This window comes from Rhizobium sp. UBA1881 (genome assembly GCF_002338015.1).
Lineage (GTDB): Bacteria > Pseudomonadota > Alphaproteobacteria > Rhizobiales > Rhizobiaceae > Rhizobium.
On record NZ_DDHH01000113.1, the window covers coordinates 1,318 to 49,467 of the forward strand.

General features: G+C 62.4%; 49 protein-coding genes. 16 read left to right on the plus strand and 33 right to left on the minus strand.

What is annotated here, in order from left to right; genetic code table 11:
• Together B3605_RS13450 and B3605_RS13455 are read left to right on the plus strand one after the other, a co-directional pair.
• A partial coding sequence (locus B3605_RS13450; RefSeq protein ID WP_296434455.1) for a 3-hydroxyacyl-CoA dehydrogenase family protein occupies positions 1-336 on the plus strand: 336 nt, incomplete at its 5' end.
• Positions 337-410: 74 nt separating this feature from the next.
• Positions 411-1,112: a hypothetical protein gene (locus B3605_RS13455; RefSeq protein ID WP_112941405.1), complete on the plus strand. Its 702-nt coding sequence runs from the start codon at positions 411-413 to the stop codon at positions 1,110-1,112.
• 39 nt (positions 1,113-1,151) lie between these two features.
• On the opposite strand, the gene tlpA is transcribed toward B3605_RS13455, so the two are convergent.
• The gene (gene tlpA / locus B3605_RS13460; RefSeq protein ID WP_111565130.1) at positions 1,152-1,814 is read right to left on the minus strand and encodes a thiol:disulfide interchange protein TlpA; all 663 of its coding nucleotides are present in this window, start codon (positions 1,812-1,814) and stop codon (positions 1,152-1,154) included.
• Between the two features lie 42 nt (positions 1,815-1,856).
• Here tlpA and argH point away from each other — a divergent pair, with 42 nt between their 5' ends.
• From argH to B3605_RS13485, 5 genes are all read left to right on the plus strand, one after another.
• Positions 1,857-3,257, plus strand: coding sequence for an argininosuccinate lyase (gene argH / locus B3605_RS13465; RefSeq protein ID WP_112941406.1), 1,401 nt, complete (start codon positions 1,857-1,859; stop codon positions 3,255-3,257).
• A gap of 136 nt (positions 3,258-3,393) precedes the next feature.
• The gene (gene lptM / locus B3605_RS13470; protein WP_112941407.1) at positions 3,394-3,588 is read left to right on the plus strand and encodes an LPS translocon maturation chaperone LptM; all 195 of its coding nucleotides are present in this window, start codon (positions 3,394-3,396) and stop codon (positions 3,586-3,588) included.
• Between the two features lie 12 nt (positions 3,589-3,600).
• Positions 3,601-4,869, plus strand: a complete 1,269-nt coding sequence (lysA, locus tag B3605_RS13475) for a diaminopimelate decarboxylase (RefSeq protein WP_018901497.1) — start codon at positions 3,601-3,603, stop codon at positions 4,867-4,869.
• A 178-nt stretch (positions 4,870-5,047) separates the two neighbouring features.
• Positions 5,048-7,807: a TIGR02302 family protein gene (locus B3605_RS13480; RefSeq protein WP_112941408.1), complete on the plus strand. Its 2,760-nt coding sequence runs from the start codon at positions 5,048-5,050 to the stop codon at positions 7,805-7,807.
• Positions 7,808-7,932: 125 nt separating this feature from the next.
• Positions 7,933-8,385 carry a hypothetical protein gene (locus tag B3605_RS13485; RefSeq protein ID WP_026283549.1) on the plus strand — a complete coding sequence of 151 codons (453 nt, stop codon included), beginning with the start codon at positions 7,933-7,935 and terminating at the stop codon, positions 8,383-8,385.
• 46 nt (positions 8,386-8,431) lie between these two features.
• On the opposite strand, the gene B3605_RS13490 is transcribed toward B3605_RS13485, so the two are convergent.
• The 3 genes from B3605_RS13490 to B3605_RS13500 form a co-directional block, all read right to left on the minus strand.
• A complete protein-coding gene (locus B3605_RS13490) occupies positions 8,432-8,791 on the minus strand; it encodes a response regulator (protein WP_026283548.1) in 360 nt (119 codons plus the stop codon).
• 196 nt (positions 8,792-8,987) lie between these two features.
• A complete protein-coding gene (hpt, locus tag B3605_RS13495) occupies positions 8,988-9,530 on the minus strand; it encodes a hypoxanthine phosphoribosyltransferase (protein ID WP_018901493.1) in 543 nt (180 codons plus the stop codon).
• A 62-nt stretch (positions 9,531-9,592) separates the two neighbouring features.
• Positions 9,593-10,270 carry a hypothetical protein gene (locus B3605_RS13500; protein ID WP_210297273.1) on the minus strand — a complete coding sequence of 226 codons (678 nt, stop codon included), beginning with the start codon at positions 10,268-10,270 and terminating at the stop codon, positions 9,593-9,595.
• 205 nt (positions 10,271-10,475) lie between these two features.
• Here B3605_RS13500 and ftsE point away from each other — a divergent pair, with 205 nt between their 5' ends.
• The 4 genes from ftsE to B3605_RS13520 all read left to right on the plus strand — a co-directional run bounded on the left by ftsE (position 10,476) and on the right by B3605_RS13520 (position 13,802).
• Positions 10,476-11,135: a cell division ATP-binding protein FtsE gene (gene ftsE, locus B3605_RS13505; RefSeq protein WP_047508673.1), complete on the plus strand. Its 660-nt coding sequence runs from the start codon at positions 10,476-10,478 to the stop codon at positions 11,133-11,135.
• Positions 11,128-12,138, plus strand: coding sequence for a cell division protein FtsX (locus B3605_RS13510; protein ID WP_112973972.1), 1,011 nt, complete (start codon positions 11,128-11,130; stop codon positions 12,136-12,138). The genes ftsE and B3605_RS13510 overlap by 8 nt, the downstream gene beginning before the upstream one ends.
• Before the next feature lie 83 nt (positions 12,139-12,221).
• Positions 12,222-12,917: a YdcF family protein gene (locus B3605_RS13515; RefSeq protein WP_296434465.1), complete on the plus strand. Its 696-nt coding sequence runs from the start codon at positions 12,222-12,224 to the stop codon at positions 12,915-12,917.
• A gap of 84 nt (positions 12,918-13,001) precedes the next feature.
• Positions 13,002-13,802: a lysophospholipid acyltransferase family protein gene (locus B3605_RS13520; protein ID WP_112941412.1), complete on the plus strand. Its 801-nt coding sequence runs from the start codon at positions 13,002-13,004 to the stop codon at positions 13,800-13,802.
• Between the two features lie 79 nt (positions 13,803-13,881).
• Here B3605_RS13520 and B3605_RS13525 read toward each other — a convergent pair whose 3' ends face one another.
• Positions 13,882-14,412 carry a gamma-glutamylcyclotransferase gene (locus tag B3605_RS13525; protein ID WP_112941413.1) on the minus strand — a complete coding sequence of 177 codons (531 nt, stop codon included), beginning with the start codon at positions 14,410-14,412 and terminating at the stop codon, positions 13,882-13,884.
• Positions 14,413-14,464: 52 nt separating this feature from the next.
• On the opposite strand from B3605_RS13525, the gene B3605_RS13530 reads away from it, so the two are divergent.
• Positions 14,465-15,466 (plus strand): DUF2125 domain-containing protein, encoded by a 1,002-nt coding sequence (locus B3605_RS13530; RefSeq protein WP_112941414.1) that lies wholly within the window; start codon positions 14,465-14,467, stop codon positions 15,464-15,466.
• 107 nt (positions 15,467-15,573) lie between these two features.
• Here the strand turns inward: B3605_RS13530 and B3605_RS13535 are convergent, their stop codons facing one another.
• The 3 genes from B3605_RS13535 to B3605_RS13545 all read right to left on the minus strand — a co-directional run bounded on the left by B3605_RS13535 (position 15,574) and on the right by B3605_RS13545 (position 18,592).
• A complete protein-coding gene (locus B3605_RS13535; RefSeq protein ID WP_112941415.1) occupies positions 15,574-16,503 on the minus strand; it encodes a prephenate/arogenate dehydrogenase family protein in 930 nt (309 codons plus the stop codon).
• Positions 16,500-17,609, minus strand: coding sequence for a histidinol-phosphate transaminase (gene hisC, locus B3605_RS13540; protein WP_111565141.1), 1,110 nt, complete (start codon positions 17,607-17,609; stop codon positions 16,500-16,502). The genes B3605_RS13535 and hisC overlap by 4 nt, the downstream gene beginning before the upstream one ends.
• A gap of 206 nt (positions 17,610-17,815) precedes the next feature.
• Positions 17,816-18,592, minus strand: coding sequence for a class I SAM-dependent methyltransferase (locus B3605_RS13545; RefSeq protein WP_026283544.1), 777 nt, complete (start codon positions 18,590-18,592; stop codon positions 17,816-17,818).
• Between the two features lie 53 nt (positions 18,593-18,645).
• On the opposite strand from B3605_RS13545, the gene gloB reads away from it, so the two are divergent.
• The gene (gene gloB / locus B3605_RS13550) at positions 18,646-19,416 is read left to right on the plus strand and encodes a hydroxyacylglutathione hydrolase (RefSeq protein ID WP_026283543.1); all 771 of its coding nucleotides are present in this window, start codon (positions 18,646-18,648) and stop codon (positions 19,414-19,416) included.
• Between the two features lie 14 nt (positions 19,417-19,430).
• Complete coding sequence (locus B3605_RS13555; protein WP_112941433.1) at positions 19,431-19,853, plus strand: cupin domain-containing protein; 423 nt, start codon at positions 19,431-19,433, stop codon at positions 19,851-19,853.
• A gap of 15 nt (positions 19,854-19,868) precedes the next feature.
• Here the strand turns inward: B3605_RS13555 and B3605_RS13560 are convergent, their stop codons facing one another.
• The 11 genes from B3605_RS13560 to B3605_RS13610 all read right to left on the minus strand — a co-directional run bounded on the left by B3605_RS13560 (position 19,869) and on the right by B3605_RS13610 (position 31,333).
• Positions 19,869-20,216, minus strand: a complete 348-nt coding sequence (locus B3605_RS13560) for an ArsR/SmtB family transcription factor (protein WP_026283541.1) — start codon at positions 20,214-20,216, stop codon at positions 19,869-19,871.
• 104 nt (positions 20,217-20,320) lie between these two features.
• The gene (locus B3605_RS13565) at positions 20,321-21,091 is read right to left on the minus strand and encodes an SDR family NAD(P)-dependent oxidoreductase (protein ID WP_112941416.1); all 771 of its coding nucleotides are present in this window, start codon (positions 21,089-21,091) and stop codon (positions 20,321-20,323) included.
• A gap of 172 nt (positions 21,092-21,263) precedes the next feature.
• Entirely contained in the window at positions 21,264-21,671 is a 408-nt protein-coding gene (locus tag B3605_RS13570) for a F0F1 ATP synthase subunit epsilon (protein WP_112941417.1), read from the minus strand.
• A 77-nt stretch (positions 21,672-21,748) separates the two neighbouring features.
• Positions 21,749-23,197 carry a F0F1 ATP synthase subunit beta gene (atpD, locus tag B3605_RS13575; protein ID WP_018901477.1) on the minus strand — a complete coding sequence of 483 codons (1,449 nt, stop codon included), beginning with the start codon at positions 23,195-23,197 and terminating at the stop codon, positions 21,749-21,751.
• A gap of 23 nt (positions 23,198-23,220) precedes the next feature.
• Positions 23,221-24,105 carry a F0F1 ATP synthase subunit gamma gene (locus B3605_RS13580; RefSeq protein ID WP_018901476.1) on the minus strand — a complete coding sequence of 295 codons (885 nt, stop codon included), beginning with the start codon at positions 24,103-24,105 and terminating at the stop codon, positions 23,221-23,223.
• Positions 24,106-24,131: 26 nt separating this feature from the next.
• Complete coding sequence (gene atpA, locus B3605_RS13585; protein WP_018901475.1) at positions 24,132-25,661, minus strand: F0F1 ATP synthase subunit alpha; 1,530 nt, start codon at positions 25,659-25,661, stop codon at positions 24,132-24,134.
• Complete coding sequence (locus B3605_RS13590; protein ID WP_026283540.1) at positions 25,661-26,227, minus strand: F0F1 ATP synthase subunit delta; 567 nt, start codon at positions 26,225-26,227, stop codon at positions 25,661-25,663. The genes atpA and B3605_RS13590 overlap by 1 nt, the downstream gene beginning before the upstream one ends.
• A gap of 254 nt (positions 26,228-26,481) precedes the next feature.
• On the minus strand, positions 26,482-26,871 hold the full coding sequence (locus B3605_RS13595) for a DUF4345 family protein (protein ID WP_112941418.1): 390 nt from the start codon (positions 26,869-26,871) through the stop codon (positions 26,482-26,484).
• Between the two features lie 79 nt (positions 26,872-26,950).
• Positions 26,951-29,164 carry a primosomal protein N' gene (locus tag B3605_RS13600; RefSeq protein ID WP_112941419.1) on the minus strand — a complete coding sequence of 738 codons (2,214 nt, stop codon included), beginning with the start codon at positions 29,162-29,164 and terminating at the stop codon, positions 26,951-26,953.
• A gap of 54 nt (positions 29,165-29,218) precedes the next feature.
• On the minus strand, positions 29,219-30,364 hold the full coding sequence (locus tag B3605_RS13605) for an AAA family ATPase (protein ID WP_296434477.1): 1,146 nt from the start codon (positions 30,362-30,364) through the stop codon (positions 29,219-29,221).
• Positions 30,365-30,385: 21 nt separating this feature from the next.
• Positions 30,386-31,333: a GNAT family N-acetyltransferase gene (locus B3605_RS13610; RefSeq protein WP_112941421.1), complete on the minus strand. Its 948-nt coding sequence runs from the start codon at positions 31,331-31,333 to the stop codon at positions 30,386-30,388.
• A gap of 142 nt (positions 31,334-31,475) precedes the next feature.
• On the opposite strand from B3605_RS13610, the gene B3605_RS13615 reads away from it, so the two are divergent.
• Positions 31,476-32,411 (plus strand): tyrosine recombinase XerC, encoded by a 936-nt coding sequence (locus tag B3605_RS13615; RefSeq protein ID WP_112941434.1) that lies wholly within the window; start codon positions 31,476-31,478, stop codon positions 32,409-32,411.
• 86 nt (positions 32,412-32,497) lie between these two features.
• Complete coding sequence (locus B3605_RS13620; RefSeq protein WP_112941422.1) at positions 32,498-33,592, plus strand: TraB/GumN family protein; 1,095 nt, start codon at positions 32,498-32,500, stop codon at positions 33,590-33,592.
• Here the strand turns inward: B3605_RS13620 and B3605_RS13625 are convergent.
• From B3605_RS13625 to B3605_RS13690, 14 genes are all read right to left on the minus strand, one after another.
• Positions 33,570-34,097 carry a DUF2867 domain-containing protein gene (locus tag B3605_RS13625; RefSeq protein ID WP_112941423.1) on the minus strand — a complete coding sequence of 176 codons (528 nt, stop codon included), beginning with the start codon at positions 34,095-34,097 and terminating at the stop codon, positions 33,570-33,572. The two genes, B3605_RS13620 and B3605_RS13625, sit on opposite strands and share 23 nt — an antisense overlap.
• A 116-nt stretch (positions 34,098-34,213) precedes the next feature.
• On the minus strand, positions 34,214-34,504 hold the full coding sequence (locus tag B3605_RS13630; RefSeq protein WP_112941424.1) for a type II toxin-antitoxin system RelE/ParE family toxin: 291 nt from the start codon (positions 34,502-34,504) through the stop codon (positions 34,214-34,216).
• Positions 34,497-34,772, minus strand: a complete 276-nt coding sequence (locus B3605_RS13635; protein WP_112941435.1) for a type II toxin-antitoxin system ParD family antitoxin — start codon at positions 34,770-34,772, stop codon at positions 34,497-34,499. Before B3605_RS13635 ends, B3605_RS13630 begins: the two co-directional genes overlap by 8 nt.
• A 105-nt stretch (positions 34,773-34,877) precedes the next feature.
• Positions 34,878-36,284: a dihydrolipoyl dehydrogenase gene (gene lpdA, locus B3605_RS13640; RefSeq protein ID WP_037181994.1), complete on the minus strand. Its 1,407-nt coding sequence runs from the start codon at positions 36,282-36,284 to the stop codon at positions 34,878-34,880.
• A gap of 26 nt (positions 36,285-36,310) precedes the next feature.
• Entirely contained in the window at positions 36,311-36,949 is a 639-nt protein-coding gene (locus B3605_RS13645) for a LysE family translocator (RefSeq protein WP_112941425.1), read from the minus strand.
• A 31-nt stretch (positions 36,950-36,980) separates the two neighbouring features.
• Positions 36,981-37,733 carry an SDR family oxidoreductase gene (locus tag B3605_RS13650; RefSeq protein WP_112941426.1) on the minus strand — a complete coding sequence of 251 codons (753 nt, stop codon included), beginning with the start codon at positions 37,731-37,733 and terminating at the stop codon, positions 36,981-36,983.
• Complete coding sequence (locus tag B3605_RS13655; RefSeq protein ID WP_112941436.1) at positions 37,730-38,203, minus strand: hypothetical protein; 474 nt, start codon at positions 38,201-38,203, stop codon at positions 37,730-37,732. The genes B3605_RS13650 and B3605_RS13655 overlap by 4 nt, the downstream gene beginning before the upstream one ends.
• 165 nt (positions 38,204-38,368) lie before the next feature.
• Positions 38,369-39,604 (minus strand): 2-oxoglutarate dehydrogenase complex dihydrolipoyllysine-residue succinyltransferase, encoded by a 1,236-nt coding sequence (gene odhB, locus B3605_RS13660; protein ID WP_018902321.1) that lies wholly within the window; start codon positions 39,602-39,604, stop codon positions 38,369-38,371.
• Positions 39,605-39,722: 118 nt separating this feature from the next.
• Positions 39,723-42,707, minus strand: coding sequence for a 2-oxoglutarate dehydrogenase E1 component (locus tag B3605_RS13665; RefSeq protein WP_112941437.1), 2,985 nt, complete (start codon positions 42,705-42,707; stop codon positions 39,723-39,725).
• A 159-nt stretch (positions 42,708-42,866) separates the two neighbouring features.
• The gene (gene sucD, locus B3605_RS13670; protein WP_018902319.1) at positions 42,867-43,769 is read right to left on the minus strand and encodes a succinate--CoA ligase subunit alpha; all 903 of its coding nucleotides are present in this window, start codon (positions 43,767-43,769) and stop codon (positions 42,867-42,869) included.
• Positions 43,770-43,785: 16 nt separating this feature from the next.
• On the minus strand, positions 43,786-44,979 hold the full coding sequence (gene sucC / locus B3605_RS13675) for an ADP-forming succinate--CoA ligase subunit beta (protein ID WP_112941427.1): 1,194 nt from the start codon (positions 44,977-44,979) through the stop codon (positions 43,786-43,788).
• A gap of 40 nt (positions 44,980-45,019) precedes the next feature.
• Complete coding sequence (mdh, locus tag B3605_RS13680) at positions 45,020-45,982, minus strand: malate dehydrogenase (protein ID WP_018902317.1); 963 nt, start codon at positions 45,980-45,982, stop codon at positions 45,020-45,022.
• Between the two features lie 179 nt (positions 45,983-46,161).
• Positions 46,162-47,325, minus strand: a complete 1,164-nt coding sequence (gene zapE / locus B3605_RS13685; protein WP_112973973.1) for a cell division protein ZapE — start codon at positions 47,323-47,325, stop codon at positions 46,162-46,164.
• A gap of 48 nt (positions 47,326-47,373) precedes the next feature.
• Positions 47,374-47,895: a protease inhibitor Inh/omp19 family protein gene (locus B3605_RS13690; RefSeq protein WP_112429340.1), complete on the minus strand. Its 522-nt coding sequence runs from the start codon at positions 47,893-47,895 to the stop codon at positions 47,374-47,376.
• Positions 47,896-48,150 lie beyond the last annotated feature (255 nt).

Consider the following 48,150-nt stretch of genomic DNA (forward strand, 5'->3'; position numbering starts at 1 on the left):
GCCGAGGACTTCCCGGCCTTCATCGTCAACCGCATCCTGCTGCCGATGATCAACGAGGCGATCTACACGCTTTACGAAGGCGTCGGCACCGTCGATGCCATCGACACCGCCATGAAACTCGGCGCCAACCACCCCATGGGCCCGCTGCAACTCGCCGACTTCATCGGCCTCGACACCTGCCTGTCGATCATGCAGGTGCTGCATGACGGCCTGGCGGACAGCAAGTACCGCCCTTGCCCGCTGCTGGTGAAGTATGTCGAAGCCGGCTGGCTTGGACGCAAGTCCGGCCGTGGGTTCTATGATTATCGTGGTGAGGTTCCGGTTCCGACGCGGTAGAGCGCCTAACCGAAATACGCATCGCCTTCAGAGTGCTAGCTAGTACGAGCGTTCGGTGAATTGGGAGTTATCTCGTGTATCGCCACGAATTACCTCGCATCTACGAAATGTACGATTTGACCTCACGGCTAGCCACGAGCGATGCTTGTTTTCAAGACCTTGATAGATCTCTTGCGGAAAAGCCTCAGAAACTCCGCCAATATCGGCTGCTTGAACGGGATCTTAGCAGTTTGAATCTCGAGGCGTGGTCTTTCCTGAAATCCGAAGTGACGCCGCTATTAGCTGTCAGAGACAAGCGCCGCGGTTGGGAACCTCTATTTAACAAACTGAATCAAGCTAAAGCTTACAATCACTTAAAAGCTTGCGGATACAACAACATAAGGTTCGTTCCAGAGTCGTCTAACGAGACACCGGACCTAGAGGCATATAAATCCGACACGCGTGTGCTGTGTGAAGTGAAAACAATAAATGTTTCTGACATCGAGATTAAACGCAGAGCAAAGAGAAGCATTTTCAATGTAAACACGCAGCTAGACATCGGCTTTTTTGATAAGCTCGCTTCCGACCTCGGAAAGGCATGGAGCCAAATGACGACCTATGATGCCGATCCGGCTGTGAAAAAGCTCGCTTATGTGATCGTCAACTTTGATGATTCATTGCACGAGTACAGCGATTGCTATCGCGAGCAAATCGAGAAGAGTCTTGCAATCAATGAGCGATCCGATTTGGAAATTTTCCTCGATTGGAAGCCTCCCTTTGACACGGCAAAATCTTGAATCTTGCCTTGAAAAACCGATAAAACAGGCACACGAGCTCTAAATCCCCACAGCCCCCTTGATCAGCGCCTTGGCATCCGCGCTATCCCAGGCCGCCGGTCCGTTCATCGCCGAGATCAGGCACCCCTTGTCGTCGATCAGCAACGTCACCGGCAAGCCGAACGCCAGCCCCTGCTTCTTCAGCCCGTTGAACACCGCGATCGTGTCGTCGCGGTAAAGCTTCAGCGCATCGACGCCCGTCTCAGATAAAAACGTCTTCGGCTTCTCGTCGTCGCCGGTGTCGATATTGACGGGCACCACCTGGAACTTGTCGCTGCCGAGTTCTTTCTCCAGCGCGTTCAAGGCCGGCATTTCCTCGCGGCAGGGCACGCACCATGTCGCCCAGAGATTGAAAAGCACCGTCTTGCCGGCGAAATGGTCGAGCGTCATCGGCTTGCCGTCGGCATCCTTGAAGGCGATCGATGTCATCCGGACCGGCTGTTCGGGCGCGACCATGGCGGCGACCTCGCCCTTCAGGAAGGGCTTGATGCGGGTCGCGATGTCCTTCGTGGCCTTGCATTCGCCCGCCGCCATATCGGCGCCGCCATTGCCAGACCCCGTCTCCTTAATGTAAACCGCTGCCGCACCGGCAATGATGCCTGCGACGACCGCGATCCCGATCAGTTTCAGGGATGGCAGGCGCAAGGGCGTTCTTGTTGTCATTTCATTCTCCCGGACACGCGTTCTTCAAGGCAGGCATCTTTCATGGCCGACAGCACGGACACCAAATCCTCCAACCAGATGTGGGGCGGACGTTTCGCTTCCGGCCCAGATGCGATCATGGAGGAGATAAATGCCTCGATCGGTTTCGACAAGAAGCTGTTTGCGCAGGATATTCGCGGATCGATCGCCCACGCCACCATGCTCGCCCACCAGGCTATCATTTCGGCCGATGATAAGGACAAGATCGTCGAAGGGCTAAACACGATCCTGTCAGAGATTGAGAGCGGCAATTTCGAATTCTCCCGCAAGCTCGAGGACATTCACATGAATGTCGAGGCACGGCTCGCGACGCTGATCGGTCCGGCCGCCGGCCGCCTGCACACCGCCCGCTCGCGCAACGACCAGGTGGCGCTCGATTTCCGCCTCTGGGTGAAGGAAGAGCTGCAGAAGACCGAACAGCTGCTGACCAGCCTGATTGCGGCCTTCCTCGACCGCGCCGAAGAGCATGCCGATACCGTCATGCCCGGCTTCACGCATCTGCAGACCGCCCAGCCCGTCACCTTCGGCCATCACTGCATGGCCTATGTCGAGATGTTCGGCCGCGACCGCTCGCGCGTGCGCCACGCCATCGAGCATCTCGACGAGAGCCCGATCGGCTCGGCTGCCCTTGCCGGCACCGGCTATCCTATCGACCGCCACATGACGGCCAAGGCGCTCGGCTTCCGCGAACCGACCCGCAATTCGATCGATACCGTATCCGACCGCGACTTCGCCATCGAGTTCCTGGCGCTGGCCGCGATCTGCGCCATGCACCTGTCGCGCCTGGCCGAAGAGATCGTCATCTGGTCGACGCCGCAGTTCGGCTTCGTGCGCCTGTCGGATGCCTTCTCCACCGGCTCCTCGATCATGCCGCAGAAGAAGAACCCCGATGCCGCCGAACTGGTGCGCGCCAAGACCGGCCGCATCAACGGTTCGCTGATCGCGCTTTTGACGATCATGAAGGGCCTGCCGCTCGCCTATTCCAAGGACATGCAGGAAGACAAGGAACAGGTCTTCGACGCCGCCGAAAGCCTGGAGCTCGCCATATCAGCGATGACCGGCATGGTCCGCGACCTGACGATCAACACCGAGCGCATGAAGGCTGCCGCCGGCACCGGTTATTCCACCGCGACCGACCTCGCCGACTGGCTGGTGCGCGAGGCGGGCCTGCCCTTCCGCGACGCCCACCATGTGACCGGCCGCGCCGTGGCGCTCGCCGAAAGCAAGGGCTGCGACCTCTCCGACCTGTCGCTCGCCGATCTGCAGGCGATCAACGCCGCCATTACGGACAAGGTCTACGACGTCTTGACGGTCGAGGCCTCGGTCGCCAGCCGCAAGAGCTTCGGCGGCACGGCGCCGTCTGAAGTCAGGAAGCAGATCGCCTATTGGCGCGCCCGCAACTGATCCCGAAAAGGGCGGAGCGCAACCCGCTTCGCCCCTTCGATTTCGCAAAGCGCCAGACCTCAACAATCAGGGTGCACAAGGCGGATAAACTTCGCTATGAAGGTGTCCATCCGTGCCGCTTCCCAAGAGGAATTCCATGCAGACCAGCTTCCCGCAGATCATCCGCCTGACGGTCGTTTTTGCCGTGATCGGCCTTGCCGTCGCCGGATGCGGGCGCAAGGGCGACCTCGATCCGCCGAGCGTGCAGGCAACGAAGGAGGGCGACTCGTCCAAACCGACGCAGCAGCCCGGTGTCAAGGACAAGCACTTCTTCCTCGATCCTCTTCTGTAACAGGCGACTAAAGTGAACCATTTCGAGTATCGCGACGGCATCCTCTACGCCGAGAACGTTCCCGTTCCCGAGATTGCCAAGGCCGTCGGCACGCCCTTCTACGTCTATTCCACGGCAACGCTCGAGCGCCACTACAAGGTCTTCTCGCAGGCCTTCAGCGATGTCGATTCCATGGTCTGCTACGCCATGAAGGCCAATTCGAACCAGGCCGTGCTGAAGACGCTCGGCAATCTCGGCGCCGGCATCGATGTCGTCTCCGAAGGCGAGCTGCGCCGCGCGCTGGCAGCCGGCATCCCGGCCAACCGCATCATGTTCTCCGGCGTCGGCAAGACCGCGCATGAGATGGACTATGCGCTCGAAGCCGGCATCTACTGCTTCAACGTCGAATCCGAGCCTGAGCTCGAGATCCTCAACCAGCGCGCCGTTAAGGCCGGCAAGAAGGCGCCCGTCTCCTTCCGCATCAATCCCGATGTCGATGCCCGCACGCACGCCAAAATCTCGACCGGCAAGAAGGAGAACAAGTTCGGCATCTCCTGGGAACGCGCCCGCGCCGTCTACGCCCGAGCAGCCACCTTGCCCGGCATCGAAGCCACAGGCATCGACATGCATATCGGCAGCCAGATCACCGAGCTGCAGCCCTTCGACGACGCCTTCAAGCTGCTGCGCGAGCTGGTCAGCACGCTGCGCGCCGACGGCCACGATATCCACCATGTCGATATCGGCGGCGGTCTCGGCATCCCCTACAAGGACGACAACAACCCGCCGCCGCTGCCCGACGCCTATGCCGCGATCGTCAAGAACCAGCTGCGCGAGCTCGGCTGCAAGATCGTCATGGAGCCCGGCCGCCTGATCGTCGGCAATGCCGGCATCCTGGTGACCGAGGTGCTCTACGTGAAGGACGGCGGCGAAAAGACCTTCGTCATCGTCGACGGCGCCATGAACGACCTCATCCGCCCGACGCTCTACGAGGCCTATCACGAAATCCGCCCCGTAGTGATCTCGGCCGCCAACGCGCCGCGCATCAAGGCCGACGTCGTCGGCCCCGTTTGCGAGACCGGCGACTACCTGGCGCTCGACCGCGAAATGGCGATGCCGAAATCGGGCGATCTCTTCGCCGTCAGCTCCGCCGGAGCCTATGGCGCGGTACAGGCCGGCACCTACAATAGCCGCCTGCTGGTGCCCGAGGTGCTGGTCAAGGGCAGCGATTTCCACGTCATTCGTCCACGCCGGACCTATGAAGAGCTGATCGCGCTCGACAGCGTCCCCGCCTGGCTCGACTGATCAACGGCAATCACTTTTTGGCGAAGACGCGGGAAAAACCGGCATTGACCGGCCCCTGCCCTCGTCTTCGCCACAAAGAGTGTTATCCTTTCCGCATACCGTCTTGCCCGGTCGCCGCCGCGCAAGCCCTCTCTGCCCTTTAACGCCAGGCCCCTAACGCCAGATCGCGGAGACCGGATTGAAGAACAGCACCAAGAGCGAAAAGAAAGGTGCATTTGCCCTGAAGCCGTCGCTCGCACGGCTGGTGGCAGCAAAGCGCCTGACCGCCCAATGCGTGTTGCTGTTCGAGCAGGTGCTGCCTCTCACCCTGCCCATCCTGTCGCTCGCGGCACTTTATCTGGCCGCATCCTGGTTCGGCGTCTTCCGCATCGTTCCTGATTGGCTGCGCATCGTGCTGCTATTCGGCTTCGGCCTCGGGCTGCTGGCGACGCTCTATCCCTTCCGCAAGCTGCATTGGCCGGGTTCGGCCGCAGCCGACCGGCTGCTGGAAGAGCGCAACGGTCTGCCGCATCAACCGGTCGCCGTGCAGGAAGACGAGCCGGCCTTCGACACGCCCTTCGCCCGCGCGCTGTGGCGTGAGCACCAGACCCGCATGGCCGAGAAGATCGCCTCGCTGGACGCCGGCTTTCCGCAGCCCGATATCGCCTCGCACGACCGCTGGGCGCTGCGCGCAATCCCCGCCCTCCTGATCGTCGTCGCCTTCGGCTATTCGGTCTCCACCAATGGCGGCTCGATCAGCGATGCGCTGCAGCCGCGCCCGCAGGCGCAGGCAACCGACCCGGCAGTCCGCATCGACGCCTGGATCACCCCGCCCGCCTATACCGGCCGCGCCCCCGTCTATCTCACCGCGACAGGCAGCGAGCAGGGCGCGATCAAGATCCCGCAGTCGTCGAACCTCACCGTGCGTGTCTCCGGCGGCAAGGCCGACGAGAAGGTGGTCTTCGCCCGCGAGGACGGCCAGCGCATCGAGATCGCCGCCGCTGAAAACCCCGTCACCGCGCCGAACGCACCCGCTTCGGAAACGCCCGCGACACCTCCGCCGGCAACGGCCGAGGCTCAGCAGCCGGCGACGGCAACGCCCCAGCAGCAGACCGCCTCCACGCATCTGATGAAGCTCGAGGAAAACGGCACGCTTGAAGTCAACGGCCGCAAATGGGCCTTCGACGTCATTCCTGACAAGGCGCCCGAGATCGCCTTCAACGGTCTGCCGAAGCCGACGGTCAACGGCGCGCTGGAGATCGGCTACACGATCAAGGACGACTACGGCGTGCAGGAAGCCACCGCCGAAATCGTGCCGGTCGAGACAGACACGAGCGCCACGCCGCTTTATCCGCTGCCCGAATACAAGCTCGACATTCCGCGCCGCAACGCCCGCGACGCCAAGGGCGTCGCCAGCAAGAACCTCACCGAGCATCCGCTCGCCGGCAAGCGCGTGCGCATCACGCTGATCGCCAAGGACGCCGCCGGCCAGACGGGCCGCAGCCCGCCGCACGAGATGACGCTGCCCGCCCGCCCATTCAGCGAGCCGCTCGCAGCCGCCGTCGCCGAGCAGCGCCAGACCTTCGCGCTCGACACCCGCAAGATGCCGGAAGCGATCGCGCTCAACGAGGCGCTGACGCTGCGCCCGGAAGAGACGATCCCCAATCTCACCAATTACCTGCTGATCGAATCCGCCCGCCAGCGCATGAAGCTCGCCAGGGGCGACGAGGCGCTGAAGGACACGGCCGACTATCTGTGGGACATCGCCATCGGCATGGAGGACGGCAATCTCTCGCAGGCCGAGCGTAACCTGCGCAACGCCCAGCAGAACCTCGCCGACGCCCTGCAGCGCAACGCGCCCGACGCCGAGGTCAAGAAGCTCATGGACGAGCTGCGCAAGGCGATGCAGGACTACATGAAGGAGCTGGCGCAGCGCATGCAGAATGCGCCGATGCAACCCAACCAGAACGCCCAGAACGTCATTCGCCAGCAGGATCTGGAGCGGATGATGGACCAGATCGAAAACCTGGCCCGCTCCGGCAACCGCGACGCCGCTCAGCAGATGCTGTCGGAGCTGCAGCGGATGATGAACAACATGCAGGCCGGTCGCCCACAGCGTGGCCAGCAGCAGCAGGCCCAGGACAACAGCCAGATGCGCCAGCAGATGGACAAGCTCGGCCAGATCCTGCGCGACCAGCAGAAGCTGATGGAAGAGACCTTCAAGCTCGACCAGCAGCTGAAGGACCGCATGCAGCGCGGCGACCCCAACAACATGAACCCCGACCTCGGGATGAACGACCCGCTTCTGAACGACATGCCGATGGACAATGACGGCATGCCGCAGGATCAGCAGCAACAACAGGGCCAGCAAGGCCAGAACCAGCAGGGCCAGCAGCAACAGGGTCAACAAGGCCAGCAGGGCCAGAACCCGTCTGACGAGATGACGGCCGAACAGCTGCGCGAGGCGCTGAAGCAGCTGCGCGAGCGCCAGGACCAGCTCGGCAAGCAGCTCGGCGAAATGCAGAAGAGCCTCGGCGACATGGGCATGAAGCCCGGTCAGGGCTTCGGTCAGGCGCAACGCGAGATGGAAGGCGCCGGCCGCGAGCTCGGCCAGGGCCGCGGCGAACCGGCCATCCAGGGTCAGGGCCGCGCGCTGGAGGCACTGCGCCAAGGCGCTCGCGACATGATGAACCAGATGATGCAGGCGCAGCAGGGCCAGCAAGGGCAGGGTCAGGGGCCGCAGGGTCAGGTCGGCCAGGGCAACCAGAACGGCCGCGATCCGCTCGGCCGTCCGCGCCGCGCCGACGGTCCAGACTTCGGCGATCAGGTGAAGGTGCCCGACGAGATCGACGTGCAGCGCGCCCGCGAAATCCTCGATGCCATCAGAGAAAAGCTGGGCAACAACCCTTCACAGGAGATGGAACGGCGCTATCTTGAACGCCTGCTCGATATTCAATAAGACGCAGGATATATTCTTGATTTCAAACCTGCCCCGAACAGCGGCTTTTCACCCGTATGGGGCTATTCCAAAACCGCGGAAGCTTCGTAATGTCGCGGCGGCAGGCGACGAACGATAGCGATTCGATGGCAATTCTCTTCAAGACGGTAATCGACGAAAACACGGCATTCGAGATGATCGGCAGTGCCCTGTCCGAGCACGGCAACGACTATGACGGCTATCTGAACGTCGTCGCCGACGAAGGTGAGCAGACGCTGACCTGGGGCCCGAACATGCATGCCGAGCAGTTCCAGGCCGAAATGACCGAGATCTTCCGCGCCACCTGGGACATCTGCCCTTTCTGGGTGGTCTATGAGCGCCGCGACGATCGCAAGGATCCCGACGCCAACGACATCCGCAACGCCGCCTTCAGGCTGACCCGCGCCTATGACGGCGTGCTCGTCGTCACGCTTAGCCTGCTCGACAAGCGCGACCATGCCGAGGATATCGAACTGATCTTCGTCTGCTTCAAGGAAGACCCGCAGCGCCGGAATTTTCGCGTGCGCTTCGAGGGCAAGTTCATTCAGCCGCAAAACTGAAAAAGCCGGCGAGAGCGCCGGCCTTGAATGGCATTACCAAGCTGTCTCAGGCTGCCAGAGCCCGAGCAACCGCCTTGCGGATATCGGGAAGCGCGAATGGCTTCGACACGACATCGACGATCTTTTCCGCGAGGTCATCGGCGCGTTCGCGCTGTTCGGCATAGCCGGTCATCAGAAGGATCTTCAGCGCCGGAAAAGCCGACTTCGCCTGGTGTGCGAGTTCGATGCCGTCCATTACGGGCATGCGGATATCCGACAGCAGCAGGTCGTAGCCGCCGATGTTGAGCTTCTCCAGCCCTTCCGCACCGTCAGCCGCTTCTTCGGTCTCATGACCGTCGAGGCGCAAAGCGCGGGCTACGAAAGAACGCAGGGAATCTTCGTCTTCCGTAATCAGAATTCTTGCCATGGTGTGCATTGCTCCGTTTCATGCCCTACCCGCAAATCACACGACTTTCCTTTGCGAGTGGTAAACGGCCGAAGGCAATGATCCGGGCGATGGACGGGATGGTTAACAACCCGTCTTGAAATGGGGCATCCAAGCATGTCGCGCAAAAGTGTGCAGCGGTTTTGCGGCAACGACATGCGACAAGAAAAAGAGGTGACTACGCGTCGCCCGTCACCACGCCGACGAAGGGGAGCTCGCGGAAGGCATAGGCCACGTCCATGCCGTAGCCGACAACGAAATAGTCGGGGCATTCGAAGCCGACATAATCCGCTTCCAGCTTCTCCTTGCGCTTCACGCTCTTGTCGAGCAGCACCGCGATGGTGACGTTGCGGGCGCCGCGCTCGTAAAGCAGTTCCTTTGCGAACTTCAGCGTGCGGCCGGATTCGAGGATATCGTCGATCAGGAGAACGTCGCGATCCTTCACCTCGCTGTCGATATCCTTGACGATCCGCACACCCTGCGAAACCGTGCCGGTGCCGTAGCTCGACAGCGTGATGAACTCGACCTCGGGCGCCAGCCCGCTGTCATGCAGCGCGCGGATAAGGTCGGCCGCGAAAATGAACGAGCCCTTGAGGACGGCGATGACGAGCAGGTCTTTGGTCGGTCCCTTCGCGATCTCCCGGGCGATGGCATGATTGCGCTCGGCAATCATCTCGGCCGTGAAAAGAGGATCGATATTCTTACCGCGCACCACAGGCATGAAGGCTTGCTCCCTGAAAACAAGCACAAGCCGTTAGCACAAACCGCGCGGCGAAACACCCCTTAGGGCATAAAGGAGAGCCGAACCTCGGGCGTTTTTCCACCGGGATACTGTATCCTGGAGGAGAAGCCGCGGCTCTGGCCGCCATAGATCACGTCGGCGGGCGCATTGATCACCACGCTGGCGACCAGTTTTTCGTCAGCGTAGAGGTTTGCGCGGATCGGCCGCACCATCTGCGTCGTGCCGCTGACATTGTCGATGATGCCGTTGATGAGAAGCACCCGCATGCCATTTGCATCGCGCGGCGTCGCCGTCACATGGGTGAAGTGCAGCGGATCGGTATCGACAGCCGCATTGGACGCAGACAGGCCGGAGAACCCGCCGGAGAGACCGAAGACGAGGACGCAGAGCGCCACGACAAGCACGGAGAAATGCTTGAGCGAGGCCTGCTGCAGCCACGCCTCGGCGGCCTGGACGAAGGATGGCGCCAGAGCCGGCGCTGCTCGCTCTGGACGTGGCGGCGACGGACGAGCGCCGGCACTGCGGCTGTTGTCGTTGAAACTGCGGCCCTTGAAGCTGCGATCGTTGAAGTCAGGCCCGCGCTGCTTGCCGATGACGACGAACTCGGCGTCGGCGATATCGGCGGGACGGCTTTGCCGGTGCTCGCGCTTCACGGTATCCGGCGGCAGGAAATCATAGGCCCGCCCGGGTGCCTGGCGCTTGAACGAGGAGGATGTCATGACGACCGCCTTTCCGGTATCCACTGCTTTCACGCCCAGCCTGAGAACCGGGCATTGAAACGAATCCTCTCTACTCGTAAATTTTATTGGTTAATGCTTCGCAAATGCCGCCATCAAACAGGCGTCTTTCCGGCGAAATTTACCCGTTGTTAACGGATCTGGTTAACAAGTCATGCGGTGAAACAACAAGAAACTGAGCGGCCCGTTGATCCACTTCGAGAATGTCGGTTTGCGCTATGGAATGGGACCGGAAATCCTCCGGGACCTGACCTTCGACATCCCGAAGAAATCCTTCCAGTTCCTGACCGGCCCCTCCGGCGCCGGCAAGACAACGCTGCTTCGGCTTCTGTTTCTTTCGCTGCAGCCGACACGCGGGCTGATCCGCATGTTCGGGCGCGACATCACCGATATACCCCGCACCGAACTGCCGCTGCTGCGCCGCCGCGTCGGCATCATCTTCCAGGAATTCCGCCTGCTCGACCATCTCACCACCTATGAGAACGTGGCGCTGCCGCTGCGCGTGCGCGGCAAGGACGAGGCCTCCTACAAGACCGACGTGCTGGAACTGCTGAAATGGGTCGGACTCGGCGAGCGCATCAACGTGCTGCCGCCGGTGCTTTCGGGCGGCGAGAAGCAGCGCGCCGCGATTGCCCGCGCCCTCATCGACCGCCCCGAAATCCTGCTCGCCGACGAGCCGACCGCCAACGTCGATCCGCCGATGGCGCGCCGCCTGCTGAACCTTTTCCTCGAACTCAATCGCCTGGGAACCGCCGTCGTGATCGCCACCCACGATCTGACGCTGATGGACCAGGTGGACGCCCGCCGGATGATCCTCTCGGAAGGGCACCTCGACATCCATGACTGAGCCAACCGCCCGCCCCGCAGCGCCTGCAGCCGCCAAGGGTCAGAAACGCCCGGAGATGAAGGTGCGCCCGACCGCGCCGATCCTGCCGTCCGCCAATATCCAGGGCAACGCGCTGATGGTCGTGATCGCGATCATGGCCTTTCTCGCCTGCCTGACGCTCGGCGGCGTCTCCATGGTGCGCTCGACGGCCGCAAGCTGGGAAAGCCAGATCTCCCGCGAGATCACCATCCAGATCAAGCCGGACGACGGGCTCGACATGGACAAGGCGCTGAATGACGCCCGCCGCATCGCGCTTACCTTCGTCGGCACCAAGGATGGCCAGATCGTCGACGAGGCCGCCACCGCGCGCCTGCTCGAACCCTGGCTCGGCACCGGCCTCGACATCAAGGAACTGCCCGTCCCCCGCCTCGTCATCATCACCATCGACGAAAGCAACCCGCCCGATTTCGACGCGATGCGCGCCATGCTGAAGGAGAGCATTCCGCAATCCTCGCTCGACGATCACCGCACCTGGGTCGATCGCCTGGTCTCGATGGCGCATACGACTGTCATGATCGGCACCGGCGTGCTGCTGCTGGTTTTCTCCGCCATGGTCCTGACCGTCGTCTTCGCCACCCGTGGCGCGCTTTCGGGCAACCGGCACATCGTTGAAGTCCTGCACTTTGTCGGCGCCGAGAGCTCCTTCGTCGCCAACGAGTTCCAGAAGCATTTCCTGAAGATCAGCCTAAAGGGCTCGGCCGTCGGCTCAGCACTTGCCGCCCTCTTCTTCATGAGCGCCGGCTTCCTGCAGAGCCGCACACTCGCCACCCCGCAGACCGACCAGGCGACAGCGCTGTTCGGCACCTTCTCGGTCGGCGCGCTCGGCTATGCCGGCATCTTCGCGACGATGATCGTCATCGCCCTCCTGACCACCTTCACTGCCCGGCTAACGGTCATGCGCACCATCTACGAAATCGACACGCTGCGCTCCGATCCCACCCGCGCCGATGGCCTTCCGAATTAAGATTACGGGCTGCATTTTGCCATGAAAGCGTCTGTTCGCCGCCCTAATCTGCGTATATTTTTTGATTCATGAGCATGAGCCGCATGTCGCACGACCCGATTCGCCCGAAAACGGAGCTTTCCCGCTCCGAGAGCGAGCCCGCGCGCCGTGGTCCCGTTCGCCGCATGCTGCGCTGGGGCGGCGTCACCTTCGTGCTCGCTATCGCCCTGGTTTTCGGCGGCTTTCTGTTCTTCGCGGATTCGGTCACGACCCTGAAGCCGCCGCTCGATCCGCATGCGGACGCCATCGTCGTGCTGACCGGCGGCTACCAGCGCATCGACCAGGCCGTGGAACTCTTGCAGAAGGGCGCAGGTAAGCGCCTGCTGATCTCCGGCGTCCACCCGACCACCACCCGCAACCAGATCCGCAAGATGACACAGGCAGCGCCCGATCTCTTCGATTGCTGCGTCGACATCGGCTACGACGCGCTCGACACGATCGGCAATGCCGAGGAAGCGACCAACTGGATCCACGCCAAGGGCTACAAGAGCGTGCTTGTTGTCACCAACAACTACCACATGCCGCGCAGCCTCGCCGAACTCGCCTATGTCGATCCCGAAACCCAGTTCGTGCCCTATCCCGTGGTCAACACCGATCTGAAGAACAGCAACTGGTTCACCGATCCCAACGCCATGCGCGTCATGCTGGCCGAATACGGCAAGCTGCTCTTTGCCGGCGCCCGCAACCTGACCGGCCTCTTCCGCCACCCGGGCCTGCGCTCCGCCGAAGGCGATAGCTGAGCCGATCAGCGCTTTTTATGGCGGAGAATATCGTGTAGGACGGCTGTGCCGCCCGTCTGGCGGATCTAGGCCTCGGGAAACTTCATGATCGCCCTGCGTTCCGTTCTCTTCAACACGATCTTCTACGCCAATCTCATCCTGCGAATGATCGTGTTCTCGCCCTATTACTTCCTGGCGCCGCGCCGGAGCGCCTATCGCATCCCGAAGAACTGGGCGCTCTCCAACCACTGGCTGATGGAAAAGATCGTCGGCACCACCTTCGAGATCGAGGGCCTGGAGAATCTGCCCGAGGGCGGCTACATCCTCGCGCCCAAGCACCAGTCCTTCTGGGACACTTATGCGCTCCTCCCCTGGCTGAAGGACCCGGTCTATATCCTGAAGCGCGAACTCATGTGGATCCCGCTCTTCGGCTGGTACGCCAAGAAGCAGCGGATGATCCCGATCAATCGCGGCGCGCGCGGCAAGGTCATGGTCGAGGCGCTGCGCCGCACCAAGGAAGAACTCGCCACCGGCCGTCAGCTGATCATCTATCCCGAGGGAACCCGCCGCCCACCGGGCGCCGAGCCGGTCTACAAATACGGCATCGCTCGCATGTATCGCGACCTGCAGCTGCCGGTCGTTCCTGTCGCCATGCAGCCTGGCCTGTTCTGGCCGCGCCGCTCGACCATGCGCTATCCCGGCCACTACAAGGTCCGCATCCTGAAGCCGATCGCACCAGGCATGGACCCGGACGCCTTCTTCGCGCATCTGATCGAGGTGACCGAACGCGCCAGCGACGAAATCCTGATTGAAGACGCCGCGCGCAACCCCGACCTGCCGCTGCCGCCCACGGCACTCCAGCGCCTGGAAGAACTGCGCAAGCAGAACGCCGCAACGACCGGCTAAGGCGCGCAGTGCCGTGGCCCCCTGAGGCGCATAGCGCCTTGGCCCGGCTAAGGCGTGCAACGCCTTGGCCTACGCCGCGCTAAGCCGCCCGCAGCCGCTCCACCTCGTCGACCACATCTTCCAGCCAGTGGTCGCGAATGCCCATCTCTTTCAGATGCGCCAGCGTGTTGAAGACATAGGCGTCGTTCGGCCCCGATTTTCCCTGCGCCTGATGCACGATGCGCGCAGCCGCGATCGTATCCAGTGAGCCGGCATATTGCGTGTGGTCGCGGTCGACGACGTAGGCGACGCCCTTGACCCCGCGCCCGCCTGCAAGCTGCAGCGGAACCTGACGCTCCAGATAAACGTTGGTCACAAGTTCGCGTTCTCTGAGATAGCCGATGACTTCGTCCCAATCCTCGCCCGCGACGCGAAACGCCATGCCGCGGCATGATCCTCCGCGATCGAGCCCCAGCACCAGCCCCGGATTTTGCTCGGTACCCCGATGCACCCACGAGCGAACGCAGAGAGATCGCCGATAGCCATGAATAAGCGCTTGTGACCGTTCAACAAACGCGAAGCCCGGATTCCACATCAGCGATCCGTAGCCAAACACCCAAAATTCGTCCATATCCCAAGCCAGACCGAGATTCTAATTTTGCGGACAACCATTGGAGAACATCATGGCAGCGTCAAGCCAATCTCGTAGCGGCAGGAAATTCTGGTTGCTGGGGGCAGGCATCGTTCTCGTGGTCGCACTCTATACCGGCGGCTGGTTCTATGCCGCCTCGACGCTGAAGAGCACGGTTCTGACGGCGATCGGCCCCGGCAACAAGGCCGGCGTATCAGGCGAATGCGCTGATATCGACTTCCGCGGCTTCCCCTTCCGCATCGGCCTCTTCTGCTCGAAGGTGGATGTCGACGACAACGTCAATGGCGTATCGGCAAGCTTCGGCGCCCTGCGCTCGGCAGCCCAGGTCTACGCCCCCGGCCATATCGTCTGGGAACTTGATTCGCCCGCCGAAATCCGCACGGCGCACGGCCTGTCGGTCAACGCCGAGTGGACGAACCTGCAGTCGAGCCTCGTCACCAAGCTCAAGGGCATCGACCACTCCTCGACCATCATCGATGGCTTGAAGGCCACAGCCGTCTCCTCCGCCACCGGCCAGACCATCAACTTCGACGCCGCCCATACCGAGCTGCACCTGCGCCAGAACGGCGCCGACCTCGACGGCGCGATCTCTCTGACCGACGCGCAAGCCGTGATCAAGGATTGGCCGCAGGTCTTGCCCAAGCTCTCGACCAGCGCGGATGTCACACTTCAGGGCAAGGCCGGCATGATCGACGGCAGCGACGAGAAGGGCCTCTACGGCGCCAGCGGCGAGCTTCGCAAGGCGGTGGCCGATATGGGCAATGGCAAGGTCATGACGCTGTCAGGCCCCTTCTCCTTCGACGAGGAAGGCTATCTGACCGCCCAGTTCAAGCTGCAGATCGAGGATGTGAACGCTTGGCGCGACAGCATCAAGCAGGGCTTCCCCGATATCGCCAAGACCGTCGACACCGCCGCCAAGCTACTGAAGGCGATGGCCGGCGGCGGCGGAACCGTCTCCGTCGACCTCGTCGTCCAGCGCGGCAACGCCACCGTCAGCGGCTTCATCCCGCTGGGACAGATCCCGCCGATTTGAGGTTTATGCTGGGGCTAGGAACACGCCACGCGTCATAACGTGACGCCGGCGCCTCCCCGTTCTCCCTCATCTCTGTTGAGGGTGGAGATGGCGGTCCGCCTCGGACCTCACCCCTTCTTATCAAGCGTATGCGGCCGCCCGAAGTCCGGCGCGTCGACATCCTGGCCGGCCTCGATGATCGAGCGGCGGATGGCGCGGGTGCGGGTGAAGAGGTCGAAAATCTTGTCGCCCTCGCCCCAGCGGATCGCCCGCTGCAGATAGGCGAGGTCTTCTGAAAACCGCGCCAGCATCTCGAGGATCGCATCCTTGTTGTGTAGGCACACATCCCGCCACATGGTGGGATCGGAGGCCGCCAAACGCGTGAAATCGCGGAAACCGGAGGCGGAATACTTGATCACTTCCGATTCCGTCACCGTGCCCAGATCATCGGCCGTGCCGACGATGTTGAAGGCGATCAGATGCGGCAGGTGCGAGACGATGGCGAGCACCTTGTCGTGGTGTTCGGGGTCCATCACGTCGATCTTCGAGCCCAGCGTCTCCCAGAAACGGCCGAGCGCCTTCAGAGCCGTCTCATCCGTCCCCTCGATCGGCGTGAAGATGCACCAGCGGCCGGCGAATAGTCCGGGGAAGCCGGCGTCGGGGCCGGACTTTTCCGTGCCCGCGAGCGGGTGGCCGGGAATGAAGTGGACGTTATCAGGCATATGCGGCTGCATCTGCGCGATGACGGACGCCTTGGTCGAGCCGACATCGGTGACGATGGCGCCCGGCTTCAGGCTAGCGGCAATCTCCTTGGCAACCGCCTCCGACGCGCCGACCGGCACCGAGACGATGACGAGGTCCGCGTCCCTGACCGCTTCGGCCGAAGACGTCGTGTAGCGATCGCCGAGCTCAAGCTCTTCCGCCCGCTTCAGCGTCTCGGCGCTGCGGGTGGCGATGACCACCTCTTTCGCCAGCCCCAGCCGCTTTATGTCATGCGCCAGCGACGAGCCGATCAGGCCGATGCCGATGAGCGCGATGCGATCGAACTGGACCGTCATGCCTTTCGTCCCATAAACTCGCCGAGCGCCTCGATGACGCCACGGTTGGCCTCTTCCGGACCGACGCTCATGCGCAGCGAATTCTTGAAGCCGTAGCCCTTCACGGCGCGCAGGATATAGCCGCGGCTGGTGAGGAACTCATCGGCCTCATCGGCGCGCTTGCCGTCCACATCGGGGAAATGGATCAGCACGAAATTGGTCACCGACGGCGTGACCTTCAGGCCGATCGCCTCGAAGGCGCCGGTCAGCTTGTCGATCCACATCTGGTTGAAGGCAACGGCTTCCTGCATGAAGGACTGGTCGCGGATGGCAGCCGCACCAGCCGAGATCGCCGCCATGTTCATGTTGAACGGTCCGCGCACGCGGTTCAGCGCATCGACGATATCGGCGGGCGCATACATCCAGCCGACGCGCAGGGCCGCCAGGCCGTAGACCTTGGAGAAGGTCCGGGTCATGACAACGTTCGGGTTCGACGACACGATCTCGATACCGGATTCATAATCGTTGCGGCGCACATATTCGGCATAGGCCGCGTCGAGCACCAGCACCACGTTTTTCGGCAGGGCCGCATGCAGGCGGCGGATTTCGCTGACGGGAACATAGGTGCCGGTCGGATTGCCGGGGTTGGCGATGAACACCATCTTGGTCTTCTCGGTCACGGCGGCGATGATCGCGTCGACATCGACGGTCGCCTCCTTCTCCTTGACCGTGACGACGGTAGCGCCCGCGCCCATGATCTGGATCTTGTAGACCAGGAAGCCATGTTCGGTGATGATCGCCTCGTCGCCGGGTGCCAGATAGACGTGGCAGAGCAGCCCGAGCAGCTCGTCCGAGCCGTTGCCGCAGAGAATGTTAGCCGGGTTAAGCCCATGCACCGCCGCGATCGCCTCACGCAGCTCGACGGCCTGTCCATCCGGATAGCGCTCAAGATTGTCGGCCGCCGCCCGATAGGCGGCAATCGCCTTCGGGCTGGCGCCGAGCGGCGTTTCGTTCGACGAGAGCTTATAGACGCGCGCCACGCCCGGCGCATGTTCCTTGCCGGGCACATAGGCCGCGATATCAAGAATACCGGCACGGGGAACAGGCTTGCTCGTCTCTACGCTCATGGGATCAACCTTGGAAAAGGCCGGGGTGTCCGGCTGGAAATTGCCTTGAGGCAATAGAACGGAAATGGGGCGTTGTCGAGTGGTGGGGGAAGATAGCGCGAGCGGCCCACCACGAGTCTCTTCCCCCCAACGGGGGGAAGGTGCCGGCAGGCGGATGAGGGGGCCGACGGCACAACATCAGACATTTTCAGCAGCACGACGGCTGCCTACCGCGTCCGTGTCGTCGGCACCCCATGCGGCGACAGCACCGGCACGAACACGCGACGCGACGCCCGCACCGCCACCGGCAGACCCTGATAGAGCCGCTTCTGCGCCTCGACAATGATGACCCCCGAAAAGGCCGGCCAGAGTGCCCGTCCGACATATTCAAATGCACCGCGCAGCCGCATCATCGTCCGCAGCTTCGACGGCGGAAACAAAAGCGCCTCGGCGGACGCCCCAGGCGTAAAATTCGTCTCGCGCAACAGATGTGTCAGCTGACCCCGCGAATACGGCCGCCCGGAACCGAACGGCGTGTGCTCCAGCCGCGCCCAGACGCCGCGCCGGTTCGGCACGACAATGACCAGCCGCCCGCCCGGCGCCAGCACCCGCCAGAGCTCCTTCAGCGTCTCGCGCGGGTTTTCCGCGAATTCCAGCGAGTGCACCATCAGCACCCGGTCGATGGAGGAATCCGGCAGCGGCAGTTCCTCGTCGAAGATCAGCGCCGTCGACGACAGTGATCCCATCGGCCAGTTCACGGCGCCCTGCCCCGCCGGCATGAAGGCGAAGGTGCGTTCGGTGTCGGCCTGGAAGCGATCGAGGAACGGCACGGCATAGCCGATGCCCACCAGCCGCTCCTGCGGCAGCCGCACCCAGAGCGAGGAGAGCGCCATGGCGATCGACTGCTCGGCGATGCGGCCGAGGTCGGAATGATAGAACTGGCGTAGGTCGACGATATCTGCGTGCATTGCGATAAATGTTATCAGTGAGCGGTTGGACTTCAAGGCCGCAGCCTCTACATTCGGGGTCAGTCCGAGATAAAGAGGCACTTTAGATTATGAAACCTTTGGATTTAGACGTTTTTCTCTGCCGCACCGATAATTTCGGCGTGCTTGTTCATGATCCCGAGACCGGCCACACCGCCTCCATCGACGCCCCCGATGCCGATGCCGTCATCGCCGCTGCGAACCGTCGCGGCTGGACGATCAGCCACATCTTCACCACCCATCACCATACCGACCACGTCGAGGGCAACCTGGCGCTGAAGGAGAAGTACGGCTGCGAGATCATCGGCCCGATCAACGAGGCGGTGGCGATCCCCGGCCTCGACATGACGATGTCCGACGATGATACCTTCCTGTTCGGCGAGCACCCGGTCCGCGTCATCGAGACCCCCGGCCACACCGCCGGCCATATCTGCTACCACTTCACCGACGACAAGCTGCTCTTTGCCGCCGACACGCTGTTCGCGCTCGGCTGTGGCCGCCTGTTCGAACGCCCGCCGGCCGATATGTGGCACTCGCTGCAGAAACTCGCCGTGCTTCCCGATGAGACCGCGATCTATTTCGGCCACGAATACACGCTCTCCAACGCCCGCTTCGCGCTGACAATCGACCCGGATAACGAACGGCTGAAAGCCCGCGCCGCCGAGATCGAGGCGTTGCGCGCCGAGGGCAAATTCACCATCCCGACGACGCTGGCCCTCGAGAAGGAAACCAACCCGTTCCTCCGCGCCGGCGACCCCGCCATCCGCCGCAACCTGTTGATGGAAACCAAGACCAACGAAGAGGTCTTCGCCGAGATCCGCAAGCGCAAGGATAATTTCTGATGGCGCCGGCGCCGATTTCCGCCGACGACATCATCCGCGAACTGAACTTGGAGCCGCACCCCGAGGGCGGCTTCTACATCCAGACCTTCCGCGACAGCGAAGGTCAGGAGCGCGGCCATTCGACGGCGATCTATTACCTGCTGAAATCCGGCCAGCGCTCGCATTGGCACCGCGTCCACGACGCGGCCGAGGTCTGGCACTTTTATGCCGGCGCACCGCTGGCGCTGCACCGCGCTGAAGACGGCGGCCGGAGCGAGACGCTGATGCTCGGCCCCAATATCCTCGGCGGCCAGCGCCCGCAGGCGATCATCCACGCCAACTGGTGGCAATCGGCAGAGACGCTTGGCGACTATACGCTGGTTGGATGCACGGTCGCGCCCGGCTTCGAATTCTCGAGCTTCGAGATGGCCCCGCCCGGCTGGTCGCCGGACGCCTAGGCCGCTAGCTAAGCCTTACCCTTGCTGCTCGACCACCTCCGGCAGCATCACGAACAGCGATTTGAGCAGCGACACCGTGCCGGAGTGGCCGACGCTGTAATAGATCATGCGGCCCTCGCGGCGGGTATTGACCAGTCCCTCGAGACGAAGGCGGGCCAGCTGTTGCGAGACCATGGCCTGCTGCATGCCGAGAATGTCCTCGATCTGGCCGACGGTCTTCTCCTCTTCCGCGAGAATGCACAGGATGAGCAACCGCGTATGATGAGCCAGCGCTTTCAGAAGTTCACTTGCTGCCCGAGCTTTGGTCGAAAACCCCTGCAATTCGTGATCGGCCATACCCGATCGAGGTGTCGGCAAGTGCATGTTATGTCTCTGCTTGCATATATATCAAAAATGACAAGTGCTCATAACACGTACGCAACGCCGGATAATTTGGATCTCCTAAAGTGCCAAAAAAAGTCACTTGATCAGCAGATAAGCTGTCCGCCGTTAACCTCCAGCACCTGGCCGGTCACGTAGCCTGATAGCGACGGCGCCGCCATGAAGAGATAGGCCGGCGCGCAATCCTCAGCCGTCCCCAACCGCTGCAGCGGTATGCCCTTGCGGGTCTGCTCCAGCTTTTCGGCAGACGAATAGCGCTGGTGGAAATCGGTCTCGATGGTTCCCGGCGAGATGCAGTTGACGCGGATGCCATCCGGCGCGAGTTCGCGCGCGAGCGCCTTCGAATAGGTCGAGACGAAAGCCTTGGAGGCCGAATAGATCGCCGAGCCCGGGCTGCCGCCCGTCAGCGCCGAGATCGACACCGTGTTGACGATCGCAGCCTCGCCCGCCGCCCTCAGCGCCGGCAGCAGCGCGCGTGTGACCTCGACGACCGATGTCTGGTTCAGCTGCACCACCTGGCCATACTGCTCGTCGGTGAGCGTACCCGCCGGAAACCGGCCGAACATCGTGCCGGCATTATTGACCAGCGCGTGGATCGTCTTGAAGTGGTCGAGCACCTTGTTCGCGAAAACCTGGCACCCCTCGCCCGTCGAGAAATCGCCGGCGATCAGGATGGCGCGGCGATCTTCTTCCGCCGTCAGCAGGAAATCCGGCAAGGTCCGCTCGCCGTCGCGACCGGTGTGAACGAGAACCCGCGCGCCGCAATCGAGAAACTGTCTCGCGACCTCGAGCCCGATCCCGCGACCGGCACCCGTGACCACCACATTGCGGTTTTCGAACAACTTCGGATGAAACATCAAACCCTCCCAATCAGCGGCCGAACCGATCCGGATCCGACATGGTGAGAAGATAGCCTCTGCATCCGCCAATGATCAACCGCTACCGGTCTCCGATGGCAGCGAAGAACGTCGAGCGGGCAACAAAAAAGCGGCCTTGCGGCCGCTTCGATGACAGTCAGAGCTGGAAGGCTCAGTCCTTGTTGACGACACCCTGGAGGTGCGTCATTTCCATGATGAAGTGTTCCAGCTTGGACTTGTGCTCGTGATGCTGAGCATCCTCGAGTTCAGTCTTGGCGGCATCGATGCGACGGTCGAGTTCATCCTTGGAGACGTCTTCGACAGGGATCGCGGATTCCGCGAGCAGCGTGCAGCCGGTCGGCAGGATGTCGGCGAAGCCGCCGAACACCACGAAGTCCTTCTTGACACCGCTGGCGGAGCGGACGCTCACGACGCCCGGCTTGATGGTCGTCATCGTCGGCGCGTGGTTCGCCATGACGGTCATCTCGCCCTCGGTTGCCGGAATGACAACTTCGGTCACCATCTCGGACAAGAGCAGGCGCTCCGGAGATACGAGTTCAAAATTGAAATTGTCAGCCATGACGTTTCACTTCTTGATTGTCTTTGAAACGAGAGACGGCGCGCGGGGACGGTCCCTGCGCGCCGTAAGTGAATGCATCAAGCGGCTGCGGAGAGCTTCTTGGCCTTTTCGATGGCTTCTTCCATCGAGCCGACCATGTAGAAGGCTGCTTCCGGCAGGTGATCATATTCGCCGTTGACGAGGCCCTTGAAGCCCTTGATCGTGTCTTCGAGCGCAACGAGCTTGCCCGGCGAACCGGTGAAGACTTCGGCGACGAAGAACGGCTGCGACAGGAAGCGCTCGATCTTGCGGGCGCGGGCAACAGCCAGACGGTCTTCTTCCGACAGTTCGTCCATGCCGAGGATGGCGATGATGTCTTGCAGGGCCTTGTAGCGCTGCAGCGTCGTCTGAACCTTACGAGCCACTTCGTAGTGCTCTTCGCCGACAACCATCGGGTCGAGCATGCGCGACGTGGAGTCGAGCGGGTCAACGGCCGGGTAGATACCCTTTTCGGCGATCGAGCGCGACAGAACGGTCGTTGCGTCCAAGTGGGCGAACGAGGTGGCCGGAGCCGGGTCGGTCAAGTCGTCGGCGGGGACGTAAATCGCCTGAACCGAGGTGATCGAGCCCTTGGTCGTGGTGGTGATGCGTTCCTGCATCGCGCCCATGTCCGTGGCGAGCGTCGGCTGATAACCAACGGCCGAAGGAATACGGCCGAGCAGAGCCGACACTTCGGAACCTGCCTGCGTGAAGCGGAAGATGTTGTCGACGAAGAACAGAACGTCCTGGCCCTTGTCGCGAAAGTCTTCAGCGATCGTCAGACCGGTGAGAGCAACGCGAGCGCGTGCGCCCGGCGGTTCGTTCATCTGGCCGTAAACGAGCGCAGCCTTGGAGCCTTCGCCGCCGCCGTGCTTGTTGACGCCCGATTCGATCATTTCGTGGTAAAGGTCGTTGCCTTCGCGGGTACGTTCACCCACGCCTGCGAATACCGAGTAACCACCGTGCGCCTTGGCGACGTTGTTGATCAGTTCCATGATCAGAACGGTCTTGCCGACGCCGGCGCCTCCGAACAGGCCGATCTTGCCGCCCTTTGCGTAAGGAGCGAGCAGGTCGACGACCTTGATGCCGGTGACGAGGATCTGACCTTCGGTCGACTGGTCGACGTAGGAGGGAGCGTCCTGGTGGATGGCGCGCTTGCCCGAAGTGACCAGCGGGCCGGCTTCGTCAACCGGTTCGCCGATGACGTTCATGATACGGCCGAGCGTTTCCGGACCGACCGGAACCGTGATCGGCTCACCCGTGTCGGAGACCGGCTGACCGCGAACCAGACCTTCGGTCGAGTCCATGGCGATCGTACGAACTTCGTTTTCACCCAGGTGCTGAGCGACTTCGAGCACGAGGCGGTTGCCGCCGTTCGTGGTTTCGAGTGCGTTCAGGATCGCCGGCAGTTCGCCTTCGAAGGCAACGTCCACGACGGCGCCGATAACCTGCGTAACCTTGCCGGCGGAGCCTGCCGCGGCCTTCTTGGGGGTAGCTGCCTTAGCCATCTTCTTACCCTCTTTCCCTTACCTCAGAGCGCTTCCGCGCCCGAAATGATTTCAATGAGTTCCTTGGTGATCTGAGCCTGGCGCTGACGGTTGTAGGAAAGCGTCAGCTTGTTGATCATTTCACCAGCGTTACGCGTCGCATTGTCCATCGCGCTCATCTTGGCGCCCATTTCGCCGGCGACGTTCTCGAGGAGCGCGCGGAAAATCTGGACCGAGATGTTGCGTGGAATCAGATCCTCGAGGATCGATGCCGGATCTGGCTCGTATTCGTAGACCGCGCCCGCATGTGCCGCGTCCTCGGCAACCGCCTCGCCAGCCGAAGCCGGGATGAGCTGCTGTGCCGTCGGAACCTGCGAGATCACCGACTTGAACTCGGAATAGAAGAGCGTGCAGACGTCGAATTCACCGGCTTCGTACATCTCGATGATGCGCTTGCCGATGCTGTCGGCGTTTTCGAAGGCGACACGCTTGACGTCGCGGAGTTCCTTGCGCTCGACGATGAGCGGCAGGAATTCGCGGCGCAGGCTGTCGTAGCCCTTCTTGCCGACAGTGAAGATCTTTACCGTCTTGCCTTCTGCGGTCAGCTTGCGGGCATGATCGCGGGCAAAACGGGAAATCTGCGAGTTGAAACCGCCGCAGAGGCCGCGATCAGCCGTGCAGACAACGAGCAGGTGAACCTGATCCTTGCCTGTACCGGTCATGAGAGCCGGCGCACCATCCGCATCGGTGACGGCATTGGCGATGTTCGCCAAGACCGCACTCATCCGCTGCGAATAGGGCCGGGCGGCCTCGGCCGCCTCCTGCGCACGCCGAAGCTTCGCCGCGGCGACCATTTTCATCGCCTTGGTGATCTTCTGCGTCGCCTTGACGGAGGCGATCCGGTTTTTCAGATCCTTAAGTGAAGGCATCCGTGATCCGTCCTAACTGGGTCCGATTACGAGAAAGACTTCGCGAAGCTGTCGATGGCAGCGGTGAGCTTGCCCTTCGTATCGTCGCTGATGGCCTTTTCGCTACGGATCGTGTCGAGGATCGCCGAACCTTCGGAACGGAGGTACGACAGCAGGCCCTGCTCGAACTTGCCGACCTGGTTGACCGCGACCTTGTCGAGGTAACCGTTGACGCCGGCGAAGATCACCGCGACCTGTTCTTCCGTCTTCAGCGGCGAGAACTGCGGCTGCTTCAGGAGTTCGGTCAGGCGTGCGCCGCGGTTCAGCAGGCGCTGCGTCGAGGCATCGAGGTCGGAGCCGAACTGGGCAAAGGCGGCCATTTCGCGATACTGGGCGAGTTCGCCCTTGATCGAGCCGGCAACCTGCTTCATGGCCTTGATCTGAGCGGCGGAACCAACGCGCGAAACCGACAGACCGACGTTAACGGCCGGACGAATGCCCTGGTAGAACAGGTCGGTTTCAAGGAAGATCTGGCCGTCGGTGATCGAGATCACGTTGGTCGGAATGAACGCCGAAACGTCGTTACCCTGGGTTTCGATGACAGGCAGAGCCGTCAGCGAGCCAGCGCCCATTTCGTCGGAGAGCTTAGCAGCGCGCTCAAGGAGACGCGAATGCAGGTAGAAAACGTCGCCCGGGTAAGCTTCGCGGCCCGGCGGGCGGCGCAGCAGAAGCGACATCTGGCGATAGGCGACAGCCTGCTTCGAAAGGTCGTCGTAACCGATCAGAGCGTGCTGGCCGTTATCGCGGAAGTATTCGCCCATGGCGCAACCGGCGAACGGTGCCAAGTACTGCATCGGAGCAGCGTCCGAAGCGGTCGCGGCGACGACGATCGAGTACTTCATTGCGCCGCGTTCTTCGAGAACCTTGACGAACTGGGCAACGGTCGAACGCTTCTGGCCGATAGCGACGTAGACGCAGTACAGCTTTTCGCTGTCCGGGCCGTTATCGTGAATGGCCTTCTGGTTCAGGATCGCGTCGAGAATGATCGCGGTCTTGCCGGTCTGGCGGTCGCCGATGACGAGCTCGCGCTGGCCGCGGCCAACCGGGATGAGCGCGTCGATGGCCTTGAGGCCGGTCGACATCGGCTCATGAACCGACTTGCGCGGAATGATGCCGGGAGCCTTGACGTCGACGCGCGCACGGCGGGTCGCGTTGATCGGGCCCTTGCCGTCGATCGGGTTGCCGAGAGCGTCGACAACGCGGCCGAGCAGTTCCGGACCAACCGGAACGTCAACGATGGCGCCCGTACGCTTGACGGTATCGCCTTCCTTGATGGCGCGGTCGGAACCGAAAATAACGACACCAACGTTGTCGGCTTCAAGGTTCAGCGCCATGCCGCGGATGCCGCCCGGGAACTCGACCATCTCGCCGGCCTGGACATTGTCCAGACCGTATACGCGAGCGATACCGTCACCGACGGAGAGCACCTGACCGACTTCCGAGACCTGCGCCTCTTTGCCGAAGTTTTTAATCTGATCTTTGAGAATTGCGGAAATTTCCGCGGCGCGGATATCCATCAGCCAACCTCTTTCAATGCAAGCTTAAGGGTAGAGAGTTTGGTACGAAGAGACGTATCAATCTGACGGGACCCGACCTTCACGATCAGACCACCAAGAATTGACGGATCAACCGTGACGTTGACCGCCACGTCTTTGCCGGTGACGCCCTTCAGCGCCGCCTTCAATTCAGTTTCCTGCGCTGCGTCGAGCGCATGGGCCGAGGTAACCTCGGCGGTAATTTCGCCACGCTGCTTGGCAGCGATGACACGGAAGGCCTTGATCATGCCCGGGAGAGCAAACAGGCGGCGATTGCGCGCCACGACCTTCAGGAAGTTTGCAACGAACCCGCTGATGCCAGCCTTTTCGCTGATCGCGATGATCGTCTTCAGCTGATCTTCAGCCGAGAAAACCGGGCTGGAGATGAAGCGCTTCAGATCGTCGCTCTCGTCCAACATCGCCTGAAAACGGTCGAGATCGGCGGTCACGTTCGCGACTGCACCCTCCTCAAGCGCCAGTTCGAACAGCGACGAGGCATATCGCTCTGCAACACCAGATGTAAGCTGGGACGTGTCTGCCACGGGCACAAATTTCCCTGATTTCAACCCAAGAATCCGGCCTCCGGCGGGCGCCTGATTTAAATTCTTGAATTCGTTATGATTTCCCCCAGAAATCGCAAGAGAAGCCTCTTGCTTCTTCCGAAATTCGGGGTCCGTCTAACATAGGATATCGGGACTCGCAACACGCGTAACGCCGTAATCCTATTTTAGCATCGATTTCTGCCGCAAAAATGCCGAAACCGTTCACGGTCCAGAGACCGTCACTCCAAAATCAGCGTGTTTCAGGCGGAAAAGAAACCGAAGACATAGCCCAGCGGAAGCGCCGCCAAAACCACCTGCACAACCAGAAGTACATAATTCATGACAGTGCCTCCCCGGTCGGAAAGCAGCGAGATGATGCGCGCGAATGCGGCCATCGCAAACGCCGCGCCAAGCGCCAGATAAGTGAAGTTCTGCGCCAGCATGATCGCCGCCAGCCCGGTGCCGAGATAGAAGCCGCCCATCGAGCGCAGCTCGGCATAACCGTCGCGGCGCCCCTCGCGCACCTGCATCCCGAAGAGCCGCATCGCATAGCCCGGCGCGAACATGATGATGAAGCCCGCAAGCGCGGTAAACGCGGCGGCACCGAAGGCTAGCTGCTCGCCCAGCTCCGTCGGAAAGTAGAATTCCATGATGTGACCCCAAATCACTGTGATTTGCAGCCCTTATGCCATGATATCGGCAGGCCGCAAACGCCCGAGATCGCCTGATCTAAAGGAAGCTCTGCGGATCGATATCAAGCTGCACATGGATGGAGCCGCGCTCTTTCGGCGATTGCGCCAGCATGGTGCGCAGGTAGGCCTGCATGTCGGAGTTCCGGCGGCCATGCACGAGGAGCCGGAAGCGATGGCGTCCGCGCACCAGCGCCAGCGGCGCCTCGGCCGGCCCGAGCACGGAGATGCCCGTCACCTGCGGTGCTGCGTTTCGCATGCTGCGCGCATGCCCCTCCGCATCCTGCCGTGTTTCCGCCGAGACGATGATCGATGCCAGCCGCCCGAACGGCGGCAGGATCGCCCGCTCGCGCTCGGCGATCTCGCGCTCGTAGAAGGCGCCCGCGTCACCCGAGACGATCGCCTGCATCACGGGGTGCTGCGGCTGGTAGGTCTGCAGCAGGCCATGGCTCTTCAGGCCCGTACGCCCGGCGCGACCCGTCACCTGCGACAGCAGTTGGAAGGTCCTCTCGGCGGCGCGCGGATCGCCGTTCGCCAGGCCGAGATCGGCGTCGATGATGCCCACCAGCGTCATCAGCGGGAAGTTATGCCCCTTGGCCACCAGCTGCGTGCCGATGACGATATCCGCCTCGCCCTTGGCGATGGCGTCGAGCTCCAGCCTGAGCCGCTTCACCCCGCCCATGATGTCGGAGGAAAGCACGATCGTCCGCGCCTCGGGAAAATGCCGCTCCACCTCTTCCGCGATCCGCTCCACCCCCGGCCCGCAGGCAACGAGATGATCGAACGTGCCGCATTCCGGGCAGGCCTCGGGCGTATGCTGGTGATAGCCGCACTGGTGGCACTGCAGCTGCCGCTTGAACCGGTGCTCGACCAGCCAGCTGGAGCATTGCGGGCACTGGAAGCGATGGCCGCAGACCCGGCAAAGCGTCAACGGCGCATAGCCCCGCCGGTTCAGGAACAACAGCGCCTGCTGCTTCTTCTCCACCGTCTTGCCGATCGCCCTCAAGAGCACCGGCGACAGGAAGCCGCCACGCTCCGGCGCATGCCTTCGCATATCGACCAGATGCAGATCCGGCAGCGCCGCGTCGCCGAAGCGGGTCGGCAGATGGATGGTCGTATAGCGCCCGCTCTGGCCGTTGACCTGGCTCTCGACCGATGGCGTGGCCGAAACCAACACCAGCGGGAAATCGCCGATCCGGGCGCGCACGACCGCCATGTCGCGGGCATTGTAATAGACCCGGTCTTCCTGCTTGTAGGCCGGATCGTGCTCTTCATCGACGATGATCAGTCCGAGATCCTCGAACGGCAGGAACAGCGCCGAACGCGCGCCCGCCACGACCCGGACCTCACCCGTCACCGCCTGCCGCCAGACCTTCTCGCGCGTCTTCGGCGCCAGATCGGAATGCCACTCGGCGGGCTTCGCCCCGAAGCGATCCTGAAAGCGCTCGAGGAAACTCGCCGTCAGCGCTATCTCCGGCAACAGGATCAGCACCTGTTTGCCGCGCTTCAGCGTCTCGGCGATCGCCTCGAAATAGACCTCGGTCTTGCCCGAACCGGTGACGCCATCGATCAGCGACACCGCGAACTGACCGTTGCGGACTTCTTCCAAGATCTCGTCAGCCGCCTCCTTCTGCGGACCGGCGAGCCGCGACGGCGCGAAATCCGGATCCGGCTTCGCCACGATCGGCGGCGGCGGCAAAAAGATTGCCTCGAATATCCCCTGGGCGATCAAGCCGTCCACCACGCTGGTCGAAACCCCGGCCGCATGCGCCAGCCCGATGCGTGTCCACGACAGCCCGTCGCCGGCGGCATCGAGCACGCGCGCGCGCGCCGGCGTCATCCGCTCCGGCTCGCCGCCCACGAAGCGCAACCCCTCGACCATCGGTTCCGGATCGAAGGCGTTCGGCACACGCAGCGCCATCCGCGCCACCAGCCCCGGCGGCGACAGCGTATAGCTCGCCACCCAGTCGATGAAATCGCGCATGTCCTTGGAGAGCGGCGGGCAATCGAACACCTTGGTGATCGGCCGAAGCTTCTTCGGATCGACGCTTTCGTCTCCCCCCTCCCAGACCGCGCCCATCACCTGGCGCGGCCCAAGCGGCACCTGCACCACGGAGCCGGGCTCCACCGCCATGCCCTCGGGCACCGAATAGGAATAGGGCCTGGGCGCCGGCATGGGTACGAGCACCGACACCGTGCGCACGGCGGGCGGCGGCTCGATCGGGCCAAAGAGGTCGGACGAATCTATGCTCATCGGGCGCGACCATGCCCGCAACGAGACCAAAATGAAACCCGCGACATCGCGCTATCAATCGTCATCATCGTCCTCGCCGGCGATCGTGCCGGTAAGCCGCATGCCCTCGATCCAGGTGGCGCCGTTTTCGCGGATCACCTTGCGCGGCCGGACGCCGCAGCGCTCGCGCACGGCTTCCGCCAGCTGTGCCGAGTGGGTGACAATCCACACCTGGCTGCTCTTCGATGCCGTCGCGATCATATCCGCCAGCGGCTCAAGCATATCTGGATGCAGGCTCGCTTCCGGCTCGTTGAGCGCGATCAGCGGCGGCAGGCGATAGGACAGCAGCGCCGCCGCCAGCCCGAGGAAGCGGATCTGCCCGTCGGACAATTCACGCGGCTGGAGCACCCGGTGTGGAAAATCGGGAAAAGCGAGCCCGAACGATGCCGTCTCCTCCGGCTCCGGCACCACGAGCCGCGCACCGCCGAAGGCCGAGGCGACGACGCGGTCGAGATCGACGGTATCCTGCCGCGTATGCCTGATCGTCGCGAACACCGCCGCCAGATTGGCGCCGTCCTCATCCAGCATCGGCCCGGTCACGGCAAGGCAGGGCTGGCGCAGCGGCGAGGCGCGGTCGGTGCGGAAGCCATGAAAGAAGCGCCAGTTGGCCACCACCCGGCGAAAGGCGGCAATCTCCGGAAAATGCCCGGCATCGCCAAGCAGCGCCATCGCCGTTTCCGACGTCAGTGCCTGATCCGGATAATCCTGCATTCGCCCGGCGCCATCGCGCACCTGGATGGCAGGCCCCGCCCGCTTCATCATGACAACCGGCCGCCCGTGATCGACGATCAATTCCTCGGCCTTCACCTGTGGCTCCAGCGGAAAGCCGGCAGCCGCCTCCGGCGGACGCAGGCCGACCTCGACCCTGTAGCGAAACGTGACGGCCCGCTCCTCGTCCAGAAGCTCGACCTCGAGCCGCACCCGCGCCGGCCCTTCATTCTGCTTGCGCGTGCCGGACCAAAGCACCGAGAACATGCCGCCCTCGGCCGCAAGCTCGCGCACCAGCCGCCCGGTGACGGCCGCCTGCACCAGCTGCAGCGCACGATAGAGATTGGATTTGCCGACACCGTTCTCGCCGAGAAACAGCGAGGTCTCCGACAGATCCATACGGATCGAGCGGAGCGACCGGTAATTCTGGGCGAACATGGAGCGGAGTTGCATGCCCCGCTTTACCCCATCCGCTCAGCGAAATGAATGGGCATCGGCCATCTCGGGCAGGCTCGGCTCGACGAGCGGCTGAAACCGCGCGTCGCCATCGCGCTTCAGCGCCTCGACGGTGTGCGTCTCCAGCGCCCGCGTGACGTCGTTGATATCGCCATCAAGATGTTCGACCGGGATCATGTCGCCGATGATAAAATCGAAGCGGTCGCCGCGCTTGTTGAGGAGCTCGTGGAACACCGTCATGTCGCGCAGCTCCGTCGACCACTTGGCGAACCAGTAGAACAGCCCGGAATTGCGCGCCGTCATATGAACAGGCAGGATCGGCAGATTGTACTTGCGCGCCAGCCCGACGGCCGACGTCTTCCACGGCCGCTCGTTAAGCCGGCCGTTCGCCCAGTAGGCGATGCGCCCGGAGGGAAACAGCACCGTCGCCTTGCCCTCGCGCACCGCGTGATTGGTCAGCTGCAGCGTCTCGCGCGCCTTCAGCTTGCTCTTGTGCTCGTCGCGCCATTCGACCGGAATGATCATCTCGGCAAAGCGCGGATTGACGCGCACCGCATCGCGATTGGCGAATACCATCATGTCAGGCCGCCGCGTCTTCAATAGGTCGAACACCGCGACGCCATCGGCAATCCCCGTGGGATGGTTGCTGACCAGAATGAAGCCGCCCTTGTCGGGAATACGCTCGGCATTGGTCACGCCGATATCGAGATTGAGCAGATCACTCATATACTCGAAGCACTGAAAGCCGGGCATGTTGGCGATGTCGTTGGCGAAGGTCATCGCCTTGTTGTAGCGCAGCAGCGTATAGAGAAACGGCCGCATGACGGGCCACAGCGGGTGGCCGACGATGCGTTGTCCGCGTTCGGCGATCAGCGTGTCGACGATATGTCCGGGTCTGCCTTGGGAAACGAGCGCGATCGTTTCTGCGAATTGTCCGAATGCCGTCGTAGGTTGGCGCCGTGCCATGCAAGATCCTGCCTCGTTGGGAAACCAGTTATCGCGATTATTATGATCGAAGCATGACAGGCACTTGGCCGATGTTAGCGATTCCATAACCGTCCCTCAGGCAAAATTGGCGGTCTGGCTGGCAAATTCAAGAGGCGGAAACGTGAATGAACTCCTGATCATGGCCGACGCGCGGCTGATGGCGGAACGCGCCGCCTGGCTGCAAAGCCTAGCCGGCGAACGACGTCTTTCGCAGCACACACTCGACGCCTATGAGCGCGACACCCGCCAGTTCCTGACCTTCATGACCGGCCATCTCGCCGGCCCGACGACGCTGAAGGATATCGAGGCGCTGAGACCCGCCGATTTCCGCGCCTTCCTCGCCGCCCGCCGCCGCGACGGCACCGGCGCCCGCTCGCTCGGCCGCAATCTCGCCGGCCTACGCTCGCTGCTGCGCTATCTGGAAAAAAAGGGACTGGTAAACGCCGCCGGCGCCGGCGCCATCCGCTCGCCGAAGCAGCCGAAATCGCTCCCAAAGCCGCTCTCCGACACCCAGGCCGTCACCGTCGTCAGCAACGAGGCGCAACTGCACGAGGAACCCTGGATCGCCGCCCGCGACGCCGCCGTCATGACCCTGCTCTACGGCTGCGGCCTGCGCATCTCCGAAGCGCTCGATCTCATGCCCGGCGACCTCACGCCAGGCGCCACGACGCTGCGGATAACAGGCAAGGGCAACAAGACCCGCCTTGTGCCGCTGCTATCTGTCGTCTTCGAGGCGGTCGACAAATACCGAAAGCTCTGCCCCTATCATCTCAGCGCCGACCAGCCGCTGTTTCGCGGCGCGCGCGGCGGCAAGCTGCAGCAGGCGATCATCCAGCGCACCATGCGCACGATGCGCAGCGCCTTCGGCCTGCCGGAGACCGCCACCCCGCACGCGCTGCGCCACTCCTTCGCCACCCATCTTCTCGCCGGCGGCGGCGATCTCCGCACCATCCAGGAACTGCTTGGCCACGCCAGCCTGTCGACCACGCAGGTCTATACGGGTGTGGACGCCTTACGTCTTCTCGACGTTTACGACCGCGCCCATCCCCGGGCGTAATCCTTTGTTAACGTCTTCTCTTAAAGGAATATGATGAGCCGCGCGCGTAAAGCTTGTGGCAAATCCTTTGTGACCGGAACACCATCATGACGATCACCCTCGGCCACCGCAGCCAGCAGCTGGCAGCAAGGCTCCCCGTCTCGCCAGGCAACATCGTGCTCTGGCTGATCGCTGCCGTCCATGTGCTCGCCGCAGCACTCCTGATCGCCACTCTCGTTTCCATCTCGCCGGCGTCAGCCGCGGACGACGCAAGCTGCACTGGCCGCAACATCCTCGACGACCTGAAGGTCAGCAACCCCGCGCGCTACGAGCAGGCGGTGAAGGAAGCCGACGCCGTGCCGAACGGCAAGGGCATCTTCTGGAAGATCGAGAAACCCGGCATCAAGCCGTCCTGGCTGCTCGGCAGCATGCACGTCACCGATCCGCGAGTTCTCGACCTGCCGCCGCGCACGAAGGCTGCTCACGATGCCGCCGATACCATCGTGATTGAATCAGACGAGATCCTCGACGAGAAGAAGGCCTCGGCGGCGCTGATGATGAAGCCCGACCTGATGATGTTCACCGACGGCACGACCATCGAAAAGCTGCTCTCGCCCGAGGATTACACCCGCCTCGAGGCAGGCCTGAAGACGCGCGGCATTCCGCTCGCAGCCGTCTCGCGCATGCGCCCTTGGATGATCTCGAGCGTTGTCGCGCTGCCCGCCTGCGAAATGGCCCGCAAGGCAAAGGGCGTCCAGTTCCTCGACCAGAAGATCGCCACCGACGCGGCCGCTCACGGCAAGCAGGTCAAGGGCCTGGAGACGCTCGCCGAGCAGCTGCAGGCCATGGCCGAACTCCCCACCGAATTCCACATGAAGTCGCTGATCGAAACGCTGGAGCTCGGCTCGAAGATGAACGACGTGGTCGAGACCATGACCGATCTCTACCTCTCCGGCGATATCGGCATGACCATGCCGATGCTGAAGACGGTAACGCCCGAGGGCGCCGACGACAGCAGCGACTACGCCGCCTTCGAACAGCGCATCATCCTCGACCGCAACAAGATCATGGCCGAACGCGCCGCCCCGATCCTGGCTAACGGCAACGTCTTCATGGCCGTCGGCGCGCTGCATCTTCCCGGCGAAGGTGGCGTGATCGAGCTCTTGCGCAAGCAGGGCTTTACGGTGACGGCGGTGAACTGAGGGCGCCGAGCCGCCTGCCCATATGGGCGATCATCGCCTTTACGATGACATTGTGGAACGGCGTGATCACGGCGATATAGATCCGTCCGATCAGGATCTTGCGATGGACCAAAGTCGTGGCCTTCACCCGTTTCATCTCGCCATCGGCTAAATCCTCGACGTCGATGACGATGCGAAAGTCGAGATGCTTGTCATCGAAACCAACGACGACCTGCCGCTGCGTCTTTGAGAGCACCGGAAATATCCCGATCTTTTCTATTGCTTCCGGCAGATCGTGCGCATCCGTCCGCAACCCGAAAAGCGGACCAACGATCAGGTTACGCAATCTCATCAAACTGCTGATCCAGAACGGCGCGTATCCCAGCATCAGCCGGGCAGCCTCGATCGCATCGAATGACGCAGCCGGTACTGAAAGTTGATAGCAGTCTGCCCAGTCAGCCGAGGGCAGCGCCGGATGCGGCAGGCGTGGCGCGATTTTAGAAGGTTTGGCTGGCTTCAACGACATTGATCACGCGTCTCCGGCAATATCCTCCGGCAACACATAGCACATCCCGCGACACCGAACCGCCCTCTGCATCGCCCTGCGGCAATACGCGCCGCCCCGCGCCTATCGACGGCTTTCTAGCTGAGCCACGTGCCGATTTCACGCGATCCGTGGACGATGGTGACGACCAGAATACCGTGAGGCCTCGGCTCATAGACTGCGACATAGCGCCCCTCGATCAGGATGCGCGCCGTGGGGCTCAACTCCGGCCTGCGAGGCCCCATCTCGACATGCCAGGCCGCAAGCGCGAACTTTTCCAAAAACCGGCGCAACAGGTTGTCGGCTGCCCGCTCATTGTCATAAGCGATCGAACGCCAGATCTCCCGCAGATCGTCTTCCGCGCGAGGGCTGAGCGTGTACTTACCCACGTGATCGCTTTTCCGCCTTTAGCTCGGCAAGGAGAACATCGGCGTCGACTTCACGGCCCTCGCCGCTGGCAATCCCCTCGTCATAAGCCCGTTTCAGGCGCGCGATTTCCAACTGCCGGATTTCCTCGCGCTGCTCCCAAAGCCGCAGGGCGTCGCGAACGATTTCGCTGTTGGACGCATAGCCGCCGCCATCGACCGCATCCTGCATTTTTGCAGCCTGATGCGGCGTGAGCGAAATGGTAAGGGTGCGCATGTTGGTGGCTTTCATGATGAAAGAATAGCACACCAAACAAGGTCTAACAATTATTGTTAGCCAAACGAAAAGGCCGCGATCCTCTCGAACCGCGGCCTTTTCGCATCTTATGTCAAAGCCTTACATATGGATCGGCTTGAAAAACGCCGCCAGTGCCGCTTCCTTCACCGCTTCCGACATGGTCGGATGCGCGTGGCAGGTGCGGCCGAGGTCTTCGGCGGAGCCGCCGAATTCCATGAGCACGGCGATCTCGTGGATCATTTCGCCGGCGCCGAAGCCGACGATGTGGCCGCCGAGGACGCGGTCGGTGGTCTTGTCCGACAGGATCTTCACGAAGCCATCCGTCGCCAGCATCGCGCGCGCGCGGCCGTTTGCCGTGAACGGGAACTTGCCGACCTTGTAGGCGACGCCAGCCGCCTTCAGCTCTTCCTCGGTCTTGCCGACGGAGGCGACTTCGGGCTGCGTGTAAACGACGCTCGGGATGACGTCGTAATTCACATGGCCATGCTGGCCGGCGAGGATTTCGGCAAGCGCCACGCCTTCGTCTTCAGCCTTGTGCGCCAGCATCGGGCCCTTCACCACGTCGCCAATCGCGTAGATGCCGGCAACATTGGTGCGGAAATGGCCATCGATCTCGACGCGGCCACGATTGTCGAGCGCAACGCCGGCTTCTTCGAGACCGAGGCCAGCCGTGTAGGGCTTGCGGCCGGTGGCGACCAGAACGACGTCGGCTTCAAGCGTGACCTTGTCACCGCCTTTGACCGGCTCGAACGTGACCTTCGCGCCCTTGCCGCCCTTTTCGACGCCGACGACCTTGGCGCCGAGGTTGAAATCGATGCCCTGCTTGGCGAGCATGCGCTGGAACTGCTTGGCGACATCGCCATCCATGCCGCCGAGGATCGTGTCGAGATATTCGACGACAGTAACCTTGGCGCCGAGGCGCGACCAGACCGAGCCGAGCTCGAGGCCGATGACGCCGCCGCCGACGACGATCATTGTCTCCGGAACCTTCTCCAGCGCGATGCCACCGGTCGAGGAGATGATGACCTTCTCGTCGAGATCGACATGCACGCCGGGGATGCCGGCGACGTCGGAGCCGGTGGCGATGACGATGTTCTTGCCTTCGATTTCCTGGACCTTGCCGTCCTCAGCGGTAACCGAGACCTTACCAGCCGAGACGATCTTGCCGGTGCCGATGAAACTGTCGATCTTGTTCTTCTTGAACAGGAAGGCGACGCCATCGACGTTCGACTTCACGGTGGCATCCTTGTGGGCCATCATCTTGTCGAGGTTCAGCTTCGGCGCCGCGACCTCGATGCCGAGCGCGTCCATGCCGTGGCCGGCCTGATGGAACATTTCCGACGCGTGCAGCAGCGCCTTGGAGGGAATGCAGCCGACATTCAGGCAGGTGCCGCCGAAGGTCGCGCGCTTTTCGACGACGGCGACCTTGAGGCCGAGCTGGGCAGCCTTGATGGCAGCGACATAGCCGCCGGGGCCGGTTCCGATAACGATCACATCATAGGACATTGTTGCTTTTCCTTTTCGTTATTTGCTTAATCCGCCGCGCGGGCGAGCGCGAGACGGAAGCCGAAGCCGACCAGGGCGGCGCCGGTAATGCGGTTGAACCACTTGCCGCTGGCGATGAAGCGATCGCGCACGGCCTTGACGGTGAAGAAGGTGGAGACGGCGGCGAACCAGGCGACCAGCGCGGTCGCCATGCCGATGCCGTAGCTGAACTGGATGAGGCCGGGCGTGTCGTGATGAACGAGCGTCGAAAACAGCGACAGGAAGAACAGTACCGGCTTCGGGTTCAGCGCATTGGTGATGAAGCCCATGCCGAGGCAGCGCAGCGCCGAGATCGGCTTGCGATCCTCTTCGCTGACCTTGATCTCGGCCACGTTGAAGCCCGGCGCGCGAAACGACTTGATGCCGAGATAGACGAGATAGGCGACACCGGCCCACTTGATCATCGCAAACAGCATCAGCGACTGCGACACGATCAGCCCAAGGCCGAGGATCGTGTAGCTGATGTGGAAGAGCAGCGAGAAGCCCATGCCGATACCGGTCATGATCGCGGCGCGGCGGCCATGCAAGATGCTTTGGCGAAGGATGACAGCGAAGTCGGCGCCCGGCACGACGATGAAGATCGAGAAGACGGCCATCAGGCCGAGAAATTCGAGAACATACTGCATGCTCATACCGCCCTTGAAATGATGAACCCGATCATCGGCCGCCGCTTACATTGAGGATCGCGCCGGTGACATAGGATGCCTCTTTGGATAGCAGATAAAGCACCGCGTCGGCGATCTCTTCCGCCGTGCCGGCGCGCTGCATCGGAATGCTCGGCGCCATGTCGCGCGCCCGATCCGGCAGGCCGCCGGAAGCGTGGATTTCGGTGTCGATGACCCCAGGGCGTACGGCATTGACGCGCACGCCCTCGGTCGCCACTTCGCGGGCCAGGCCGATCGTGAATGTATCGATCGCGGCCTTGGAGGCGGCGTAGTCGACATATTGCGAGGGCGAACCGATGATCGCAGCCATCGAGGAAATGTTGACGATCGCCCCGCCCTTGCCGCCATGTTTGGTCGACATGCGGCGCACGGCCTCGGCCGCGCAGAGAATGGAGCCGGTAATGTTGATGCGCATCATCCGTTCGATGCGCGCCACCGACATCTCGTCGATACGAGCAGGCGCATCGACGATGCCGGCATTGTTGGCAAGCCCGTCCAGCCGGCCGAAGTGGCGGTCGATGGCTTCGAACATCTGCGTGATATCGGAGGCCTCGCCGACATCGCCCTTGATCGCGATGGCATCCCCGCCGCCGGCCTTGATCTTCGCCACGACCTCATCGGCCGCAGCCTTGTTGGCGGCATAGTTCACGGCGACGCGCCAGCCCTTGGCTGAAGCAAGCAGGCTGATCGCGGCCCCGATGCCGCGGCTGCCGCCGGTCACGAGAAGAACGGGTTGGTCGCTCATGACGCACATTCCTTGAAATCGAGCACATCCCAGGGCGCGACCGATGCCTTGCCCTTGCCCCAGATCGAGGAGGCGCGAATGGCCGGACCGATGCCGGGGAGCACGATCTTGTCGGCCGCCGCACCCGCTTCCGGCTGCAGATTGTTCATCTCGCCCTTGGCATCGATGCCGTAGACCATGCCCTGCCAGATGGTGCAGGCATTGAGATCGTCACCGGTCACGTCGCCACCAGGGCAATTGAACATCACCATGCCGATCGAGCGATCCGGGTCTTCCGACGGCATGACGTAGCCGTCGAGCACCATCGACGTCTTCAGGACCTTGATCTTGAACTGGTTGCTCGCCGCCGCCGCTTCGGAATTGAGGGGCGAGAAGCGCAGCTCGTAGGCGCCGTCGCGATCGGTATAGACGGCGCTGCCCTGCTTGCACTCGGCCGCCATCAGCGGCTGGCTGCAAAGGAGTGCCAGCATGCCGGCCGAAAGCGTAACCCCGAACTTGCGCATCACGGATGCACTCCCCCGCATCGCCGGTTGCGCGGCGGCGTCGGTGTTCGAGAAAGAGCGGACGGGTTCCAGCGACATCAGGTGTTCCGGTGCTGAGGCGAAAAGGGCCGCTCGCGCGGCCCTGTCGGTCTCTTAGAGATCGAGAACGAGGCGTTCCGGATCTTCCAGGCTTTCCTTGACGCGCACGAGGAAGGTAACCGCTTCCTTGCCGTCGACAATGCGGTGGTCGTAGGAGAGCGCGAGATACATCATCGGGCGGATGACGATCTGGCCGCCGACGACGACGGGACGGTCCTGGATCTTGTGCATGCCGAGAATGCCCGACTGCGGCGCGTTCAGGATCGGCGAGGACATCAGCGAACCGTAGACGCCACCATTGGTGATCGTGAAGGTGCCGCCCTGCATGTCTGCCATCGAAAGCGAACCGTCGCGAGCCGACTTGGCAAGACGGCCGAGGTCCTTTTCGATCTCGGCGATCGACATCTGGTCGGCATCGCGGATGATCGGAACGACCAGACCCTTGTCGGTGCCGACGGCCATGCCGACGTGGCAGTAGTTCTTGTAGATGATGTCGGTGCCGTCGATTTCGGCGTTGACGGCGGGCAGTTCCTTCAGCGCGTGCGTGACGGCCTTGGTGAAGAAGCCCATGAAGCCGAGCTTCACGCCGTGCTTCTTTTCGAACACGTCCTTGTACTTGGCGCGCAGTGCCATCACGGCGCTCATGTCCACCTCGTTGTAGGTGGTGAGCATGGCGGCGGTGTTCTGGGCGTCCTTGAGGCGCTTGGCGATCGTCTGGCGCAGGCGCGTCATCTTCACGCGCTCTTCGCGGCCGGCATCCTCGACCGTCGACGGGCCGCGTGCGGCGGCAGGGGCTGCCGGAGCAGCAGCGGCAGGAGCCGCGATGCCCTTGGCGACAGCGGCGATCACGTCGCCCTTCAGAACCTGGCCGCGCTTGCCAGAACCATCGACCTGATCGGCCGAGAGGTTGTTTTCAGCGAGCATCTTCGAAGCAGCCGGTGCCGGCGGCATCGAGGAAGCGGCAGCGGCAACCGGTGCGGCAGCGGCAGGAGCCGGCTCAGCGGCCTTGGCGGGGGCGGCAGCTGCAGCCGGAGCAGCAGCGGCGGCACCTGCGCTTGCAGCGATCTGGCCGAGCAGCGCGTCGAGACCGACGGTTTCACCGGCCTGCGCGACAATTTCGGAAAGTACGCCGGCAGCCGGTGCCGGAACTTCGATGGTCACCTTGTCGGTTTCAAGCTCCACCAGCGGCTCGTCGGCCTTGATGACATCGCCGACCTTCTTGAACCAGGTGCCGACGGTTGCCTCGCTGACGGATTCACCGAGAGTTGGAACGCGGATTTCTGTGGCCATTGTTCAAATCCTGAATTTTGATCTTTGTGATGTTTGACGGCGTTCCGGCGCGAGCGGCCGGGATCTGAATTAATGCGGAGAGGAAACGCGGCGCGCTCCCTCCCCGATCTCATTCTCGTTAGCCGCCGAGCGCGTCCTCGAGGAACGCGGCGAGCTGTGCCAGATGCTTGGACATCAGGCCGGTTGCGGGCGATGCCGCAGCCGGACGTCCGGTGTAGCGAACGCGCTGGTACTTCGCATCGATATGGGCAAGCACCCATTCCAGATACGGGTCGATGAACGACCATGCACCCATGTTCTTCGGCTCTTCCTGGCACCAGACCATTTCAGCGTTGCGGAAGCGGGAGAGCTCGTTGATGAGCGCCTTGGCCGGGAACGGGTAGAGCTGTTCGACGCGCAGCAGGTAGACATCGTCGATGCCGCGCTTTTCGCGCTCTTCGAGCAGGTCGTAATAGACCTTGCCGGTGCAGAGCACGACGCGGCGGATCTTGGCATCCTTCTGCAGCTTGATCGGGCCGTCCTTGATGACCTCGGCATCGTCCCAGAGGAGACGGTGGAACGAGGTCTCGCCGGCCATTTCGGCCAGGCCCGATACGGCGCGCTTGTGGCGCAGCAGCGACTTCGGCGTCATCAGGATCAGCGGCTTGCGGAAGTCGCGCTTCACCTGGCGGCGCAGGATGTGGAAGTAGTTCGCCGGCGTCGTGACGTTGGCGACCTGCATGTTGTCTTCCGCGCAAAGCTGCAGGAAGCGCTCGAGGCGGGCCGACGAGTGCTCCGGACCCTGGCCTTCATAGCCGTGCGGCAGGAGGCAGACGAGGCCGGACATGCGCAGCCACTTGCGTTCGCCAGACGAGATGAACTGGTCGAACACGACCTGCGCACCGTTGGCGAAATCGCCGAACTGGGCTTCCCAGAGCGTCAGCGCGTTCGGGCGGGCCAGCGAGTAGCCGTATTCGAAGCCGAGAACGGCTTCTTCCGACAGCATCGAGTTGATGACTTCGTAGCGCGCCTGGGTCGCCGACAGGTTGGCGAGCGGGATATAGCGCTCTTCCGTTTCCTGATCGTAGAGAACCGAGTGACGCTGCGAGAAGGTGCCGCGTTCGCAATCCTGGCCCGAGAGACGGATCTTGTGACCTTCGGTGACGAGACCGCCGAACGCCAGCGCTTCCGCCGTTGCCCAGTCGATGCCTTCGCCGGTCGAGATCATGTTGGCGCGGTTTTCCATGAAGCGCTGGATCGTGCGGTGCGCATGGAAGCCTTCCGGGATCTCGGACAGCTTGCGGCCGATTTCCTTCAGCTGCTTCATCGGCACGGCGGTCTTGCCGCGACGCTGCTCGTCGGCATTATCAGCCGTGCGCAGGCCCGACCACTCGCCGTCAAGCCAGTCGGCCTTGTTTGGCTTGTAGTGCTGGCCAGCCTCGAACTCCTGCTCGAGATGCGCGCGCCAGTCGGCCTTCATCTTCTCGACTTCGCCTTCGCTGAGCACGCCCTCGGAAACGAGGCGCTCGCTGTAGAGCTGCAGAACGCTCTTGTGGGCGCGGATGACCTTGTACATCTTCGGCTGCGTGAAGGACGGCTCATCGCCTTCATTGTGGCCGTAGCGGCGGTAGCAGAACATGTCGAGCACGACAGGCTTGTGGAACTTCATGCGAAATTCCATGGCGATCTTGGCACCGTAAACCACGGCTTCCGGATCGTCACCGTTGACGTGCAGGATCGGTGCTTCGATCATCTTGGCGACGTCGGACGGATAGGGCGACGAACGCGAGAAGGCCGGGTTCGTGGTGAAGCCGATCTGGTTGTTGATGATGACGTGCATCGTGCCGGCAACGCGGTGGCCGCGCAGACCGGACAGGCCGAGGATTTCGGCAATCACGCCCTGGCCGGCAAAAGCGGCATCGCCGTGGATGAGGAGCGGCAGAACCTTGGCGCGCTCCGACAAGGGAATGATGTCGCCGTCCCAGACGGTGGCGCTCATGTCCTGCTTGGCGCGGGCCTTGCCCATGACGACAGGGTCGACGATTTCAAGGTGCGACGGGTTGGCCGTCAGCGACACGTGAACCTTGTTGCCGTCGAACTCGCGGTCCGACGAAGCGCCGAGGTGGTACTTCACGTCGCCGGAACCTTCGACTTCGTCAGGCGCATAGGAGCCGCCCTTGAACTCGTGGAAGATGGCGCGGTGCGGCTTGCCCATGACCTGGGAAAGCACGTTCAGGCGGCCGCGGTGGGCCATGCCGAACACGGCTTCCTTGAGGCCGAGATGGCCGCCGCGCTTCAGGATCTGCTCGAGCGCCGGGATCAGCGATTCACCGCCGTCGAGGCCGAAGCGCTTGGTGCCCTTGAATTTGACGTCGAGGAACTGCTCGTAGCCTTCGGCTTCGATGATCTTCGACAGGATCGCCTTCTTGCCTTCAGCGGTGAAGGCAACGCCCTTATCAGGACCTTCGATCCGTTCCTGGATCCAGGCCTTTTCCTCAGGATTCGAAATGTGCATGAACTCGACGCCGATCGTCGAGCAGTAGGTGCGCTCTAGGATCTCGATCATCTCGCGAACGGTGGCGTATTCCAGGCCGAGCACGTTGTCGATGAAGATCTTGCGGTCGTAGTCGGCTTCGGAGAAACCGTAGTTTTCCGGCGACAGTTCCTTGTAGTCTTCAACGGGTGCCGCGATGCCGAGCGGGTCGAGCTTGGCGTGCAGGTGGCCGCGCATCCGGTAGGCGCGGATCATCATGATGGCGCGTACGCTGTCGCGCGTCGCCTGCAGGATGTCTGCACCTTCGGTCGGCTTGCCGGCTGCTTCAGCCTTTGCCTTGACCTTGGTCTCGACGACCTTCTCGATCACGCCCCAGTCGCCGTCGAGCGCCGAAACGAGGTCGCCGCTGGCCTGCATCGGCCAGTTCTTCTTGCGCCAGGATGCGCCCTTGGCGGCCCGCTTCACATCATCAGGATTGTCTTCCAGCGCCTTGAAGAAGGCGCGCCATTCTTCGTTGACCGATGCCGGGTCGTCCTCGTAGCGCGCATAGAGCTGCTCGATATAAGCAGCGTTGGCGCCATCCAGGAACGAGGTGATCTGAAACTGCTCGTTGGCTTCTTGCCGTGCCATGGTGTTACGCGGACGCTTCCGCCCGCCTCCTGACTTTGTGATTTTGCCGATCCCATCGACCGGCTGCCGCATCTTCATGTTCAGCCGCCTGTCCGCGGCTCAGTCTTGGTTCGAACCGGGCAGCACGCAAAGCGCATCCTGCCCGGTGTATAGATTGGCTTAGCCCTTGAGGACTTCAACCAGCGTCGTGCCGAGGCGTGCCGGCGAAGGCGAAACCTTGATGCCGGCTGCTTCCATGGCAGCGATCTTGGATTCCGCATCGCCCTTGCCGCCGGAAACGACAGCGCCGGCGTGGCCCATGGTGCGGCCCTTCGGAGCCGTACGGCCCGCGATGAAGCCGGCCATCGGCTTCTTGCGGCCCTTCTTGGCTTCGTCGATCAGGAACTGCGCCGCGTCCTCTTCAGCCGAACCGCCGATTTCGCCGATCATGATGATCGAGGTCGTGGCTTCGTCGGCCAGGAACATCTCGAGCACGTCGATGAACTCTGTGCCCTTGACCGGGTCTCCGCCGATGCCGACAGCCGTCGTCTGGCCGAGGCCTTCGTTCGACGTCTGGAACACGGCTTCGTAGGTCAGCGTGCCGGAGCGCGAAACGATACCGACCGAACCCTTGCGGAAGATCGAGCCCGGCATGATGCCGATCTTGCATTCTTCCGGCGTCAGGATACCCGGGCAGTTTGGCCCAAGCAGTCGCGACTTGGAGCGGTCGAGGCGAGCCTTGACGCGAACCATGTCCATGACCGGGATGCCCTCGGTGATGCAGGTGATGAACGGGATCTCGGCGTCGATCGCCTCGATGATCGCATCAGCGGCACCAGCCGGCGGAACGTAGATGACCGAAGCGTCGGCACCGGTGCGTTCCTTGGCTTCGGCGACCGAAGCGAAGATCGGCAGGCTTTCGCCCTTCGAGCCGGTCCAGGTTTCGCCACCCTTCTTCGGGTGGATACCGCCGACCATCTGCGTGCCGTAATAGGCGAGCGCCTGTTCGGTGTGGAAAGTACCGGTCTTGCCGGTCAGGCCCTGAACGAGAACCTTGGTATTCTTGTTTACGAGAATAGACATCTATCAGGTCCTCAAATTAGGCGTTGATCGCCGCGACGATCTTCTTGGCGGCATCGTCGAGATCGTCAGCTGCCGTGATCGCGAGACCGGATTCGTTGAGGATCTTCTTGCCGAGCTCGACATTGGTGCCTTCGAGGCGAACGACGAGCGGAACCTTGAGACCGACTTCCTGAACCGCTGCGACAACGCCTTCTGCGATGACGTCGCACTTCATGATGCCGCCGAAGATGTTGACGAGGATGCCCTCGACCTTCGGGTCAGCCGTGATGATCTTGAAGGCAGCCGCGACCTTCTCCTTGCCGGCGCCACCGCCGACATCGCAGAAGTTAGCCGGCTCCTTGCCGTAGAGCTTGATGATGTCCATCGTCGCCATGGCGAGACCGGCGCCGTTGACCATGCAGCCGATGTTGCCGTCGAGAGCGACATAGGCGAGGTCCCACTTGGAGGCTTCGATTTCCTTGGCGTCTTCTTCGGTCTCGTCGCGCAGCGCCTTGACGTCGTCATGGCGGAACAGCGCGTTGCCGTCGAAGGACATCTTGGCGTCGAGAACGCGCAGATGACCGTCCTTCATGACGATCAGCGGGTTGACTTCGAGGAGCGCCATGTCCTTTTCGCCGAACGCCTTGTAGAGCGCCGGGAACAGCGACTTGGCGTCTTCGGCGGCAGCGCCGGAGAGCTCGAGAGCCTTGACGATCTTGGCAACGTCGTCAGCCGTTACACCGGCTTCCGGGTTGATGGCGATCGTGTGGATCTTGTGGGGCGTGTCGTGGGCGACAGCTTCGATGTCCATGCCGCCTTCGGTCGAAACCACGAAGGCAACCTGACCGACCGAACGGTCGACCAGCAGCGAGCAATAGAGTTCGCGGTCGATGTCGGCGCCGTCTTCGATGTAGAGGCGGTTGACCTGCTTGCCGGCTTCGCCCGTCTGCGCAGTTACCAGCGTGTTGCCGAGCATTTCCTTGGCGTGAGCGACGACTTCGTCGATCGACTTGGCGAGGCGAACGCCGCCCTTGGCGTCGGGGCCGAGTTCCTTGAACTTGCCCTTGCCGCGGCCACCGGCGTGGATCTGGCTCTTGACCACGTAGAGCGGGCCCGGCAGCGACTTGGCGGCAGCTTCGGCTTCCTCGACCTTGAGGATCGGCACGCCCTTGGCGACCGGCGCACCATAGCCCTTGAGCAGAGCCTTGGCCTGATATTCATGAATGTTCATGGATCTATTCCTGTTTGGATTGCGTCAGCGGTCGGTCGGCTTATTTCAGCGACGGCGCGATGTTGATGCAGGCTTCGCACAGGCCGGCGACAGCGGCGACGGACTTGTCGAAGGCTTCCTTTTCGGCCTTGTTCAGGTCGATCTCGATGATGCGCTCGACGCCACCGGCACCGATGATGGTGGGAACGCCGACATACATGTCCTTGACGCCGTACTGGCCGGAGAGCTGCGCTGCGCAAGGCAGGACGCGCTTCTTGTCCTTGAGGTAGGATTCAGCCATTTCGATCGCCGAAGCGGCCGGTGCGTAATAGGCCGAGCCGGTCTTCAAGAGACCAACGATTTCGGCGCCGCCATCACGGGTGCGCTGGATGATTTCTTCCAGGCGCTCCTTGGTGACCCAACCCATGGTGACGAGGTCGGTGAGCGGGATGCCGCCAACCGTCGAATAACGTGCGAGCGGGACCATCGTGTCGCCGTGGCCGCCGAGAACGAAAGCGGTGACGTCCTGTACGGAAACGTTGAATTCCTTGGAGAGGAACAGGCGGAAGCGCGAACTGTCCAGAACGCCGGCCATGCCGACGACCTTGTTGGCCGGGAGGCCGGAAAACTTCTGCAGCGCCCAGACCATGGCGTCGAGCGGGTTGGTGATGCAGATCACGAAGGCGTTCGGGGCATACTTCTTGATGCCGGCGCCGACCTGCTCCATGACCTTGAGGTTGATGCCGAGCAGGTCGTCGCGGCTCATGCCCGGCTTGCGGGCGACGCCGGCGGTAACGATGCAGACGTCTGCGCCTTCGATTGCGGAGTAGTCGCTTGCGCCGGTGAGGTTGGCATCGAAGCCTTCAACCGGCGAGGACTGCGCGATGTCGAGGCCCTTACCCTGCGGGATGCCGTCGGCGATATCGAAGAGAACGATGTCACCCAGCTCCTTGAGGCCGGCGAGATGCGCCAGCGTGCCACCAATCATGCCAGAACCAATGAGAGCGATTTTGTTACGCGCCATTTCGGTGTTTCCTTTGCGACCAAAATTCGTCGGGCGACGCACTGAGGGCTGCGCCCAATTGCCGCAATCGCATAGACCCTAAGGCCAAAAATGGCAACTGATTATTTTGAGACCAGCAATTTCAATCGTTTAGAAGAAAAAGTAATTACGTAAACGTAAGAGTTTTTGTCATGAAACTGCTATTCGGCGGCTCGTTTCTCGTGGTGCAGAGCCAGATATTCCGCACTCCGCATCTCGAAAAGGCGCGATGCCGTCCGGTCGAACTCGAAACCTTCGGTACCACGCGCTTGTGTCAACAAGTTCTCAGGCATGGCCGCCGCCGAGATATAGAGCCTCACCGCATGGTCGTAGAGCGTATCGACCAAAATGATGAAGCGCTTCGTCTGGTTCCGCTTCTCGGGTCCGAGCATGGGAACGTGATCGACAAATATGGCATCAAAGCGTTCGGAGATGGCAAGGAAGTCGGCGGCACCCAGCGGCTTGTCGCAGAGATCGGCGAATGTGAAGCGCGCCAGCCGGTCGACGGAGAGCGGCACATGGATCGAGCGCCCCTTCATCGGCAGCTCGATCGGCTGCGCCTTGCGCCCATGCAGTGCCTGGTTCCAGGCGGCGTCCATGGCCATGTCGGCATGACGGTCGAGCGGCGTGATGTAGACGGGCAGGCTGTCGATCTTCTCCATCCGGTAATCCGTCGGAGAATCCAGCGTCACGGTCTCGACGTGCTTGTTGAGGAGATCGATGAACGGCAGGAACAGACCACGGTTGAGGCCGTCACGATAAAGGTTGACCGGCTCGACGTTGGAAGTGGCGACCAGCACGCAGCCGCGCCCGAACAGGTCGGAAAACAGCCGCGACAGGATCATCGCATCGGCGATATCGGTCACCGTGAACTCGTCGAAGCACAGAAGCTCGGCTTCGTCATAGAGTGCGGCACCGACGACGGGGATCGGATCGGCCTGCTTGGTCTCGCCGTTCTTCAGCCGCAGCCGGTGAGCGGCGATGCGGTTGTGCACGTCGGCCATGAACTCGTGGAAATGCGCCCGTCTCTTCTTCGAACACGGCGCCATGTCGAAGAACATGTCCATCAACATCGTCTTGCCGCGGCCGACGCTGCCGTGAATGTAGAGACCCTTGACCGGCTCGGAGGACTTCTTCTTGGCCGCGAACAGCCATCCGAGCGCGCTCGATTTCGCCGCCGGACGCTTCTGCTTGAGTTCCGACAGCACCCGATCCAGGCATTTCGCCACATGCATCTGGGCGGAGTCGAGTTGAAGCGAGCCTGAGGCCGTCAGCGACTTCAATTGTTCGCTGACGCTCAAGCTGTAGTCTGGCATCGGTTGCATTGAGATAATCCGCCTGGAAAAGATCGGCGGAGCGAGCCGCCGGCTCGCTTATCGGCTGAGCGCGATCGGCTGGCCGCTGCTGGTCTGGCCGCTGAAGGCGTTGTCGGCGGTCTTGTAGACGCTGCCGATCTGGGTGCCGTTGCGGTCCTTGAGCAGGACCTGCTTGCCAGACACTTCCCAGGAGCCCATCGCCGTCAGCTCGCCGACGCAGCCGCGTGTGCCGCCGCGCGAACCGCTGCCGAGGTTGGTGAGCGTCAGGAACATGTCGCAGGAGCCGTTGACCCGCCAGCTGCCGACCAGCGATTCCTTGGTCACGTCGAGGCCGCCGCCATTGGCCGCCATTGCGCCGCCGCCCTGCACGCCGCCCATCGGCGCCGTCGAGGCCGGAGCGGCCGGAAACTGCGAGGAACCACCGGGAGGAGGCAGCTGACCGCCCTGCACCGAAGGCACCGGCTGTGCCGTCAAAGGCGCCGGCGCTGCGCTGTAGCTCGCGTCGTTATAGGCTGTACGCTGGCAACCGGCGAGTGACAGAACAACCGCCATACCTGTCATCGCATATCGCAACTGCATCTGAATGCTCCCGAATGTCCGCTTTTGTCGCATGAAAATAGTAATTAGCTTATTTTCGAATGAACGTGTTTCACTTTGGTTAATCAAGCCGTAATGGCCGTGAATTGCCTGACGGAGCTAGGTCTGTGACAGCGCAATTCAACCTTTACGGCTGAGAACTTCCTGAAGATAGAATTTGTCAGCAAGGTGATGACCAGTCATTTCTTCTGGAAATGCTGTCGCCTGTTTCACGATTGAACGATGATCATCTCGCAC

Bases quoted from the DNA above. Each gene is read 5' to 3' on its own strand.
- B3605_RS13500 (WP_210297273.1), bottom strand. From the start codon at position 10,270: ATGACATCCTCCTCGTTCAAGCGCCAGGCACCCGGGCGGGCCTATGAT.
- atpD (WP_018901477.1), bottom strand. From the start codon at position 23,197: ATGGCTAAGGCAGCTACCCCCAAGAAGGCCGCGGCAGGCTCCGCCGGC.
- sucD (WP_018902319.1), bottom strand. From the start codon at position 43,769: ATGTCTATTCTCGTAAACAAGAATACCAAGGTTCTCGTTCAGGGCCTG.
- lpdA (WP_037181994.1), bottom strand. From the start codon at position 36,284: ATGTCCTATGATGTGATCGTTATCGGAACCGGCCCCGGCGGCTATGTC.
- B3605_RS13600 (WP_112941419.1), bottom strand. From the start codon at position 29,164: ATGAGCATAGATTCGTCCGACCTCTTTGGCCCGATCGAGCCGCCGCCC.
- zapE (WP_112973973.1), bottom strand. From the start codon at position 47,325: ATGCAACCGATGCCAGACTACAGCTTGAGCGTCAGCGAACAATTGAAG.
- B3605_RS13650 (WP_112941426.1), bottom strand. From the start codon at position 37,733: ATGAGCGACCAACCCGTTCTTCTCGTGACCGGCGGCAGCCGCGGCATC.
- atpA (WP_018901475.1), bottom strand. From the start codon at position 25,661: ATGGATATCCGCGCCGCGGAAATTTCCGCAATTCTCAAAGATCAGATT.
- B3605_RS13485 (WP_026283549.1), top strand. From the start codon at position 7,933: ATGGCAATTCTCTTCAAGACGGTAATCGACGAAAACACGGCATTCGAG.
- B3605_RS13525 (WP_112941413.1), bottom strand. From the start codon at position 14,412: ATGGACGAATTTTGGGTGTTTGGCTACGGATCGCTGATGTGGAATCCG.
- B3605_RS13535 (WP_112941415.1), bottom strand. From the start codon at position 16,503: ATGACGGTCCAGTTCGATCGCATCGCGCTCATCGGCATCGGCCTGATC.
- B3605_RS13490 (WP_026283548.1), bottom strand. From the start codon at position 8,791: ATGGCAAGAATTCTGATTACGGAAGACGAAGATTCCCTGCGTTCTTTC.
- B3605_RS13645 (WP_112941425.1), bottom strand. From the start codon at position 36,949: ATGCAGTATGTTCTCGAATTTCTCGGCCTGATGGCCGTCTTCTCGATC.
- mdh (WP_018902317.1), bottom strand. From the start codon at position 45,982: ATGGCGCGTAACAAAATCGCTCTCATTGGTTCTGGCATGATTGGTGGC.
- B3605_RS13515 (WP_296434465.1), top strand. From the start codon at position 12,222: ATGTCGCACGACCCGATTCGCCCGAAAACGGAGCTTTCCCGCTCCGAG.
- tlpA (WP_111565130.1), bottom strand. From the start codon at position 1,814: ATGACAACAAGAACGCCCTTGCGCCTGCCATCCCTGAAACTGATCGGG.
- gloB (WP_026283543.1), top strand. From the start codon at position 18,646: ATGAAACCTTTGGATTTAGACGTTTTTCTCTGCCGCACCGATAATTTC.
- hisC (WP_111565141.1), bottom strand. From the start codon at position 17,609: ATGAGCGTAGAGACGAGCAAGCCTGTTCCCCGTGCCGGTATTCTTGAT.
- B3605_RS13530 (WP_112941414.1), top strand. From the start codon at position 14,465: ATGGCAGCGTCAAGCCAATCTCGTAGCGGCAGGAAATTCTGGTTGCTG.
- B3605_RS13565 (WP_112941416.1), bottom strand. From the start codon at position 21,091: ATGTTTCATCCGAAGTTGTTCGAAAACCGCAATGTGGTGGTCACGGGT.
- B3605_RS13625 (WP_112941423.1), bottom strand. From the start codon at position 34,097: ATGTCGTTGAAGCCAGCCAAACCTTCTAAAATCGCGCCACGCCTGCCG.
- B3605_RS13595 (WP_112941418.1), bottom strand. From the start codon at position 26,871: ATGGAATTCTACTTTCCGACGGAGCTGGGCGAGCAGCTAGCCTTCGGT.
- B3605_RS13690 (WP_112429340.1), bottom strand. From the start codon at position 47,895: ATGCAGTTGCGATATGCGATGACAGGTATGGCGGTTGTTCTGTCACTC.
- sucC (WP_112941427.1), bottom strand. From the start codon at position 44,979: ATGAACATTCATGAATATCAGGCCAAGGCTCTGCTCAAGGGCTATGGT.
- B3605_RS13520 (WP_112941412.1), top strand. From the start codon at position 13,002: ATGATCGCCCTGCGTTCCGTTCTCTTCAACACGATCTTCTACGCCAAT.
- lptM (WP_112941407.1), top strand. From the start codon at position 3,394: ATGCAGACCAGCTTCCCGCAGATCATCCGCCTGACGGTCGTTTTTGCC.
- B3605_RS13605 (WP_296434477.1), bottom strand. From the start codon at position 30,364: ATGCAACTCCGCTCCATGTTCGCCCAGAATTACCGGTCGCTCCGCTCG.
- B3605_RS13510 (WP_112973972.1), top strand. From the start codon at position 11,128: ATGACTGAGCCAACCGCCCGCCCCGCAGCGCCTGCAGCCGCCAAGGGT.
- odhB (WP_018902321.1), bottom strand. From the start codon at position 39,604: ATGGCCACAGAAATCCGCGTTCCAACTCTCGGTGAATCCGTCAGCGAG.
- B3605_RS13620 (WP_112941422.1), top strand. From the start codon at position 32,498: ATGACGATCACCCTCGGCCACCGCAGCCAGCAGCTGGCAGCAAGGCTC.
- B3605_RS13580 (WP_018901476.1), bottom strand. From the start codon at position 24,105: ATGCCTTCACTTAAGGATCTGAAAAACCGGATCGCCTCCGTCAAGGCG.
- B3605_RS13610 (WP_112941421.1), bottom strand. From the start codon at position 31,333: ATGGCACGGCGCCAACCTACGACGGCATTCGGACAATTCGCAGAAACG.
- B3605_RS13570 (WP_112941417.1), bottom strand. From the start codon at position 21,671: ATGGCTGACAATTTCAATTTTGAACTCGTATCTCCGGAGCGCCTGCTC.
- B3605_RS13655 (WP_112941436.1), bottom strand. From the start codon at position 38,203: ATGCTGGCACTCCTTTGCAGCCAGCCGCTGATGGCGGCCGAGTGCAAG.
- hpt (WP_018901493.1), bottom strand. From the start codon at position 9,530: ATGCCTGTGGTGCGCGGTAAGAATATCGATCCTCTTTTCACGGCCGAG.
- B3605_RS13665 (WP_112941437.1), bottom strand. From the start codon at position 42,707: ATGGCACGGCAAGAAGCCAACGAGCAGTTTCAGATCACCTCGTTCCTG.
- B3605_RS13560 (WP_026283541.1), bottom strand. From the start codon at position 20,216: ATGCACTTGCCGACACCTCGATCGGGTATGGCCGATCACGAATTGCAG.
- argH (WP_112941406.1), top strand. From the start codon at position 1,857: ATGGCCGACAGCACGGACACCAAATCCTCCAACCAGATGTGGGGCGGA.
- B3605_RS13635 (WP_112941435.1), bottom strand. From the start codon at position 34,772: ATGAAAGCCACCAACATGCGCACCCTTACCATTTCGCTCACGCCGCAT.